This is a genomic window from Paracoccus aerius, from assembly GCF_014656455.1.
Taxonomy (GTDB): domain Bacteria; phylum Pseudomonadota; class Alphaproteobacteria; order Rhodobacterales; family Rhodobacteraceae; genus Paracoccus; species Paracoccus aerius.
Window position 1 is genome coordinate 113,018 of sequence record NZ_BNCL01000008.1, and the last position, 48,045, is coordinate 161,062.

At 67.4% G+C, this 48,045-nt stretch carries 43 protein-coding genes and 1 pseudogene (1 of these 44 running past the window's edge); 21 read left to right on the forward strand and 23 right to left on the reverse strand.

Annotation, left to right across the window (positions count from 1 at the left end; all coding sequences use genetic code 11):
- The 5 genes from IE224_RS11315 to IE224_RS11335 all read right to left on the reverse strand — a co-directional run.
- Positions 1-1,118 carry the 5' portion of a TonB-dependent receptor gene (locus IE224_RS11315; RefSeq protein ID WP_202380149.1) on the reverse strand. Its footprint begins 1,111 nt before the window's first position, so 1,118 of the gene's 2,229 nt are visible here — the first part of the coding sequence; it begins with the start codon at positions 1,116-1,118; its stop codon lies beyond the left edge, outside the window.
- A gap of 256 nt (positions 1,119-1,374) precedes the next feature.
- Positions 1,375-2,433, reverse strand: coding sequence for a DUF1513 domain-containing protein (locus tag IE224_RS11320; RefSeq protein ID WP_191310451.1), 1,059 nt, complete (start codon positions 2,431-2,433; stop codon positions 1,375-1,377).
- Positions 2,433-3,428, reverse strand: coding sequence for an imelysin family protein (locus tag IE224_RS11325; protein ID WP_191310453.1), 996 nt, complete (start codon positions 3,426-3,428; stop codon positions 2,433-2,435). The genes IE224_RS11320 and IE224_RS11325 overlap by 1 nt, the downstream gene beginning before the upstream one ends.
- Positions 3,410-4,981, reverse strand: a complete 1,572-nt coding sequence (locus IE224_RS11330; RefSeq protein ID WP_191310535.1) for a di-heme oxidoreductase family protein — start codon at positions 4,979-4,981, stop codon at positions 3,410-3,412. Before IE224_RS11330 ends, IE224_RS11325 begins: the two co-directional genes overlap by 19 nt.
- Positions 4,982-5,014: 33 nt before the next feature.
- Positions 5,015-6,265, reverse strand: a complete 1,251-nt coding sequence (locus IE224_RS11335; protein ID WP_373305544.1) for an imelysin family protein — start codon at positions 6,263-6,265, stop codon at positions 5,015-5,017.
- A gap of 243 nt (positions 6,266-6,508) precedes the next feature.
- Here IE224_RS11335 and IE224_RS11340 point away from each other — a divergent pair, with 243 nt between their 5' ends.
- Both IE224_RS11340 and IE224_RS11345 read left to right on the forward strand, forming a co-directional pair.
- Positions 6,509-6,682, forward strand: a complete 174-nt coding sequence (locus IE224_RS11340) for a CsbD family protein (protein ID WP_229849346.1) — start codon at positions 6,509-6,511, stop codon at positions 6,680-6,682.
- Positions 6,683-6,914: 232 nt separating this feature from the next.
- Positions 6,915-8,573, forward strand: a complete 1,659-nt coding sequence (locus IE224_RS11345) for a BCCT family transporter (protein ID WP_191310458.1) — start codon at positions 6,915-6,917, stop codon at positions 8,571-8,573.
- A 67-nt stretch (positions 8,574-8,640) separates the two neighbouring features.
- Here the strand turns inward: IE224_RS11345 and IE224_RS11350 are convergent, their stop codons facing one another.
- The gene (locus tag IE224_RS11350; RefSeq protein ID WP_167623663.1) at positions 8,641-8,901 is read right to left on the reverse strand and encodes a hypothetical protein; all 261 of its coding nucleotides are present in this window, start codon (positions 8,899-8,901) and stop codon (positions 8,641-8,643) included.
- A gap of 551 nt (positions 8,902-9,452) precedes the next feature.
- Between IE224_RS11350 and IE224_RS11355 the strand changes: the two genes are divergently transcribed.
- From IE224_RS11355 to IE224_RS11385, 7 genes are all read left to right on the forward strand, one after another.
- Entirely contained in the window at positions 9,453-11,009 is a 1,557-nt protein-coding gene (locus IE224_RS11355) for a UbiA family prenyltransferase (protein WP_191310460.1), read from the forward strand.
- A 62-nt stretch (positions 11,010-11,071) separates the two neighbouring features.
- Positions 11,072-11,461 carry a GtrA family protein gene (locus IE224_RS11360; protein WP_191310462.1) on the forward strand — a complete coding sequence of 130 codons (390 nt, stop codon included), beginning with the start codon at positions 11,072-11,074 and terminating at the stop codon, positions 11,459-11,461.
- The gene (locus tag IE224_RS11365) at positions 11,461-12,792 is read left to right on the forward strand and encodes an FAD-binding oxidoreductase (protein WP_191310464.1); all 1,332 of its coding nucleotides are present in this window, start codon (positions 11,461-11,463) and stop codon (positions 12,790-12,792) included. Before IE224_RS11360 ends, IE224_RS11365 begins: the two co-directional genes overlap by 1 nt.
- On the forward strand, positions 12,789-13,538 hold the full coding sequence (locus IE224_RS11370) for an SDR family oxidoreductase (RefSeq protein ID WP_191310466.1): 750 nt from the start codon (positions 12,789-12,791) through the stop codon (positions 13,536-13,538). Before IE224_RS11365 ends, IE224_RS11370 begins: the two co-directional genes overlap by 4 nt.
- Position 13,539: 1 nt before the next feature.
- Positions 13,540-15,102 (forward strand): hypothetical protein, encoded by a 1,563-nt coding sequence (locus tag IE224_RS11375; protein WP_191310468.1) that lies wholly within the window; start codon positions 13,540-13,542, stop codon positions 15,100-15,102.
- Positions 15,099-16,610: a hypothetical protein gene (locus IE224_RS11380; RefSeq protein ID WP_191310470.1), complete on the forward strand. Its 1,512-nt coding sequence runs from the start codon at positions 15,099-15,101 to the stop codon at positions 16,608-16,610. The genes IE224_RS11375 and IE224_RS11380 overlap by 4 nt, the downstream gene beginning before the upstream one ends.
- Positions 16,607-18,256, forward strand: coding sequence for a hypothetical protein (locus IE224_RS11385; RefSeq protein ID WP_191310472.1), 1,650 nt, complete (start codon positions 16,607-16,609; stop codon positions 18,254-18,256). The genes IE224_RS11380 and IE224_RS11385 overlap by 4 nt, the downstream gene beginning before the upstream one ends.
- On the opposite strand, the gene IE224_RS11390 is transcribed toward IE224_RS11385, so the two are convergent.
- Entirely contained in the window at positions 18,172-19,332 is a 1,161-nt protein-coding gene (locus IE224_RS11390) for a glycosyltransferase family 87 protein (RefSeq protein WP_191310474.1), read from the reverse strand. The genes IE224_RS11385 and IE224_RS11390 overlap by 85 nt on opposite strands.
- Positions 19,333-19,488: 156 nt before the next feature.
- Positions 19,489-19,977: a DUF4142 domain-containing protein gene (locus IE224_RS11395; protein WP_167623671.1), complete on the reverse strand. Its 489-nt coding sequence runs from the start codon at positions 19,975-19,977 to the stop codon at positions 19,489-19,491.
- A gap of 364 nt (positions 19,978-20,341) precedes the next feature.
- Between IE224_RS11395 and IE224_RS11400 the strand changes: the two genes are divergently transcribed.
- A complete protein-coding gene (locus IE224_RS11400) occupies positions 20,342-21,919 on the forward strand; it encodes a sensor histidine kinase (protein ID WP_191310476.1) in 1,578 nt (525 codons plus the stop codon).
- Here IE224_RS11400 and IE224_RS11405 read toward each other — a convergent pair.
- Positions 21,847-22,278, reverse strand: coding sequence for a response regulator (locus tag IE224_RS11405; protein WP_191310478.1), 432 nt, complete (start codon positions 22,276-22,278; stop codon positions 21,847-21,849). The genes IE224_RS11400 and IE224_RS11405 overlap by 73 nt on opposite strands.
- Positions 22,275-24,494 (reverse strand): PAS domain S-box protein, encoded by a 2,220-nt coding sequence (locus tag IE224_RS11410; RefSeq protein WP_191310480.1) that lies wholly within the window; start codon positions 24,492-24,494, stop codon positions 22,275-22,277. The genes IE224_RS11405 and IE224_RS11410 overlap by 4 nt, the downstream gene beginning before the upstream one ends.
- Before the next feature lie 350 nt (positions 24,495-24,844).
- On the opposite strand from IE224_RS11410, the gene IE224_RS11415 reads away from it, so the two are divergent.
- From IE224_RS11415 to IE224_RS11425, 3 genes are all read left to right on the forward strand, one after another.
- Entirely contained in the window at positions 24,845-26,041 is a 1,197-nt protein-coding gene (locus IE224_RS11415; protein WP_191310481.1) for a winged helix-turn-helix domain-containing protein, read from the forward strand.
- 395 nt (positions 26,042-26,436) lie between these two features.
- A complete protein-coding gene (locus tag IE224_RS11420) occupies positions 26,437-26,946 on the forward strand; it encodes a response regulator (RefSeq protein ID WP_191310483.1) in 510 nt (169 codons plus the stop codon).
- 137 nt (positions 26,947-27,083) lie between these two features.
- Positions 27,084-27,398 (forward strand): hypothetical protein, encoded by a 315-nt coding sequence (locus tag IE224_RS11425; protein ID WP_191310485.1) that lies wholly within the window; start codon positions 27,084-27,086, stop codon positions 27,396-27,398.
- A 54-nt stretch (positions 27,399-27,452) separates the two neighbouring features.
- Here the strand turns inward: IE224_RS11425 and IE224_RS11430 are convergent, their stop codons facing one another.
- The 5 genes from IE224_RS11430 to IE224_RS11450 all read right to left on the reverse strand — a co-directional run bounded on the left by IE224_RS11430 (position 27,453) and on the right by IE224_RS11450 (position 32,982).
- A complete protein-coding gene (locus IE224_RS11430; protein WP_191310486.1) occupies positions 27,453-28,637 on the reverse strand; it encodes an SIR2 family protein in 1,185 nt (394 codons plus the stop codon).
- A 125-nt stretch (positions 28,638-28,762) separates the two neighbouring features.
- A complete protein-coding gene (gene ltaE, locus IE224_RS11435; RefSeq protein ID WP_191310488.1) occupies positions 28,763-29,791 on the reverse strand; it encodes a low-specificity L-threonine aldolase in 1,029 nt (342 codons plus the stop codon).
- A 229-nt stretch (positions 29,792-30,020) separates the two neighbouring features.
- The gene (locus tag IE224_RS11440) at positions 30,021-31,745 is read right to left on the reverse strand and encodes a S8 family serine peptidase (protein ID WP_191310490.1); all 1,725 of its coding nucleotides are present in this window, start codon (positions 31,743-31,745) and stop codon (positions 30,021-30,023) included.
- A complete protein-coding gene (locus tag IE224_RS11445) occupies positions 31,742-31,915 on the reverse strand; it encodes a hypothetical protein (RefSeq protein WP_191310492.1) in 174 nt (57 codons plus the stop codon). The genes IE224_RS11440 and IE224_RS11445 overlap by 4 nt, the downstream gene beginning before the upstream one ends.
- On the reverse strand, positions 31,906-32,982 hold the full coding sequence (locus IE224_RS11450; protein WP_191310494.1) for a phosphatase PAP2 family protein: 1,077 nt from the start codon (positions 32,980-32,982) through the stop codon (positions 31,906-31,908). The genes IE224_RS11445 and IE224_RS11450 overlap by 10 nt, the downstream gene beginning before the upstream one ends.
- A 90-nt stretch (positions 32,983-33,072) precedes the next feature.
- On the opposite strand from IE224_RS11450, the gene IE224_RS11455 reads away from it, so the two are divergent.
- Positions 33,073-34,560, forward strand: coding sequence for an SARP family transcriptional regulator (locus IE224_RS11455; RefSeq protein WP_191310495.1), 1,488 nt, complete (start codon positions 33,073-33,075; stop codon positions 34,558-34,560).
- A 40-nt stretch (positions 34,561-34,600) separates the two neighbouring features.
- On the opposite strand, the gene IE224_RS11460 is transcribed toward IE224_RS11455, so the two are convergent.
- The 4 genes and pseudogenes from IE224_RS11460 to IE224_RS11470 form a co-directional block, all read right to left on the reverse strand.
- A complete protein-coding gene (locus tag IE224_RS11460) occupies positions 34,601-35,359 on the reverse strand; it encodes an SDR family NAD(P)-dependent oxidoreductase (RefSeq protein WP_191310497.1) in 759 nt (252 codons plus the stop codon).
- Positions 35,356-35,787, reverse strand: coding sequence for a zinc-binding dehydrogenase (locus IE224_RS21045; RefSeq protein ID WP_229849347.1), 432 nt, complete (start codon positions 35,785-35,787; stop codon positions 35,356-35,358). The genes IE224_RS11460 and IE224_RS21045 overlap by 4 nt, the downstream gene beginning before the upstream one ends.
- 253 nt (positions 35,788-36,040) lie before the next feature.
- Positions 36,041-36,232 (reverse strand): annotated as a pseudogene (locus IE224_RS21050) (alcohol dehydrogenase catalytic domain-containing protein); the annotation flags it as partial.
- A complete protein-coding gene (locus IE224_RS11470) occupies positions 36,198-37,853 on the reverse strand; it encodes an alpha-amylase family protein (RefSeq protein WP_191310499.1) in 1,656 nt (551 codons plus the stop codon). The gene IE224_RS11470 and the pseudogene IE224_RS21050, both read right to left, overlap by 35 nt.
- 144 nt (positions 37,854-37,997) lie before the next feature.
- Between IE224_RS11470 and IE224_RS11475 the strand changes: the two genes are divergently transcribed.
- Both IE224_RS11475 and IE224_RS11480 read left to right on the forward strand, forming a co-directional pair.
- Positions 37,998-39,014: an SDR family oxidoreductase gene (locus IE224_RS11475; protein WP_191310502.1), complete on the forward strand. Its 1,017-nt coding sequence runs from the start codon at positions 37,998-38,000 to the stop codon at positions 39,012-39,014.
- 25 nt (positions 39,015-39,039) lie between these two features.
- Positions 39,040-40,680, forward strand: a complete 1,641-nt coding sequence (locus tag IE224_RS11480) for an alpha-glucosidase (RefSeq protein ID WP_191310504.1) — start codon at positions 39,040-39,042, stop codon at positions 40,678-40,680.
- Here the strand turns inward: IE224_RS11480 and IE224_RS11485 are convergent.
- Positions 40,677-42,050: an amidase gene (locus IE224_RS11485; RefSeq protein WP_191310506.1), complete on the reverse strand. Its 1,374-nt coding sequence runs from the start codon at positions 42,048-42,050 to the stop codon at positions 40,677-40,679. The genes IE224_RS11480 and IE224_RS11485 overlap by 4 nt on opposite strands.
- Before the next feature lie 123 nt (positions 42,051-42,173).
- Here IE224_RS11485 and IE224_RS11490 point away from each other — a divergent pair, with 123 nt between their 5' ends.
- The gene (locus IE224_RS11490; protein ID WP_191310508.1) at positions 42,174-42,368 is read left to right on the forward strand and encodes a hypothetical protein; all 195 of its coding nucleotides are present in this window, start codon (positions 42,174-42,176) and stop codon (positions 42,366-42,368) included.
- Positions 42,369-42,377: 9 nt separating this feature from the next.
- Here the strand turns inward: IE224_RS11490 and IE224_RS11495 are convergent, their stop codons facing one another.
- Entirely contained in the window at positions 42,378-43,064 is a 687-nt protein-coding gene (locus IE224_RS11495; protein WP_191310510.1) for a hypothetical protein, read from the reverse strand.
- A gap of 435 nt (positions 43,065-43,499) precedes the next feature.
- Here IE224_RS11495 and IE224_RS11500 point away from each other — a divergent pair, with 435 nt between their 5' ends.
- From IE224_RS11500 to IE224_RS11515, 4 genes are all read left to right on the forward strand, one after another.
- On the forward strand, positions 43,500-44,804 hold the full coding sequence (locus tag IE224_RS11500) for an AAA family ATPase (RefSeq protein ID WP_191310512.1): 1,305 nt from the start codon (positions 43,500-43,502) through the stop codon (positions 44,802-44,804).
- Entirely contained in the window at positions 44,801-45,901 is a 1,101-nt protein-coding gene (locus tag IE224_RS11505; RefSeq protein ID WP_191310514.1) for a ParB/RepB/Spo0J family partition protein, read from the forward strand. The genes IE224_RS11500 and IE224_RS11505 overlap by 4 nt, the downstream gene beginning before the upstream one ends.
- A 121-nt stretch (positions 45,902-46,022) precedes the next feature.
- On the forward strand, positions 46,023-46,262 hold the full coding sequence (locus IE224_RS11510; protein ID WP_191310516.1) for an AbrB/MazE/SpoVT family DNA-binding domain-containing protein: 240 nt from the start codon (positions 46,023-46,025) through the stop codon (positions 46,260-46,262).
- A complete protein-coding gene (locus tag IE224_RS11515; RefSeq protein ID WP_167623600.1) occupies positions 46,259-46,663 on the forward strand; it encodes a type II toxin-antitoxin system VapC family toxin in 405 nt (134 codons plus the stop codon). The genes IE224_RS11510 and IE224_RS11515 overlap by 4 nt, the downstream gene beginning before the upstream one ends.
- A 647-nt stretch (positions 46,664-47,310) precedes the next feature.
- Here the strand turns inward: IE224_RS11515 and IE224_RS11520 are convergent.
- The gene (locus IE224_RS11520; protein WP_191310518.1) at positions 47,311-47,733 is read right to left on the reverse strand and encodes an IS66 family transposase; all 423 of its coding nucleotides are present in this window, start codon (positions 47,731-47,733) and stop codon (positions 47,311-47,313) included.
- 57 nt (positions 47,734-47,790) lie between these two features.
- Positions 47,791-48,045 (reverse strand): hypothetical protein (locus tag IE224_RS11525; protein WP_308434864.1); only part of this gene is annotated, 255 nt, incomplete at its 5' end.

Genomic DNA, 48,045 nt, shown 5'->3' on the forward strand with positions numbered 1-48,045 from the left:
CCCGAGAAGCCCCGGATCTGCTGCGGGTTATAGCCGAAGGTGTTCAGCGCATCGCCATCCGCGTCCTGGATCACATAGTTCGAGGTCAGGAAATCCTCGCGGTACCGGCTGGCCCCCGCGGCAGCGTAGATCGTCGTGTCGGGACGGATGTCGTATTCCAGCCGCCCCGCGATCATGCGATGGCTGCTGTCGTGGTATTCGAAGGGATTGGCGGTGTTCACCTTGCCGTCGGGCGCATCGGGGATGTCGATACCTGGCAGGGCCGCGTTGAACAGCGAGGTCGGCGCGTCGAGGTTCTGGTTGGACAAGCTCGCATCAAGCGAGGCGCGCAGCCGGTCGCCGCGGTAGTCCAGCCCCAGCGTCGCCACGCCGACCTCGACGCTGTTGTTGTCAAGCGCGCTGTCGCCCGCCCGCCAGGACCCGTTGGCGCGCAGGCCCCATCCCCCGCCGGTGCCGAAGCGCCGCCCCACGTCCAGATGCGTCCACACTTGCGAATCCGACAGGATGCTGGTGGTCAGTTGCGTCAGGGCCTGATCGCCCGCCCGCTTGGGCACCAGGTTGATCGTCCCGCCGACGCGACCGACCCCGCCATTGGCAAGGGCGGTCGGTCCCATCAGGACATCGACCTGCGCGATGCCTTCAAGCGCGCTGCGGCGGGGGTTGGCCAGATAGGGCAGCCCGTCGAACAACGTGTCCAGGTTGGTGACGGAAAAGCCACGGATGAAGAAGGAATCGCGCTCGCTGAAGGTGGGGGCGTCCTGACGGACCGAAGGGTCGTTCGACACCAGATCGCCAAGGCTGATCGCCTGCTGGTCCTGGATCAGGGCCTCGGTAAAGCCCGTGACGCGGAACGGTGCCGATTGCGCGTCGCGGTTCCCAAGCGCGCCAAGCCGGACCTGGGTCGATACCTGGCCGCCTGCATAGGGCGCGGCGGGCGCGTCGATGGTCCCGGTGAGCAGGCCAGCCGCGTCCAGCGTGATCGGCGCCAGGACCGTGGGTTGGGCCGGATCGGCAACCGGTTGGGCCAGGGCCAGGGCCGGACCAAGCGCGGCCATCGAGACGCCCAGAAGCAACTGCGGAACATGTCTGACGAAGTAACGGCTTGCGGGGCGATGCATCGGTCCATCCTGAGGTTGAAGAAGACGCGCCAGATCCTGTCACATCGGTCGGCGCTGATTCTTTACAATTATAGTCAACAATCGTGGAAGGGGAAAAAGAACCCGACGGCGCAAGCCGATCTTGCTGGTCTTTCACGGCTTCCTGTTGCGGATCTGCATCTCGTAGCGCGGCACAGCCGGCAGCGCGGCGCGACTTTACCGAGCCCCGCCTCTGGCCAGCACCCGATGCTTTCCGCCTGACCGGAAAGGCTGGCGCCTAGCCGATGCGGACCAGATGGTTGTCCCAGGCCAGGTCGTGGCGGGCGCGCAGGCGCAGGCCGGCTTCATCGGCAGACCAGATCGCGCCGCCGCCATCGGTGAAGGTGAAGGGGGCGTCGGCTGCGGGGGCCACGCCGCAGATGTCGGCGCGGCGCAGGGTGGCGCGGTGGGCGCCCCCCTCATCATGGATCATCGCCACCCCGCCGCGGGGCGAGGTCACGGCGATCAGCCCCCCATTGGCCGCGATCGATCCGGCATAGCCGCGCATGGCCGCGGCCTGATCCTCGGGCGGGGTGGCCAGGGCCAGCGCGGACCCAAGGATGCCCAGCAGCGGGACCGTCTCGGCCGGGTCGCCCTGCCATTGCATGGCAAAGGCAACACCGTCCCGCAGCAGCGCCAGGTGCCTGATCGAGTTCTGGTGCAGGCCCAGATCCAGTTCGGTCAGGGACAGAAGCCCGCCCGTCGGCGACAGGACGGCAAGGTTCGGGCGCATCCTGTCCAGGTTCAGGGGCGTGCGGTCCAGCGGGTCGGTCTCGATCCCGCCATTGGCCTGGATGATCGCCCCGTCCGCGCGGGTTCGCACTTCGTGCGGGCCGATGCCGTGGCTGTCCATCTGGCCCAGCCGGGCATAGTCCTGCGCGGCGTCCCAGATGCCGATCCGGCCCGCCGATCCCTGCGCCACCACCTCGGAGGTGTAGAGAAGCCGGCCATCGGGCGAAAAAGCGCCGTGGCCGTTGAACTGCAGGCCCGGCGGCGGCGCAAGGCGGTGCAGGACGGCGCCCGTCCGGCAGTCCAGCACCAAGGCGAACAGGCCAGGGCGGCGGGCAAAGGCCACGGCCTCGGCCCGGCCGGGATGGGCGGCTGCGGCATGGCCGCGACCGGGCAGCGGGACCGCGAAGACCAGCCCGCCGCCGGCGTCGATCCCGTAAAGCGCGTGGCTGTCGTCCGGCGACCGCGCTGCGGCGACCCAGGCGGGCGATCCTGCCGCGGCCCAGCCCCGGCGGGGCAGGATCGCCGCCGCCGCAAACCCCTTTATCACCATGCGCCGGTTGGCCATCAGTCACCATCCTTTGCGTTGAACCCGGTCGAGACGCCAAGCGCCGCCCCGATCTCGGTCTCGACGGCCGCCTGGGCGGATTGCACCGCCTGCTGGAGGATCTCGACCTTCAGCCGCCCTTGGGGCGTTGAAACACCTGCCAGGACCGGGTCTTCCAGGTCCTGGGCAAGCGCCAGCGCGCGGTCGAAGGCGGCCTTGGTCAGGGGCGCGTCGGGATGCAGCGCCAGGGCCAGATCCCGCAGACCTTCCAGCGAAAGGCGGATGTTGCGCAGGCTGCGGCCGGACGCCACCGCCTCGGCCCGTTCCGGCCGAGGCTTCTGGAACGTGCCCAGGGGCCGGCCAAGCCGCCCGTCGGACAATGATGCCAGCCCCGTCACCAGTTGCGTGAACAGCGCCTGCCGCGCCTCGTCCGTGGTCAGGTAGCTGGTGTTCGCGTCGCCGGGCGTCGTCAGCAGCGCCGCATGGGCCGGCCATTCGGCAGCGATCTCGGCCGTCATCCGCGCCAGATCCGCCGCCGTGGCCCGGCGCAGGGCGCAAAGCCTGTCTTCGGCACCCGTCAGGGCCGAGGGGTAGAGCAGCCGCTCCAGCCCCGAAAGCCCGCGCGCCGCGACCGAGACCTGGGCAAAGAGGGCGGGATCCGCGATCACCTGCGGATCGCCCGCGACAAGCGCCTGCTGCGCCCGCAGGCCCGACGATTTCGGATCGGGCCAAAAGGCGATTGCAAGCGACCGCCCCTGTTCCTCGACGGGGCCGAGGCGCAGGAAATCGATCCGCGCCCAGGCGTCCCAGGCCTGCTGGAACGGCGCCCGCATCGCCGCGGGGGCGCAATCCTGCCGGGCGGCGTCGTCCAGGTCTGCCGCGGCATCGGCCAGCCCGGCATAGGCGGGCGTGATGACCTGATCCACGGCCTCGGCCAGGTCCGCCGTCGCGGGCGTTCCCAGCAGCGCCGCAAGGGCTGCAAGGGCCGCCATGCGGGTCAAAGCGATCGGAGCCATGCGATCAACGCCTTTCGGTCAGGGGTGGGCAGGGCGACGACCGCGTCGCGGGCGGGCTGGGCTTCGCCCCCATGCCACAGGATCGCCTCGATCAGGGATCGGGCGCGGCCGTCATGCAGGTAGCTTTCGACGCCCGTGACGGTGCCGTTCAGCGAGATGCCCCATAAGGGCGCGGTGCGCCATTCGCGACCCGTCGCGCGGCTTTCGGGCCGGTTGTCGGCCAGCCCCTCGCCCATGTCGTGCAGCAGCATGTCGGAATGGGGCCAGATCAGCTGGAAGCTTTGTTCGGGCCGGCCGTCCAGCCGATGCGTCACGAACTTGGGATTGTGGCAACTGGTGCAGCCGATGTCATGCGCGATCTTCTTGCCCCGCAGGACCTGCGGATCATCCAGGTCGCGCCGGGCCGGCACCGCCAGGTTGCGGCTGTAGAAGGTCACCAGGTCCAGGCCCAGGCCGTCCACCTCCAGCCCCTCGCGGACGTCCGGTTCCTGCCCGGCCGGCGCGGCGCGGCAGGCGGCCTGCGCTTCGCTGCATTCGCCGAAGGGAAAGGGGAACAGCGGGTTCGACAGGCCCATGTCGCCCAGAAAGGCACTTGCCGATTGTTCGCGGATCGTCGCGTTGCCGGCCTTGTGGCCGAAGCGGCCCAGCATCGGGCGGTCGAATTCGCTGGACCAGACGATCTGCGGCCTGCCGGATATGCCATCCCCGTCCCGGTCGTCGGCATCGGCCAGGGCCAGGATGTCTGCCACCGGCACCGCCTCGAGCAGGCCAAGGCCGATCATCTGCGGGGCGACGCGGGCCGAGATCTGCAGGTCTGGATGCGGCGCGCCATGCACAGGGTCTTCCACCGCAAAGGACGGGCGGCGCAGTGTGACGACCGTGCCGTCGGCCAGGGTCACGGGTTCCTCGGCCCAGGCGACGCCCATCCGCGCCTCGGCCAGGAAACCCGCCAGGGCCAGGTCCTGCAACTGCGCCCCATAGACCGGATCGGGGCTGGTGGCGATATAGTCCGGGATCTCGGGCCGGGCAGGTCCGCCGGGGACCGACAGGCGCAGGAAGGCGGAAACGCGGCTGTCGTCCGGCCCCTGTGGCAGATGCCCGCGCCCGTCCTTGATGTGGCAGTTCTGGCAGGCGCGGGCGTTGTAGAGCGGCCCCAGCCCGTCGCTGCCTTTGGTCGAGGATGGCGCGCCGACCCAGAGCTTGCGGAAGATGGCGTTGCCCAGCTTGAAATCCATCTCGCGCGCGCGGGGCAGGTTGGGCGGGAAATGCGAAAAGGCATCCGCGTTCGGGACGAAGCGCGCCGTGGCGGCCCCGGCGGGCTTGTCCTCGAAGGGTTCGGGACGGGTGAAGTCGGCGGGTGGCGCCAGCACCGCCGCGATGCGCGCGGCCTCGGCCCTTGTGCGGGGGGTGATGGGCAGATGGGGTTCCGCCTGCCAGTCCGTGGCCGTGGCCGGGCCGGGCGCCACCGGCACCGCCCGCAGCGCATCGGAGGGGGTGTCGGACAGCCCCGGCGCGACGGCCGCGCCAAGGCTGGCCGCCAGGGCCGCAGCCATTCCGGCCAGGGCGCGCGCCACCGCAGGACCGCCTTACTGGAAGACCGCGTTCGGATCGTCGAGGCTGTCGGACCCTTCGAAGGCGATGCCATCCAGGCCAAGGGCCGCGACCGCGCGTTCGATGGATTTCGCCTGTTTCACCAGCCCGTCCACGCCCGCCTGGATGATCGCCGCGCCTTCCTGGTTGCCCGGCGCCAGCATCTGGTCATAGGCCATCCCCGCTTCGGCCTTGTCGCGCAGCGCGGTCAGCGCCACCATCGTGGCGGCAAGATCGGCCTGCAGCGCCTGATCCACGCCCGCATCGGCTTCGGCCACCAGGCCCGACAGGGACGGGCCCGCGACTTCGCTGCCATCCACCCGCACATAGCGGCCCAGATAGACGTTCTGGATGCCAAGCCCGTCATGGTAGTGGCTGAGATGGGTCTGGTCCGAGAAGCAGTCATGTTCTTCCTCGGGGTCGTTCAGCATCAGGCCCAGCTTCATCCGCTCTCCGGCCTGCTCGCCATAGGACAGGCTGCCCATTCCGGTCAGCATGGCGCGCAGCCCGGCCTGCGGATCGGCCGTGACCGCCGCGCGGGCGGGGCCGTCCGTTTCCCAGTTGTCGGTCATTTCCCACAGGTCGGACACCAGCAGATCGGTCGCCGCGACAAGGTATTGGGCGCGGCGGTCGCAATTGCCGTTGGTGCAGCCCGCGCCCGCCATGAAATCCGTATGGGGGCGGCTACCCGCGCCCGGCCCCGTTCCGTTCAGATCCTGCCCCCACAGCAAAAACTCGATCGCGTGATAGCCCGAGGCGACATTGGCCTCAATCCCGCCGGCCTCGTGCAGCGCGCGGATGATGTGGGGGGTGATGGTCGCCGCATCCACCGTCTCGGATCCCAGTTCAAGGACGGGGTTGGCGATCACGTTCAACTGCGCCAGCTCGTTATCCTCGGTCGAGGGGGTGCCTTCGGCGACATAGTCGATCAGCCCCTCGTCCAACGGCCAGGCGTTCACCCGCCCTTCCCAGTCGTCGACGATGGGGTTGCCGAAGCGGAACACCTCGGACTGCTGATAAGGGACGCGCGCGGCCGTCCAGGCCTGACGCGCGGCGGCCAGGGTTTCGGGCGAGGGATCTGCCACCAGGTCGCCCACCGCCCGTCGCAGGGCCTGGGCCGTGGACAGGCTGTCCCCATAGGTCGCAAGCGCAATATCCGCATAGGTGGTCACGACCTCGGGCGGGCCGGCCAGGACAGGGGCGGGAAGCAGGCACAGGACCAGCGGGAATCGACGGCGCAGCGACATGGTCATTTCCTTGAGGAAGGCGGGATCAGGGACAGGCACTGCCGGTCCACCCAAGTCTTTTTGTCGGATTTTGTTGCAAGTCAATCGGAATATGCGGCGGCGGGGTTTGCCGGGCTTTGTGCCCGCCTGCCGTCGCGCCGCGATCACGTTCCCGCGGGCTGCCACCTGCCGGCGGAACGGCCGCCCCCACACTGCGTTGGTCCTGCGAAATGTGACAAACAAAGGAGCACCGAAATGGGCGAGATGACCGACAAGCTGAAAGCGGCGGCGAACAAGACGGCAGGCAGCGTGAAGGACGGCATCGGCAAGATGACCGACGATCAGTCCCTGCAGGCCGAAGGCAAGGCCCAGAAGACCAAGGGTTCCGTGCAGGACGTGTCGGGCACCGTCAAGGGCAAGCTCGGCAACGACATCTGAACCAGGGTCCAGTCCCTGCCCAAGACCCCGCTTCTGCGGGGTCTCTTGCGTGGCGGGACCGCAAAAATGGCCTTTCCGCGCCATCCGGGCTGAACTTTCAGCGCCCCGGGGTGTTTGGCTTCACAATCGCCGCCGGTAACGGGACCGAGAGCAGCCTGCGCATCATGACCTGTGGGCCGTTCCCGCATCCTTTTTCCGGCAGAAGCCATGCGACACGGAAAAGGACCCGCATTTGCCCGATCAAGCCGTCCCCCTCGACCCGCAGACGCCCGATGCCATTCCCGCCCCCGAGGGCGCGACCCAGGTGATCCAGACGGATTACGAGGTGGGCCAGGACAACATCAACTATCGACGCCGGTTCGTGTTCGAGCTTGATATCCACAACATCGTCTTCAGCATCTCGGCCCTGGGGGTGGTCGCCTTCACCCTCTTGACGCTGATGTTCCAGAACACGCTGGATCCGCTGTTCGCGGGCTTGCGGGATTTCCTGACGGCGAACCTCGACTGGTTCTTCATCGTGGTGGGCAACCTGTTCGTGCTGCTGTGCCTGGCGCTGATCGTGCTACCGCTTGGCCGCATCAGGCTGGGCGGGCCGGATGCAACGCCCGACTACAGCTATCTGTCCTGGTTCTCGATGCTGTTCGCGGCCGGCATGGGCATCGGGCTGATGTTCTATGGCGTGTCCGAGCCCTTGGGCAACTACACCGCCGCCTTCGACGGGCCGGTCACGGGACCGGATGGGGTGCGCACGGACTGGGCGCCCCTGGACGGGGTGCCGGGCGATGCGGAAGGCGCGCGGCGGCTGGCCATGGCCGCCACGATCTTCCATTGGGCGCTGCATCCCTGGTCGATCTATGCCATCGTCGCGCTGTCCTTGGCGCTGTTCTCGTTCAACAAGGGCCTGCCGATGACCCTGCGGTCGATCCTGTACCCGATCTTCGGGGAACGGGTCTGGGGCTGGCCGGGCCATGTGGTCGACATCCTGGCCGTCTTCGCGACGATCTTCGGGCTGTCCACCTCGCTCGGGCTGGGCGCGCAGCAGGCAAGCGCGGGACTGAACTTCCTGTTCGGGCTGCCCGCCACCACCGGCGCGATGATCTTCCTGATCATCATCATCACCGGGATCGCCACCGCATCGGTCGTCGCCGGGATGGACAAGGGCGTCAAACGCCTGTCCGAGATCAACATGGGCCTTGCGGTCCTGCTGCTGTTCTTCGTGATCGCCGCAGGCCCGACGATGCAGATCGCCACTGGCTTCTTCAAGAACCTGCAGGCCTATGCCCAATACCTGCCGGCGCTGTCGAACCCGGTCGGCCGCGACGACGACAACTTCCGCCAGGGCTGGACCGCCTTCTACTGGGCCTGGTGGATCAGCTGGTCGCCCTTCGTGGGCATGTTCATCGCCCGCGTCAGCCGCGGCCGCACCGTGCGCGAGTTCCTGATCGCGGTGCTGCTGATCCCCTCGCTGGTCTCGACCCTGTGGATGACGGCGCTTGGGGGCACGGCGATCAGCCAGGTGGTGAACCAGGGGCTGGTCTCGGTCCAGGACGCCGCGCTTGAACTGCAGCTGTTCGAGATGCTGGCCCATCTGCCGCTGACGGGGATCACGTCGCTGGTGGGGATCGTGCTGGTCATCGTGTTCTTCGTCACCTCGTCGGATTCCGGGTCGCTGGTCATCGACACGATCAGCGCGGGCGGCAAGATGAACGCGCCGACCCCGCAGCGCGTGTTCTGGGCCACCGTTGAAGGGCTGATCGCGATCGCCCTGCTGCTGGGCGGCGGGCTGGCCGCGCTGCAGGCGATGGCAGTATCGACCGGATTTCCCTTTGCCATCGTCCTGCTGGGCGCAAGCTTCGCGCTTGTGAAGGGGCTGATGGCCGAGCCGCGATGACGACCCTCGGGCGGGCGTGCCGGATCAGGACCGGCAGGCCCCTGGCCGGCGGGGGCGACGCGCTGCCCTAGCCGGTGCGGAAGGCGACATAGCCTGTCATGCTGTCGTCGAACTGCTGGCGATAGCCGCCGTCGGTCGTGATCCTGACCACCGTTGCCTCGAACGCGGGGCCATCCTCGGGCGCGATCCTGATGGTCCTGGCCCCGGTGAACTGGGTCGCGCGGACGGGGATGGCGGTGAAGGCGATCTCGCCCTCGGTCAGGTTTCCGTATCTGATCGACCCGTCGAACGGGCCCAGATCGTCGATGCTGAATGTCACACGGGTCATGGCTGATTGATCCTCCTGCCGCTGCAAACCCAACAACCTGCTGCGGGACCTGTTCCATCGCCCCGGGCGGGCCGGATCCCGCCACCCGCGCGGGGCGATTAACCTTTGTTCCATGCGGCCGGTGGAACAGATGCCCCCCCTGGCGGTTCATCCTGCGTGATCGGCCAGGGACGGGTCTCTTGCGAGGCGGTTCCACAACAAGAGACAGGCAATGAGCATTCCCGCCCCCGACGCCCTGCCCAAGGGTCTGCGTGCTGCCCCTTCCCTGGAACGGCGCGATCCGGCGCGCAGACGGATGCGCAGGCCTTGGCCGGGCGCGGAACAACCCTTTCATTGCCCCGCCTGAAGAAGGAGCGCGAGATGGCGACCCAACCCAGTGAACGGGCTTGCACGGGTCGTTCGCAACCACCGCAGCCATCTGCCCGCGACCGGCGGGCCGGATGGGCCCCGCGACGAACGTGATGACATCCGGCGGCCCCTGACAGGCGGGGTCCGCGCCGCAGCACATGCCCACCGTCCCCCGACGATGCGCCCGAACAGAAGCGAGCAAGATGAAAGTAACGGATACCAAACACGAATCTGTTGCGCTGTTTCCAGGCCATCCCCGGGCTCGGCACGACGAGGATCACCGCCGCCATCTGAACGATCCGGGCGGTCGCGCCCTGGCCATTGCCCGGCGGCAGGAACAGCCCGCCACGGGGCGGCCGCTGGCCGTCGACCTGGACGGGACGCTGATCCGGTCGGACCTGCTGATCGAGACGGCCTTCGCCGAACTGGGCCGGCAGCCCCTGTCGCTGGTCGGCATGGTCGGCGCCCTGGCCGGCGGCAAGGCCGCGCTGAAGCACAAGCTGGCAGAAAACGCCGATTTCGACCCGTCCACCCTGCCCTATGATCCCGTGGTGCTGGATTACATCCGGGCGGCGCGCGCGCAGGGGCGGCAGGTCTATCTGGCATCGGCCAGCCATGAACGGCTGGTCAAGGCCGTCGCGGACCACCTGGGCCTGTTCGCGGGCTGGTTCGCGTCCAATGCCGAAACGAATTGCGGCGGCAGGGTCAAGGCGCAGAAGCTGGTCGCGGCCTTTGGCGAAGGCGGCTTCGACTATATCGGCAACGACGCGGCGGATCTGCGGGTTTGGGACAAGGCCGGCAAGGCCATCGCGATCCGCACATCCGGGCGCGTGAACCAGGATCTGAAACGGGCGCATCGCGATGTCGAGGTGCTGTCCTGGGAAAGGCCGACCTGGCGCAGCTGGGCCAAGCTGGCGCGCACCCACCAGTATTCCAAGAACGCCCTGCTGTTCGTGCCGCTGATCACCGCCCATGCCTTCGAGCTGGTGGCCTTTCTGCAGGTCTTCCTGGCCTTCGTGGCCTTTTCGCTCTGCGCGTCCAGCGTCTATATCCTGAACGACCTTGTCGATCTGCAGGATGACCGCAAGCACCGGACGAAATGCAACCGCCCCCTGGCCAAGGGGACGATCCCGCTGGCGCAGGCGCTTGTGGCGATGCCGGTCCTGCTGGCCCTGTCGATGGGTCTGGCGGCAGCCATCTCGTTGCCGTTCCTGGGCATCCTGGTGATCTATTGCGTTCTGACCACCACCTATTCCTTCTTGCTGAAGCGCAAGGCGCTGCTTGATGTCCTGTCGCTTGCGGGCCTTTACACCCTGCGCGTCATCGGCGGCGCGGTGGTGCTGGGCGTGACCGTGTCGGCCTGGCTTCTGGCCTTTTCGATGGCGCTGTTCCTTTCGCTGGCGCTGATCAAGCGGTTCGTCGAACTGGCCGCGCGGCTGGATGCCCACCTGCCCGACAGCAGCAGCCGCGGCTATCGCAACACCGACGCAGACCTGGTGATGATGCTGGCGGCCGCGTCCGGCTTCAACGCGGTCACCGTGTTCATCCTTTATGTCTCGAACGAAAGCATGACGCTGCTCTACAGCACGCCGCAGATCCTGTGGCTGGCGGCACCGATCCTGACCTACTGGATTGCGCGGATGCTGATGCTTGCGCATCGTAGGGTCATGGATGACGATCCGGTGGCATTCGCGACGCGGGACAGGGCCAGCATGATCTGCGGCGCCCTGATCGGTCTGGTGATGTTCGCAGGGGCGTGATCCATGGTGGCAAGCAGCGCCGCCTGCGCAGGGCCGCGGTTCTTTCGGTGGAGCAGTGTCGTATGACCATCGCCATTCGCTATGTCCTTTTCGCGATCGTTTCGACGCTGGTGAACTTCGCGACGCAGGAAGCCGTTATCCGCGTGGCGCCGCTGGGCCTGTCCATCCTGGCAGGCACGGCGGCGGGTTTTGCGGTCAAATATGTGCTGGACAAGAAATGGGTCTTCTATGACGGCTATACCAGCCACGGCGACGAGGCCCGAAAGGTGACGCTTTATGCCGCCTTCAGCGTGCTGACGACCATGGTGTTCTGGGGGTTCGAGATCGCGTTTTGGATTATCTGGCAGACCGACCTTGCCAAATACGCGGGCGGCGCGATCGGGCTTGCCATCGGCTATGCCGCGAAATTCGCGCTTGATCGCCGCTTCGTCTTCCAGGCGGCTGCCGCCTGATGTTGCTGGAGGGTTGGGGAAGGTATCCGCGTTTCGAAAGCGAAGCCCTTGGCCTGGGCGACCCCCTTGCGGTGCCCGGCCTTGTGGCGTCAAGCCGCGGCATCATCGCGCGCGGCAACGGGCGCGCCTATGGGGACGCGGCCATCGGGACAAGGCGGACGCTTGGCGCGCTTGGGCTTGACCGGATGAAGGCCTTCGATCCGCAAAGCGGGCGCCTGACGGTCGAGGCGGGCATGCTGCTGTCCGACATCCTGGCGGCCTTCCTGCCGCGCGGCTTCTTTCCGCCCGTCGTGCCGGGGACGAAGCTGGTCACCGTGGGCGGGATGATCGCGGCCGATGTCCACGGCAAGAACCACCACCGCGACGGCAGCTTCGGCGATCATCTGGAACAACTGACCCTTGTCCTGCCATCCGGGCAGGCGGTCGCCTGCGGGCCGTCCGAGAATGCCGACCTGTTCCGCGCCACCGTCGGCGGCATGGGACTGACAGGCATCATCACCGGGGCGACCTTCCGCATGAAGCCCGTCGAGACCGGCTGGATCCGGCAACGCACGATCGTCGCCAAGGATCTTGCCGGCGCGCTGAAGGCCCTGGATGACAGCGACGCGGCCACCTATTCCGTGGCCTGGATCGACTGCGTGGCACGGGGCGCGGGGCTGGGGCGGTCGCTTATCTTCGCGGGCGAGCATGCCACCCGGCAAGAGGTTTCATCCGAACGCCCCGACGCCCCGCTGCTGCCCCTGGCCAGCCCCGGCCGGCTGGGCGTTCCCTTCGACCTGCCCGCCATGACCTTGAACAAGGCCTCGGTCGCGGCCTTCAACGAACTTTACTTCCGGCGCGGCGCCCGAAACGGCGACAAGCCCTTCCTGACCCACTGGCATCCCTATTTCTTCCCACTGGACGGGGTGGACCGGTGGAACCGGATCTATGGCCGCCGGGGCTTTTTGCAGCATCAATGCGTGGTGCCGCCCGCCACTGCCCATGCGGCCCTGGCCGAGATCCTGGACCGCATCACCCGGTCGGGAAAGGCCTCGTTCCTGGCGGTGCTCAAGAAGATGGGGGCGGGGGGCAGCCTGATGTCCTTTCCCATGCCGGGATATACGCTGGCGCTTGACCTGCGCGTCACGGACGAAACCTTCGCTCTTCTGGACCAGATCGACCGGATCGTCGTCGCGGCAGGCGGGCGGCTTTATCTGGCGAAGGATGCAAGGCAGTCCCGCCAAACCTTCGAGGCGGGCTATCCTACCTTGGGACGCTTCAACGACCTCCGCAGCGCCATCGGCGCCCCCGGCCACATGGCCTCTCATCTTTCAAGCAGGCTTGGCATATGACAGAGAACCGCAAGACGATGCTGCTGATCGGCGCCACCTCGGATATCGGGCGCGCGACGGCTATGGCCTATGCCGAGGCGGGGTGGCAGGTGCTTCTGGCCGCCCGCAACGTGCAATCGGCCCAACGCAATGCAGACGACATCGCCACGCGCACCGGCGCAGGCGTCGGGGTCCATGCGCTTGACATCCTGCACAGCGACGCCATGCCGGGCTTCGTGGACGGCCTGCCGGTCCTTCCGGACACGGTGGTCTGCGTGGTGGGCGAGATGGGCGACCAGGAACGCGCGCAGGTCGAGTTTGACCATGCCGCCATGGTGTTCCGCACCAATTTCGAGGGGCCGTCCCTGCTGCTGGGGCATTTTGCGAACCGCTTCCTGGCGCGCGGCTCGGGTTCCATTGTCGGGGTCAGCTCGGTGGCGGGCGATCGGGGGCGCGGCACGAACTACATCTATGGCGCTGCAAAGGCCGGGTTCACGGCCTTCCTGTCGGGCCTGCGCAACCGCCTGGCCCCCAGCGGCCTGCGCGTGGTCACCGTCAAGCCGGGCTTTGTCCGGACGCGGATGACGGCGGGCATGAAGCTGCCCGGCCTGCTGACCGCGGAACCCGCCGAGGTGGGCGCCGCGATCCTTGCCGCAGCCGAAGGCAAGCGCGGCCGCGACGTGATCTATGTCCGCCCCGTCTGGCGCGGGGTGATGTCGGTGATCGGCGCCATCCCCGAGCCGATCTTCAAGAAGCTCAAGCTCTGACATGGCGCAGCCCCTGGCCAGCCGCAGCGCCGCTGTGGAAGGGATCGTTTCCCGTCCCGGCCGGTTGATCATCGGCCTGGCCGTCCTGGCGGCCCTGCTGCTGGTCCTGCCGGGGCGGACGGTGGCCACGCGTGGGCTTGACGAGCTGTTCTACATCCTGGACGGGGCGAACCGCGTCCTGTCGGGGCAGGTGCCGGGGCGCGACTTCATCACCGCGCAGGGGCCGCTGGTCCATTACCTGCCTGCGTTCGGGGCATGGCTGGGCGGATGGGGCGCGGCCTTGCCGGTGGCGGTGGGGGTCGTGCTGGTCGTCCTTGCGCCGGTCATGGCCCATGTCCTGACCTCGCGCCTGGATCCGGCGCTGGCCCTGCTGTCGGCCGCCTTTCTGGTTCTTGTGCTTGCCGCGCCGATGAACCTGGGCGAGCCGATGACCGCGCTGTCCTTTGCCCAGTTCCACAACCGGATCGGCTGGGTGGCGCTTGCCCTGCTGCTGGTGATGGTCCTGCCCCCGCTGCAGTCGGGTATGGACAGACGCGATGCGGCGGCTGCGGCGGTCCTGGCTTTCGCGATGATCCATGTCCGGCTGACCTATGGACTGGCGGCGGTGGCGGTCCTGGCCTTCATCCTGTGCGACCGGCGCCAGCGGGGGTGGGCGGCGCTTGCTCTGCTGGGCGCGGCCTTGGGCACGCTTGTCACAGCGCTGATCTGGGGCGGCCTGCCCGGATACCTGCAAGCCACCACGACGGCCTGGGGCGCAGGGGGGCTTCTTCGGGGAAGCTGGGGCGACATCATCGACCACGCCCTTGTCAGCTTCACCGACTACGTCCTTCTGGGCCTGATCGCGGGCATCTCTCTGTGGCGGCGGTGGAGCCTTCGATACGCGCTGTTCTTCATCCTTTGCGCCCTTGGCGGCTTCTCGATCATCAACCACAACGAACAGCGTTGGGGCATCCTTGCCCTGCATGCCGGTGCAATCGTCGCGGCCGGTCGTATCCTGCGGGAAGGCGATGGCCCCCGCCCGCCCATCCTGGGAAACAGCGCGGGCGCCACGCTGCTGGTCCTGGTGATGATGCTGCCGACGATCCTGCACAACGGGATCGCCCTGGGGCTGCATGTCACGGCAGCCGTGACGGGCGCGGGGCGGCCCCTGCCCCTTCCGGGGATGGAGGGGGTGCGGCTTGCCGACCTTTGGACCGGTGGCGACTTCGGCGGCGCGAACCGGTATCTTGGCACGGTCGAGGATGGCATCCGCGCCTTGTCGGCCCTTGACCCGCAGCCCGAAAGCATTGCCGTTCTGGGCGCGGCCGATCCCTTCTCGGCTGCCCTGGGCCTGCGCCCGGCCAGGGGCTTCATGCCCGTGATGCGGTGGCTGAACACGCTTGGCCCCGCGGACCATCCCGCGCCCGAAGCCCTGTTCGCCGATGCCGAGGTCGTCCTTGTCCGCGCGGGCGGGTCCGACCCCGTCCGCGCGCTTTACCTGCCCTTCGTGGAAAGCAACTTCACGCTGATCCGGCAAACCGAGTTCTGGCAGATCCATCGCCGCGCGCCGGCTGCCCGGCCATGATGCGGCAGGCCACCGCACCCGTCCTGATCGCCCTGATCGGGCTGTCCTGCGCCCTGATCCTGGGCGCGCCCGGCCGCACGATCACAAGCGCCTTTGCCAATGACGTGCTGATCTTCCTTGATGGCGCGCATCGCATCAGCCGGGGGCAGGTGCCGAACCGGGATTTCCACACCGCGCTTGGGCCGCTGGTCTATCTGATCCCGGCTGCCGGTTACTGGATCACCGGAAGCCTTGGCGGGGCGCTTCCGGTGGGAATGGCCCTGGTGATCCTGTTCTTCACGCTTCTTGCGGCCCATGTTCTGGGATCGCGCCTGCATCCGCTTCTGGCGGTGCCAGTCGGGGCCTTCCTGATCCTGCTGCTTGCGGTGCCGATCAACCTGGGCGACCGGATCGGCGCCCTGTCCTTCGCCATGTTCTACAACCGGATCGGCTGGGCGGCGCTTGGGCTGCTGGTCATCATGTATCTGCCGCCCCTGGTCCCCAGGCCGTGGCAGGAAGCGCGTGACGTGCTGTGCGCGGCGGCGCTGACCCTGCTTCAGCTTTACAGCAAGCTGACCTATGGCGCCGTTGCGCTTGCCTTCCTGGTCTTCCTAGCCGTCATCCCGGGCCAGCGGCGCCGGGCGGCGCTTGCGCTGGCCGTAGTCATGGCGGCGGCTGCCGTGGCCGAGCTTTTCTGGCGCGGCACCGCAAGCCACCTGGCCGACCTGGTGGAAACGGCCCGGATCAGCGGCGGGCGGGGAACGGGCGCGCTGATCAACGTCACCTTGCGCAATTTCGCCGACCTCGCTGTCTTCGCCCTGATCGCAGGCCTGGCGCTGTGGCAGGAAAGGTCGCTGCGGGATGCGGTCTTCTATGCCGGCTGCGTGGCGGCGGGGCTGCTGATCGTCAGCCAGAATGCCCATAACTGGGGGGTCATCACGCTTTATGCCGGATCGGCGGTGGCGGCGCAGCGGCTTGTGGGCAGCGCGGGAACCCTGGCAGCCGCAACGCCCCTGCTGCTTCTGGCATTCACCCTGCCGCCGACGCTGTATCACGCCTCGGCCCTGGTGCTGCACGGCGCCCTGGCCACGGCCAATGCCGGGACGCCGCTGGGGCTGCCCGGGTTTCGCGATGTCCGATATACCCGGCTGTGGTCCGCAGGCGACCACGGCTTTTCGCGCCTTTACGTCGGCAGCTTCGCTTCGGGCGGGCAGGCCCTGCAGCGCCTTGGCCCCGCTATCGGCCGGGTCGCCACGCTGGACTTCGTGAACCCCTTCCCGGCCGGGCTTGGCCTTCCGCCGCCAAGGGGCGACAATGCCTGGCTGCACTGGAACCGCAATGTCAGCGCGGAACACCACCTGCCGCCGGCGCAGCTTTACCGCGACGTGGACACGATCATGGAGCCCAGGATCGGGATCAACAGCCTCCAGCTTCGGGGGATCTACGGGTCCTTCATCGACCGCCATTTCGTCCCGGTCCTGAAGACGGACGACTGGACGATCCACATGCGGAAGGAGCCGAGGCCGTGATGCCCGCCAAGGCCCAGCACCAAGCCCAGGCCCAAGCCCAGGCTCATGGCCGGACAGGCCCGCTGCGCCGGCTGGCGGCCATGCCGCAGGGCCGGATCATCCTGCTGTCCGGCCTGCTGATCGGCCTGGTCCTGGCCCTTCCGGGCCAGACCGTGACCACCAAATATGTCAACGACCTGTTCATCTTCCTGGAAGGCGCCTACCGCATCCAGACGGGCCAGGTGCCGAATGTGGATTTCCGGTCCTCGCTGGGACCGATCGCCTATTACATTCCCGCCCTCGGCCTGGCCCTGGGCGGCAGCCTGGGGGCGGCGATGCCCCTGGGCATGGCGCTGACGACGCTGGGCTTTGCGCTGATCGCCTCGCATGTGATCGCGACCCGGATGCGCCCGGCGCTTGGCCTGCCCCTGGCGCTTTATCTTCTGCTGATCGTCGCGGTGCCGATGAACCCCGGCGAGGGGATCGCGGATCTGTCCTTCGCCATGTTCTACAACCGCATCGGCTGGGCGGCCCTTGGGCTGCTGCTGGTGATGTATCTGCCGCCCCTGCGCCCCCGGCGCGGGCAGGGGGGCGCAGATGCCGCCTGTGCCGCGCTGCTGACGCTTCTGATGCTTTACCTCAAGATCAGCTACGGCCTTGTCTGCATCGCCTTCCTGATCTTCATGCTGTCGGACCGCCGGCAATGGGGATGGGCGGCATCGGCCCTGGCGCTGACGGCGGCGGCGGGCCTGGGGATCGAGGCGGTCTGGGGCGGCACCGCAGGCTATCTTGCCGACCTTCGCCTGGCCAGCGAGGTCAGCGGCGACTTTCCCGGCCCGCGCGCGCTTGTGACCGAACTGCAGCGAAACCTGCCCGAGATCTGCATCTATGCCATCTTCGCCGCCTTGCTGCTGTGGGCAAGGCGAAGCCTCCGCGATGTCCTGTTCCTAGTATGCTGCCTTGTGACCGGCATCCTGCTGATCGAGCAGAACTTCCAGATCGTCGGCATCCTGACGCTGGGCGCAGGCGCCGGTGTCGCCGCCGAGGCCAGCCTGCGCGCCGCCCATCCCCTGCAACGGGGGGTGCCGCTGCTGTTGCTGGCCTTCCTGGCCCCGCCGCTTGTACATTTCTCGGTCGTGCTTGGCCTGCATGGCGGGCTTGGGCTGGCGCGGCAGGGGGTGCCCTTGTCGCTGCCCAACTACCAGGGGATCAGGCTTGTGCGGCTTTGGAACGAAGGCCAGTATCCCGCCTTCCGGCGCTATGACGACAGCCTGCGGGACGGGGCTGAGGTCCTGGCGCGGCTTGACGCGCCGGGCCGCGTCCTCGTGCTGGATTTCGTCGGCCCCTTCACCGCAGGGCTGGGGCTTGCCCCGACCCAGGGCGGCAGCACTTGGCACCACTGGGGCCGCACGGTCGATGCGCGCCACCACATGCCGCCCGACGACTTCCTGGCCGATGCAAGGATCGTGATGGAGCCGAAGGCCCCGATCGAGCGGTGGACCACCAATGGCCTGCGCGAGGTTTATGCCGCGGCCCTTGCCGAACGCTTCGTTCTGGCCGCCGAGACAGAGTTCTGGCGCCTTCACGTGGCCAGGGATGCCCGCCTTGACCTGTCGCCCCCGGGAAGCATGACCACCACCATGCAAAGCAGGACGGCCCAGCCGTAAACCGAACCGATGGTCAGCTGCGCCCCGCTGCCCGCCGCGAACTGGTCGATGACGAAGGGCACCGGCACGACCAGAAGGCCGCCCACGACCCACATCGCCCGCCGGTCCCAATGGTGCAGCAGGACCGGCAGCAGGAAAAGCGTGTAATGGATCCAGCCCAGCGGCGAGGCCAGGACCGAGGCCACCAGTGCGGCGCTGCTGGCCGCCATGACGGCGGGACGGCGGCGAAAGGCCCAGGCCGCAAGTCCCAGAAGAAGCGCCGCCCCTAGGGCCGTGCCCGCCGCGGGAATGCTTGCGCGCGCGGCAAGCCCCGACAGGGAGGCATTTGTCAGGAAAAAGGCCCGTTCGCCGTCCGAGGCGACGAGGCCCAGCCACTGCCGGTAAACCCCCGGCCCCAGGACCACCGCGGGAATCAGGCTGACCGCCGCGGCCACGGCAAGGCTGACAAGGGCGGGCCGGCGATGGCCAGACAGGAACAGCAGCACCGGCCAGACAAGGAAGTTCGGCTTCATCGCGACAACAAGGCCGATCAGGATGCCCGACCACAGAAGTTCCTGCCGTTCCAGAAGCAGCCAGGCCCCCACCGCCATCAGAAGCAGCGGCAGATAGATCTGGCCCAGGAACAGGGTGTCCCAGAACCCGGCCAGCCCGAAGGCCCAGACCGCGATCAGCAGCCCCTCGATCCCCTGCCCATACCGGCGCACCAGCAGGACCACCGTGGCCAGGTAGCAGGCGACCGATATCCACAGCCAGACCCGCAGCGACGCCTGCGGCTCGGCCAGGTCGAAAAGCTGGAACAGCAGCGCCGAGATCGGCGGGTTCAGGTTCGGGTTCCAGGACTCGAAGCCCGGCAGGACCACATGGGGGGTCAGGGGATAGATGCCATAGGGATCCAGCCCTTCCGCCGCCGCCCGCCCCGACGCCACAAAGGCGCCGAAATCCCAAAGCCCATGCGGGGGCAGGACCCGCCCAAGCTCGCCGATCATGGCAATGACCGAGGCCGCGGCCAGCATGACCATCACCGCAAGGCGCAAGGGATCGGCCGGATATCGTTCGAACATGTCCACCCTGGTCATGGCATTGGCCCCTGCATCTGTCAGCCGTCCCGTCGCCTATGGGGCCCTGCGCCCCTTTGCGAAGGCAGGCCCCCGGGTTCACCGGCATTGCGCGGCATCGCGCGGATCGGAAAGGCCGCCTGCGCCTTGGGACAGGCAGCCCTTGGTGCCAGCGCGTTACTGCCCGGTCAGGCTCTGGGCATGTTCCAGATGCTGCTGCAGGACAGGCAGGCTCTTCTCGGCATAGGCCATCAGCGCCTCGTTGTCGCCGCCTTCCGCATAGGTCTGATACAGCGTCACCGCCGTTTCATGGGCCACGACCTGGTTCTGGACATAGGCTGAATCGAAAGCCTCTCCCTCGGCGCTTTGCAGGGCCTGCATCATCTCGGCATGGGGGCTGCCCAGTTCGGCCGGCATCGACAGGTTCTCGGCCTGGGCGATGGCCATCAATTCCTGGTTGTTGGTCGTGTGATCCGTGATCATCTGGTTGGCGAATTCCTGGATTTCGGTGTCCTGGGCGCTTTGCAGGGCAAGTTCGCTCGACTGGACCTCGAACAGGCCGCCGCTGGCCGCCTGGGTGACGAAGTCCTGCGCCGTCATGTCCTGTGCCCATGCTGTGCCAAGGCTGGCAAGGCCGACGGCTGCGGAAAGGAAAAGGGTCTTCATGGCGATCTCCTTGGAAGGCCCAGGTGCGGATTGCCCCGGGGCGGATCGGATTTCAGAACGGGGAAAGGTTCAGGCGGCAGGCCAAAGCCATGCCGGGATCCGGACGATGCCCCCCCCGCGGACTGATCCCAACAGGGAAGGCGGACGAATGTTCCAGCACGTCGCCGGCATCGGGGATTGCGGCGGTGCGGACAACCGCGACGGAGGCCGAGGGAGGCGCCGTTCAACGCAGGCGGTGGCGGCTTCACAAAAAGCAACATGTCTTTGCAGACAGGTCATCTTGTGGTGATATGGCTGTGCGGCTACGGAGCCGAGATCAGGCGTAGAAAACTGTTCTTCCACCGGAAAGCTGCGGGACCGGACATTGCACCAGGCGAAAAGCATCACGATCCTGCGCATCGGAAGCCTGCTGCTTCCGCTGCTGGGCAGCGTCTTGTGGGGCACGATCACCTATCTGGACGAACGGCAGCGCGCCATCGACCAGGCCCATGAAAACGTGGCCCTGGTCCGCCAGTACACGCAGCGCCTGGTCCAGACCCAGACCGTTCTTCACGACGCGGCCCTGGCCCATGTCGATGCCCAGCCTGACCCCGATTATCTGACCAGCAGGGCGTTCCACGACTTCCTGGCCCGGATCGAGGGGGGGCAGGGCATGACGCTGGGCCTTGCGGTGATCGGCCTTGACGGCACCTGGATGGCGTCCAGCCGGGCCTTTCCCGTGTCCAGCACCGCCTCGCGGCGCGATTACCTGGACGGGATCAGGGCAGGCAGCACACTGATCCTGGACCGCATCACGCTGCAGCCGCAGGGCCAGGATGCGCTGATCGTGGTCAAGCCGTTCCGCCACGGATCGTTCCAGGGCGCCATCGTGTCGGCGGTCAGCATCGAGGCGATCCGCGGCTTTCTGCGAAGCGTTGCCCGGCGGGACGGCGAATCCGCGTCCCTTTTGCGCGACGACGGCAAGCTGCTGGTCCGGCACGTGCCGACACGGCCGATGTTCCTAGACCCGTCGTCGCCGGCGCGGCTGGCAATGGCGCAAGGCAACACCGGCCATTACAGCGCCACGGCCGTGACGGACGGGACCACGCGGCTTTACGCCTTTTCCAAGACCGATGACCTTCCGATCTACGCGCAGTTCGGCATCGCGCGCGACCTGATCCTGTGGTCCTGGTTCTGGCGTTCCGTGCCGGTCTGGATCCTGCTGTCGGCGGGCGGGCTGTTTTCCTTCGTGCTTGGCGGCTTCGTGCGGCGCAGCCTGAAGGAACGCAGCGCGCATGAGGAACAGGCAAGGCTTCGCCAGGAAGCCGAACGCAAGGCCGAACAGCATCAACGCTTCATGCGCGAGTTGAACCACCGGGTGAAGAACAACCTGGCCCTTGTCGACAGCATGATCGGCATCCAGATGCGGCGGGAAGGCGGCCTGGACGGGAACGAGCTGAAAGCCCGTGTAGCGGCCATCGCCGATGTCCATGACGTGCTGTACCAGGCGGCGAATGCGCACCAGATGGATCTTGGCGAATTGCTGCAACAGGTTTGCCGCAGCCCCGCCCTTGTCCCGGCCGAGCGGGACATCTCGCTGGACCTCAGGACACAGGACGGCGTGATGGTGGGGGCCGACACGGCCACCTCGCTGGCCCTGGTGGTGGTCGAGCTTGTCACCAATGCCGTGAAATACGCCTTTCCCGATGACCGGCGCGGCACGATCTCGATCTGCCTGTCCGCCGGCAGTGGCGAGGCGGAGCTGCGCGTGGGCGATGACGGCATCGGCATATCCGACGGCGTCACCCGCAGTTCCGGCATGAAGATCGTCGAGGCCTTCGTCCAGCAGATCGAGGGCCGGATGACCCGCAGCACCGCCGCGGGAACCTGCTACCGCATCACCTTTCCGTCGGCCGGCCCGTCAGGAGCCCCGTCAGAAGCCTCATCCGAGGCTGCCGCCTGAAGAAGCTTCGTGATCATCAGGCCCAGTTCGATCTCGTTCACGGGCTTGGTCAGGACCGGGACGCCCGGAAACTCGTCCCTGACCCCCGCCTGGCCATAGCCGGTCAGGAACACAAAGGGCACGCCCGCACCGATCAGGGCGCGGGCGACGGGAAAGCTGGTGCCGCCGCTTCCCAGGTTCACGTCCAGCACGGCCACGTCCGGGGCCATGTGCTGCAGCCTGTCCAAGGCCAGTTCGGCCTTTGCGAAGGGACCGACCACGTCCAGGCCCATCTCCTCGAGAAGGCCGCCCAGATGCATGGCGATCAGGGCCTCGTCCTCGACGACCAGTGCCCGCAGGAAATCCTGGTCCCCGTTCATGCCGCGTTTCCTTGCAAGGGGATCTCGGCCCGGTATTCGACGCCATCCGGCGACAGGGCCAGCCGGGCGGATCCTCCCAGTTCGTAAGGCACGGCATCTTCCAGAAACCGCGTGCCGAACCCGCGTCTTTGCTCCCGTGCCACCGCAAGCCGCGTCTGTTCGCGCCAAAGGAAGGACAGGGTTCCGTCGGTGGCGGCCCAGGACAGCTCGACCCGTCCGGCGGGATCGCGGAAGGCGCCGTGGCTTGCGGCATTGGCCGCAAGCTCATGGATCGCCAGTCCCAGCGAGACCGCGGCCTTGGGCCTGAGCGACACCGGCCCGCCCGACAGGGCGACATCGGCGCGCGCGGTCGATTGCACGGATGCCAGGGCGGCCTGCGCCACATCCGCCAGGGACGCGCCTTCCCAGTGGGACCGTGTCAGCAGGTCATGGGAAGCCGAAAGCGCCTGAAGGCGGCCGTCAAGCGCGCGCCTGGCGGCGGGGTCCAGTTCCGTTCCCCGCAGCGACTGGTGCGTGATCGACTGCACGATGCCAAGGGTGTTCTTGACGCGGTGGTTCAGCTCGGCGATCAGCAGGCGGGTCCGGTCCTCGGCCCGGCGTTGCTCGGTCAGGTCGCGGAAGATCTTCAGAAAGCCGCTGATCCCCTCGCCCTGGACGGGGACCATCTCGCCGCTGGCCCAGAACAGCGATCCGTCCTTGCGCGCGTGCCAGCGGGAGTCCTCGGCGCGGCCTTCGCGGCGGGCCTTTTCCATCTCATGCTCGGGGCGGCCGGCCGCCTTGTCCTCGGCCGAAAAGAAGATCCGCAGGTGCTGGCCGATGGCCTCTTCCTCGGAAAAGCCCAGGATGCGCTCGGCCCCGGTGTTCCAGCTTGTGATGATCCCGTCGTCATCGGCGGTCAGGATGGCATAGTCCTTGGCACTGTCGATGATCAGGCGCAGACGCTCGGCGTCCAGGCGCCGGGCTTCGGCGCTGGCCCGGTCGCAGGTGATGTCCCGTCCGACGCCCACCAGCCGTCCGGCGTGGTTGTCGACCGGATCGAACCGGCCCTTCAGCGATATCCAGCGGATCCGGCCCCCGGCCAGGCACCGGCCGGTGATGTCAAAGCCCGACCTTTCGGCTATCGCCTGGCCCAGGGCCGTGCGAAAACCGTCGCGGTCGTCGGGGTGAAGGGCATCCGACATCATCTGCTGCGACATGGCGACGCCCGGGTCGCAGCCGAACAGGGCCTTGATCTCGTGCGAGGCGTCAAGCTGGCAGGTTTCAAGGTCAAGCTGCCAATGCCCCAGCCCAGCCACCTCAAGCGCAAGGCGAAGCTCGGCCTGGGTTTGCTGCAATTCCAGTTCCGCCTTGGCCTGCTGGACCGCCGACCAGGTCCGTTCCGCAACCTCGCGTGCAAGATCGATCTCATGGCGCGACCAATGGCGCGGCTCGGGATGGTGGACGGTCAGGGCGGCGATCAGGACGCCGTCCTTGATCAGGGGCACGACCATCCCGGACGAAACCTGGAACTGCAGGAAGAAATCGGCGCTTTCGCGGGTCCGGGGATCGGTGACGACATCCTTGATCCACACGACACCGCCGCGCATGATGTCCTGGATCAGGGCCTGGCCGACCAGGTTGAGGGAAAAGCGGTCGGCGACAGCATCGATCCCCCGGTCCGCATTGGCCCACTCGGCCGAGGCGGCAAAGGTCAGCCGCGCCCGGTCCAGATCGACATAACGCACCCGGCCGCAGTCAAGCCGCAGGCCAAGGGTCCGGGCGGCGTGGTGCATGATGGCGTGCGGCGCGCCCAGATCCCGGATCGCGTCCGACAGCGCCAGAAGAAAGGACTGCCGTTCCGCCAGCCCCGCGACCTGCTGATCGGACCATTCCTCCTCCGCATCGCGGGACAGGGTGCAAAGCCATTCCGCCGCGGCCCCGTCCGGTCCCGGAACGGGAACGGCGGCGACCGAGGCCGGGCTGTCGCGGGCCTCGGTCCCCCGGATGCGCAGCGACAGCCGGAACGCCTGGCCGCGGTCGACAGCAGCGCGGACCGCACCGCCTGCATCGGCTTGGTCCGGCAGGACCAGAAGCCCCTGGATGATGGCCAGGTCGCTTGCCGAGGCATGTTCGGGCAGCGACAGGACCGCGTCCCACCCGGCCGAAAGGCGAAAAACCGATGCCTGGATCACCTCGCCAGTATTCAACAACGCTAACTCAGAAGGAAGATTGTCCACCAGATGGTCCTCGTGCGGCCGCGTCGGCCACCAGCCCCTTGATACGCACAAGGGTAAAGGGCGGTAAAGTGAATTAAATGCAAGGGTTTGGCAGGTTACGCAGCGGCAGGGTCACGGCAGGCCTGGCCGGTGCCAAGGGGGACACGGCCTTCAGGATCATCAACCTCATCCGCGGCCGCGAGTTCCATGCCCCTGTTGCCTTTGCGCGCAAAGTCAATGGCAGAAGGCGAACCGCGCTTGGCTGACACATTCCTCGGTTGCGCCTGGCGATCGCCGGGCCGGCCGGGATCATGGCACGCCAGCCCATCCGGGCCGATTGCGGTTTCGCTGCGGGCGGCTAAGGTGGCGCGATGAGCCCGCCCCTGCTGATGAACACCGATGCCCGCCGGCTGTTCCTGGATCGCCACCTGCTGCTGCGACAAGGGTCCGGCCCCGGCACGGGCGCGGATCTGGGCGATGTGCTGGGGGGCTTGGGATTTGTCCAGGTGGACAGCGTCAACACGCTGGCGCGGGCGCATGACCTGATCCTGTGGTCGCGCCGGACCCGTTACCGCCCCCGCGCGCTTGACCATCTGGTTTCCCGCCGCCGCGCGGCATTCGAGCATTGGACCCATGACGCCGCCGTCCTGCCGATGCAGTTCTATCCCATGTGGCAGTTGAAGTTCGCCCGGGACGAGGCGCGGATCCGGCAACGCTGGCCCGCCTGCCGCCGCCCCGGCTGGGAAGGCGAGATACGGGCGATCCTGCAACGGATCGCCGATCACGGCCCCGCAAGCGCCGCCGAGGTGGCGCCGGACGAGCCGCGCGGCGGGGGAGGCTGGTGGGACTGGCATCCCTCGAAGACGGCGCTTGAATATCTGTGGCGGTCGGGCCGCCTGGCGATCAGCCATCGGGTGGGGTTCCGCAAGGTCTATGACCTGGCCGAACGGGTCATCCCGGCACCCTATCGTGATGCATCGATGGCCGCGCCCGATGTCGTTGACTGGGCCATGTCCGCAGCCCTTGACCGGCTTGGCTTTGCCACCAGCGGCGAACTGGCGGCCTTCTTCGACATCGCTACCCGCGACGAGGCCAGGCGGTGGTGCGCCGAAGCCCTGGCCGCCCGCCGGATCATCGCCGTCGAGGTCGAGATGGCCGACGGATCGCGCAGGCCTTGCGTCTCGACGCCGCAGATCCTGAACGGGCTGGCCGCGCTGCCCGCGCCCTCGCAGCGGGTGCGGCTGCTGTCGCCCTTTGACCCGGCGCTGCGCGACCGGGCGCGGGCCGAACGGCTGTTCGGTTTCCACTACCGGATCGAGATCTTCGTACCTGAACCGCAGCGGCGCTTTGGCTATTACGTGTTCCCGGTGCTGCAGGGGGACCGGCTGATCGGCCGCATTGACGCGAAGCGTGACAAGGGCGTGCTATCGGTGCGCGCCTTCTGGCCCGAGGCCGGGGTGCGGATGGGACTGGCCCGGCAGGCAGGGCTGATGGCGGAATTGCAGCGCGTCCTGCCCTTGGCCGAGGCCGCCGGGATCCAGCTTGCGCCGGACTGGCTGCGGACCTGACGGACCGCCAGAACGCACTGTCCTCAAAGGGATCGCCGGATCCGCCTGCGGGTGAACAAATAGCAACTGGTGGAACATAAGCCCGCCCCCGCCGTTTCATCCATGACGTAGTCAAGGATCGAGATGAAGCGCCGCAGCCGGTTGTTGCGGAGGCTTCAGGAACTGCCATGCCTGCCGCCCGAGTGCCCTGCATCCCGGCCGTCAAGCAGAAGCTGTGCGTCCTGCGGAATGCCCGCGGCCCGCAAGCCGCGGGACAAGCGCATCGGGGGGGTCGTGGCAGGCTCGGGGTTGGTGAAGTTGTTCCTGTGACTTTTCTGTTCGACCGCCGCATCGGCGGCACCACGGCAATCTGGAAGAAACGCGACGGCGCCCGATAGCGTCATCGCAGGAGGATCATGAGCATGGCCAACGAAGCAAGGCTGCACGGGGTGAAGGTCCTGGTGGTCGAGGATGATTTCCATCTTGCCATCGGGATCGAGGAGGTTCTGCGCAAGGCCGGGGCCGGTCTGCTTGGGCCGGTCGCGCACGAGGATCAGGCCCTGGATCTGATCGCGGGCCAGACGCCCACCTGCGCGATCATCGACATCAACCTGGGGAACGGGGCGCGGTTCAACGTTGCGGATGCGCTGAAGGCCAGGAACATCCCCTTCATGTTCATGACCGGCTATGACGACGTGATGATCCCCGTCCGATTCAAGGACGTGGGGCGGATGCGCAAGCCCGCCGGGTTCCGCCTGGTGGTCGATGCGGCGGTCCAGTTGTGCAGCCAGCGGGCGGCGGATTGGCTGAACGATGGGGCGGGGCTTGAATACATGGCCATTTCCTCAACGGGCAAGCCGCTTGCAGGCCCGCCGACGCCGGCCAATGCCTCGACCCAGATCCGTTGGTTCCACCGCAGCAGCTGACGGCCGGCAGGGGGACCTTGTCCGGTCCCCCGGACTGGGTCCGGGCGGGGACCGCAGGGTCGTCCCCGCGCCCCGCGGCATCCCCGGAACCATTTCCTGGCTGCATCGTTTTCCCCCTTCACGGCGAAGAGGCTGACATGGAAGATCCCGAACAGATTCACCAGATCTCGCATCAGGACGAACGTCCGGGCGGACCCAACGACATCGACCACCCGCATGGCAAGCGCTCGCCCGGCAGCATGAAACGCGGCGACGGCTCGGTCGAGGACGCCTTTCCCGAGGCCCAGGACCAGCCCCTGGAGGAGTTTCCGGCCGAGGAGCTTTCCGACAATCTCAGCCCCGCCGACGGCCGCATCATCGAGGCGGGCGAAGGTGGCACGGAGGGCGGCCCGGACGAGGCGGACGAAGCGATCATGTCGCCCGTCAAGCTGGAAGGCCGCCGGGACGACTAGCGGCATCAGGGCCGCGCAGGCCGGGCTTGACAGCGCCGGCGGGGCGCCGGGCCGTCATCCGCGGCGGCCCAGAAGATCCAGGCATTCCTGCGCGAACTGGTCGAAGCCTGAATCATAGGTGACAAGCTGCGGGGCCTCCATCCGCTCCATCGCCGGAAAGACCTCGGCGATGGTCTGGCGCTTTTCCTCGGCATCGCCGGGCCCCAGATAGAAGATCACCTTGCCAAGGCCGTCCTCGGGTTCCTCGGCGAACTGGCGCAGGAAGAACCGGATCAGCGCGTCGTCCGAAGGCAGGCTGTATCCCACGATCACCAGGATCGTCGAATCCCGCATCAGCCGGACCACCTTGGGAAAGACCATCGCGAAATAGGGATCCGAGTAATCCTGTTCGCGCGAGGCCAGCGTCACCACCGGCAGATCGGCCATGATCGCCCTGGCATCGCGCTTGCCATAATCCAGCACATAGCCATGGCCCCGGCGCAGGATCTCGAAGCCGCCGTTGATCTTCAGCAGGTGCTGCACCTGCCAGTGTTCGTGGACAGGCGCGAAGCCGGGGCCGCCCGCGATCTGCACCGGGGTGAAGCCGCGATAGGTGTGGAAGAACAGCCGCGGGGCATCGGGGGTCAGGTTGTCCAGGATCGTTTCGATCACATAGTCATAGTTCGTGGTGATGAAATGGGTCCGCACCCCTTCCCACGGATCCTCGGGCACCGAGCCGAGGCGCAGGTGCCGGAAAAAGGCCATGATGTCCCGTTGGCGGGCCGACGGTGACACCAGGGGAAACCTTCCCGCCGCCCCGTCGAAATAGTTCAGACGCGTCGCCCGGTCATAGCGGTCCAGCACGGCGGCCCGCAGCGCGCCGCGGAACATCCGCAGGTTCTGTTCGTCAAGATAGCGCGGCCGCACATCGGGAAAGCGGTCATACATGTCCAGCTGGTAGACGATCTGCCTCAGGGTCTCGGGCGTGATCCTGTCCGATGCGTCCAGCCCGAACATCCGCGCCAGGCTGCCCGCATCCGCCACGTCCCGGATCAGCTTGGTGTCCAGCGTGAACAGCTCGCACCCTATGGGCGCCTTTGAATCCCAGGCCTTCGAAAAGCCCGCCCCCGCGAAGAAGGTCACGTTGGTCAGGGCCCTTGCCCGGTCCGACCTATTCCGGCGATAGCTGAACTGCTCGACATGGCGCAGGAAGACCTCGGCAGGGGCGCCGGACGAGGACATCGTGGTGGTCGAAGACATGATGCCGCCCATCTTCCGCCGCAGGATCTGCGAAACCGGCCAGGACCTCGGGTGTTCCAGACGCCTTGGCCTTTTCCCGCGGCGGGCTTCCCGGCCAGGACGCCGGGAAGATGAAGGCTGGCGCCCTAGCTGCGCCGCGGGTGCGAGAAATAGGCCTCGCAGGCCGCCTTCACCCGATCGACCGCGGCGTCATCGACATCAAGATGCGTCACCCACCGCAGGCTGCCATAGCGTCCGCCCACGACAATACCGCGATCCGCCAGGAACTGCCGGAAGCTGTCGACATCCGTGCCGACGGGGGTCATGAAGACCATGTTGGTTCGCGCCGGACCCGAGCCCAGTTCGGGAAAGGCCGCAAGCACATCCGCAAGACGCGCCGCAAGGGCATGGTCATCCGCCAGCCGCGCGACATTATGGTCAAGCGCATGGATCGCCGCTGCGGCCAGGATGCCCGTCTGCCGCATCCCGCCGCCCAGCATCTTGCGCAGCCTGCGGGCCGAGGCGATCACATCCGCCGGCCCGGCCAGGACCGATCCGACGGGCGCGCCCAGCCCCTTGGACAGGCACAGGGACACGGTATCGAAGCCCCCAACAAGCGCGTCGGGCGCGCAGCCCGTGGCCACCGCGGCATTCATCAGCCGCGCGCCGTCCAGGTGCGTGGCCAGGCCGTGGCGCCGCGCCAGCCCGGTCGCGGCGTCCAGATAGTCCGGGTCAAGCACAAGGCCGCCGAACGTGTTCTCAAGGGTCAGAAGCCGGGTTCTGGCATGGTGGAAATCGTCGGGCTTGATCGCGGCCTCGATGGCGGCCAGGGCGATGGTGCCGTCGGCCTCGTTCGGCAAGGGCTGGGGCTGGATCGATCCCAGCACCGCCGCGCCGCCCCCTTCGTACAGAAAGGTATGGGCCGTGTGTCCGACCAAGTATTCGTCCCCGCGACCGCAATGGGCCATCAGCGCGGCCAGGTTCGACTGCGTTCCGGTGGGAAAGAACAGCGCCGCCTCTTTGCCCAGGCGTTCCGCCGCCATCGCCTCCAGCCTGCGGGTGGTCGGGCAATCCTCATAGACCGCATCGCCCACCTCGGCCGAAGCCATCGCCGCCCGCATCGCCGCATCCGGCCGCGTCACCGTGTCCGAGCGGAAATCGTCCTGGCTCCTCATGTCCCCGTTCCTTTCGCCGGGCACGACCACGGCCCGAGGGCGCAGGAAAGCCGCCGCGGCGCGAAAGTTCAAGCCATCCCGCGGGCGTGGACCCCATGCCGGCACCGGACGCCGAAGGGCCGAAACAGGCCGGCGATCCCGCTTAGGCAAGATCGACGGTCACAAATGCTTGTTTCCTGCCAGCCGGGACGGCTGCCGGATCCTTTCCCCGGTCACCGCAGATCCTGCGTCATTCTGAAGGAAGTGGCGCGGACGGTGGCGTGCCGGGTGCATCTTCCTCGGCCCGCGGTGAGAGACCGGGTTGCCAGGGCAGCCTGTCCAAGGGCAGCAAGGGCGTGCCATCCTCGGCCCTGCCCTTTATCATGTCGCGCAGCGCGCCGCGGTCGGGGACGGCATCGCCGGCGGACAGCCTGCCGGCAAGCCAGCGGGCCACCTGCGGCGCGGCAAGGCTTGTTCCGCTCAGCCTCTGGCGGCCTGCCGGGGTGATAGAAGGGACGATCATGCCGGTTCGGGACGGGCTGGCATCTGCAGGGGCGACGACATCCCCTGCAAGGCCGTCTGGCAGCAGCCCGGAGTAGGGGCTGATTCGCCCGGCGGGGCGGGCAAGGCCTGCACCCACGCGGATGGGACGGGTTCCTCGGGCATAGGCGCTGACGGTGCCGTCGCGGCGGATCATCGACGAACCGTCGTCCTTGCCGGGCCAGCGTCCGTCGTCGGTGCGGCGGGCATAGGTCGGATCAACCAGGCGGGACTGCCGCCCCTGGGTCCGGAAGCCCGGGAGGCGGTCATCGCGATGGATCACCAGGTCGCAGCCGGATTTGCCTGCGCTTTCCAGGCGCAGACACCACAGGCCCGGCGGGGACCAGGGGGCGTCCGGGCCGGCCGGCAGGGTCGGGTGCAGGATCACGGTCTGGCAGATGCGCCCCGCATCCCCGCCCCGCCGCTGCAGCACGACACGACCGATGGACCTGCGATTGCCCTCCACGATGGAGCCCGCGCCCGACGTGGTCAGCGGCACCTCCAACTGCTCCCCCGAGGGTGTCTCGATTTTCAGCAGCGGGACTGGCTCTGACGGCGCGGACCAGATCTCGATGGCGTTGGGCGTGGGATCGGCGGGGGGAATGTTCCAGCCGATCCTGTCCCCGCTTTTCAGATGCGCGCGCAGGCAATCCTGACGGTGGTTCCCGGTGGGAAGGACGAAATGGACGCCCCCCAGTTCCGGGAAGGCCATCTTGCCGATGTCGTCCAGCAAGCGCGCCAAGGGTCCGCTGCCGTCCTGCGGCCCCGCGGTGACGCCCAGCGACAGGTTGACCACAAGCGCAGGCTTGTGCTTTCCCGAACCTGCCGAAATTTCCCTTGCAAGGGCCCTGGCGCGCGCGATGATGAAGACCAGGGCGCTTTGGATGAAGAACGCGGCCAGGCTTCCCGAGGTCTCGGCCATGGCGCTTCGGGGCAGCGATACGCCCAGAAGGGGGAATTGCCGGCCTGCGTCATCGGAAGGCAGGAACCCACCCGCCAATGCGGCGACGGCCGCGCCGTGGCTGTCGGCATGGGCCATCGACATGCAGCGCCCGGGCGACGCCAATCCGCAGGCCCGGTAGGCCGCGCCCGGATCGCCCTCCGCCCGCATGGCGTGGATGTCAGGCCCGCGCAATTCCCGCCCGAAGGCGATATCCACCCGCCTTTCGGTCGCCGCAGCTTCCATCAGCCAGATCGACGCAAAGCGGCTGTGGCCGCTGGATGTGGTGAACAACGGATGCGCAAAGGGGATCGCATGGTCGATCACGGCGATGATCGCTGTCTTGGCGGTGTTTGACGGCCGGGCCTTCGCGTGCAGGAAAGCCGTTCCCCCGGCAGGCGGGACATCGGGTCCGACAAGCGCCGCCGGGGGAACCAGCATGGGAAGATTGTCCCGGACAGGGGCGAAGTCCTGCAGGGTCGGTCGGTCGCTCATGGCCCGAACGCCGCCTTGTTCAGGGCTTCCAGGGCGTCCTCGATCTCCTTCTGACCTGTTTTCCCCATGATTGTCGGTCCGTCCGGGATCAGCTCGTGCAGCAGGGGCCAGGCCTCGTCGTCGAACCCGGGGGATTCTGTTTCTGTCTCCCTGGAGAATGTCAGCCCCATCTTTCCCCCCATTCGCGTGTCACTTCGGTCCAAAGCGAGGCCAGCATGGGCGCCTTCCCGACCTGCAGCGTTTTGCCCTGCTTCAGGTGGTGCTTGGCATCCCAAACCTTCAAAAGCGCCGGAAGGTGGAAGTCGCGGGTTGCGTCGGGTGCGTCCCCGACCCATCCCTCCGCGTCCAGGCTGACCTGACCGGCCCCGGATGCAGCGCCTGCGCGGGCCAGCACCCAGCGGGCGACGGCAATGCCCAGAACAGCGCCGGCGGCGCTGTCGCAGGGGTAATGCAGGCCCGCGACCGTGCGGTTGACGGCGATCCGCGCGGCCATCTGGTCCAGGGGGTTGTTGATGTCGGGCGAGGTCTTCCCCGTCAGGGCCGACAGCACCCCGGCCACGGCAAAGGACTGGGCGGCATGGCCGCTGGGAAACGAGGAATGGCCGGGGCAGGCGATCATCGGCAGGATGTCGGGCGACAGCACATGGGGCCGCGGCAGGCCGAAGCCCAGCTTGGCACGCTGGACCATCGCGGTGGCCAGTTCCTCGGTCACGGCGATCAGCAGCACAAGGCTGGGCGTCCAGGCCGGCACCATCGGAAGAACCGCCGAGAAGAAGGGATGGATATGCTGGGATTGCGCCAGCACCTCGGTCAGACGCTCGGCCCGCAATTCGGCGTAGCCCGCCACAAGCTGCGCCTCGGACTTCAGGTTGTCCGGGGTCGGGGGCGTGATCCTGACCAGATCGCCCCCCCGGGCGGAAATGGCAAAGGCGTCCGGCCCTGCCGTGACCGTCAGCCCCTCGCCCAGTTCCGACAGAAGGGCGGATACGGCAAAGGGAAACTCGATCCGCCGCAGGCGTGCTGCGTGATCCAGCGTGGGCGCTTGCGGTTCATGCACCTTAACCTCGCCCATCGGGGCAAGGGCATCGTGCGCGACGATCAGGGCTTGCGCCAGCGTCCCGGGATCGACCCCCGATGCGCCGCCGGATCCGGCATGGGCGTTATGGGCATTGTGCGCATTATGGGCGTTGTGGGCATTATGCGCGTTGTGCGCATTGTGGGCGTTCACCAGCGACATGGATCCCCCGCCGAAACTCGGTAAAAAAAGACGACTCTCGATTCGTTTACGTATGGTAACATAACAAACCGCTTCTGCCGGGGCTGATCCATGCGTCTTCGACTACGCCTGATCGGGCCGGTCCGCCTGACCGGACCCGAAGGGAATGACCGGACCCCGACGGGGCGCAAGGCGTGCGGGATGCTGGCCCTGCTGGGCACGGCCCCCGATCTGCGGATGCCGCGAAGCCAGGTCCAGGATCGCCTGTGGAGCCAAAGCCCCCCGGCCCAGGGCGCGGCAAGCCTGCGCCAGGCCATCCGGGAACTTCGCCAGGCCCTGGGCGACGGGCTGCTGGCGGGCAACGGCTGGATCGGCCTGGACCCGGCGGCGGTCGCAGTCGACCTGCGGCCGATGACCGGCCCCACCGGGCAGCCGGTCGAGTTCGCGGAAGGGCTTAATATCCGCGACCCCGAGTTCGAGGACTGGCTGCGCGACATGCGCTTGTCGCTGGAGGATCGCGTCCCCGAACCCAATGTGCCGCTGCTGGTCCTGACCGAGCCCAAGGGCGACGCGCCCTCGGCGCAGCTACTGGCTGGTTGCGTGCTGGAGGAAGCCTCGGCCCGCGCCGCCGCCCTTCTTCCGACGCGGGTGGTCCAGGCGGCGGATTGCCTGACCGGCCTGCGCATCGAATCGCTTGCCGTGGCCCGGCCCGACAATTGCGCGCTGCTGCTGATGGTGCTGCGCAATCACAAGACCGGCGCCCAGCTTTGGGCGCAGCATTATTCCCTGTCGCCCTTGGAAGCCAGCCTGCGCCGGGTCAGCGCCTGCGTCACCCTGACCCTGATCCAGGCCGCCCGCCAGTTGATGCCCGGATCCGAGGCGCTGTATCCCCACGAGGATCTGTTCAGCTTCACCCGCTCGAGGCTTCTTTCGGCGGACCATCGGCTGAAACGGTTCGACGGCCCCGTGCCACAGGCGTTGCGGGCCTTTCTGCGCTATACGCTGATCATCGAACGGCAGGCCCCCGATGCGCACGAAGCCTTCGGTGAGGCCGAGGATCTGTCGCGGCAGGCCTGCGCCATGGCGCCGGGCGACCCGATCGTCCTGTCCATCGCCGCATTGATGAAGTCCTGGAAAGGCGAAGTCTCGGCCGCCCTGGATCTTGCGCGCCTGGCCTGCCGGGTGGCGCCCGGCCACGACCTGGCGCATCTTGCGCTGTCGCAGGCGCTGACCGATGCGGGCCGCGACGGCGATGCCTTTGCGGCGGTCGCGCGGGTGGGCTTCGGGCCGATCGCGGCCCTGGGCCAGCCAAGCTGGCGCCTGCGCATGGCGGTGGCCCAGATCCGGCTGGGCCGGCTTGCCGATGCCGAGGAAAGCGCGGCCATCGCCCTGTCCCATGCGCCCGATTGCCGCCCCGCCCTCCGCATCCTGGCCGCGCTGCGCTTCAAGCGCGGCGATGTCGCGGGCGCGGCAGCGGCGATCGAGACGCTGAGGCAGGTGGAACCGGACTTCAGCCTGCCGCTGATGGCAAGCCCCGAATACCCGGTCACGACCCTTCGCCGGGCGGGCCTGCTGGATGTCACCCGCTCGGGCCTCTAGGTCCGGCCGGGCGGCACCACCCCCTTGCGGAGGCGAGGCTTCACCGTCCCATCCAGCCGCCGTCCACCGTCAGGATCGCGCCCGACGCATATTCTGACGCCGCGCTGGCCAGGAACACGACCGGCCCAGCGAAATCGGCGGGCGTGCCCCAGCGGCCGGCGGGAATGCGCCCCAGGATCGATGCAGAATGGTGGGGATCGGCGCGAAGGGCCTGGGTGTTGTCGGTGGCGATATAACCCGGCGCAATGGCGTTCACCTGGATGTCCAGCCCCGCCCATTCATTGGCGAATGCCATGGTCAACTGCCCGATCCCGCCCTTCGAGGCGGCGTATCCCGGCACGTTGATGCCCCCCTGGAAGGTCAGAAGCGAGGCGGTGAAGATCACCTTGCCGCCCCGGCCGCGTGCCAGCATCCCCCGGCCCACCGCCTGGGTCAGAAGGAACTGCGCGGTCAGGTTGGTTTCGATCACCTCGTCCCACCAGTCCTCGGGGTGATCAGCGGCGGGCATCCGCTTGATGGTGCCGGCATTGTTGACAAGGATGTCGATGGGGCGGGCCTCCATCGCGGCGGCAAAGGCCTTCAGCGCGGCGCGGTCCGAAAAATCGACCGCATGGCCCTCGAAGCTGCGGCCAAGGGCGCGGATCTTGTCCCCGACCTCGCCGCCATCCGCCTCCATGCTGGCCGAGGCGCCGATGATGTCGGCACCCGCCTCGGCCAGGGCAAGGGCCATGCCCGCGCCGATGCCGCGTCGCGCGCCGGTGACAAGCGCGATCTTTCCCGAAAGGTCGAACATGCTCATGCCGCATCCCCGATCTGGATCAGGGACTTCATGGCCGTCGCATTGCCGTTCAGCGCGTCGAATGCCGCCTGCACGCCCGACAGCGGATGGCGGTCGGTGATCAGCCGCCCGACCGGCAGGCCTTCGGCGATCATCGCGATGGCGCGGTCGTAATCTTGCGCCTCGTAGACGCGGGCGCCCAGCATCTCGATCTCGCGCCAGAAGAAGCGGAACAAATCCACCTGCGGCTTCTTGGCGTGGATGGCGACCATCACGATCCGGCCCCGCGCGGCGGCGGCATCGGTCATCAGGTCGACGCCCGGCTGCGTGCCCGAAACCTCGAAGACGACATCCGCGCCCGCGCCCCCCGTGCGATCCAGCACGGCCTGCGCCACATCCAGGTTGCGCGGGTTCAGCCCCTCGAAGCCCAGGGCGTCGGCCATCGCCATGCGGCTCTCGTTGATCTCGGGACAACAGGACGCGCGCGCCCTCGGCCTGGGCCACCATCGCGATCAGCATCCCGATGGGGCCGCCGCCGATCACAAGCGCGGTTTCGCCTCGCGCCAGGCGGGCGCGGCGCACGTCATGGACCGCGACCGCCAGCGGCTCGACCATGGCCGCCACGTCCAGGGCCATGTCCGGCGGCAGGCGGTGCAGCGTGAAGGCGGGAACGATCCAGCGGCTTTGCATCGCGCCGTCGGTATCGAGGCCCAGGAACTTGAGGTTGTGGCAGATATGGCTGTTGCCCGCCCTGCAGGCCGGGCAATCGCCGCAAGGATGCAGGGGGCGGACCACCACCTTGTCCTCGACCGACAGGCCCTCGACCCCCTCGCCCATTGCGGCGACCCGGCCCGAGGTTTCATGCCCGGTGCGCCCGAAGCCACAATGCCCCATAGGCGGGCAGTTCGACGGTGACGGTGCCGTCCCCGGCCAGATCGAGGCGCCCCTGGCCCTGGATGGTCGCCAGTTCGCCCAGCGACTGCGCATCGTCCAGCCGGGATTGCGAGGCGCAGGCCTTCTTGCCCAGATTGTGCAGAAGCAGCACCGTCCGGTCGCCCCAGTCGTAGCGCAGGGCAAAGATCTCGGCATCGGGGAAGGGGATGAAGCTCCACTGGCCGAAAGCCACCTCGGGCATCTCGCGGCGGCGGCGGACCAGGCGCTCCAGCCAGTTGAGCAGCGACTGCGGGTCGTGTTCCTGCGCCTCGACATTGACGCCCTTCGGGCCCCACCGGTTGCCCGAGACCAGGGGCCGCGACAGCCGGTCCTCGGGCGCCGTGGAAAAGCCGCCATTGGGGCGGTCCGCCCATTGCATCGGGCTGCGCACGCTTTGCCGGCCGGGGATGTCCAGGTTCTCGGCCATGCCGATCTCCTCGCCATAGAACAGGACGGGGGCGCCTGGCAGGGCAAAGACGATGCTGTAGACCAGCCGGATGCGGTCGGCATTGCCCTTGAGCATGGTGGGGATGCGGCGGCGCAGCCCGCGACCGTAAAGCTGCATCTCCTCGTCGGGGCCGAAGGCGCGGAACACCTGCTGGCGCTCGGCCTCGGTCAGCTTGTCCAGCGACCATTCGTCGTGGTTGCGCGCGAAATGCGCCCAGCCGTCGTCGGGGTGCAGCTCGGGCATGGCGCGCAGCGAATGGACCAGCGGTCCCGCATCCTCGCGCACCAGGGCCAGGGCGAGGGCCTGGTTCATGTTGAAGTCCAGGCACATGTTCAGCTCGCCCCCGCCTTCGTCGCCATAGAAGCGGCGGACCTCCTGATAGGGCAGGTTCACCTCTCCCAGCAGGACGGCATCGCCGCAGCGGCGCTGAACGAAGCTGCGCAGGTCGCGCAGCCAGTCGTGCAGATCCAGTTCCGGCGGCGTGTCCAGCCCCTGGGTTTCCAGCAGGAACGGCACGGCATCGACCCGGAACCCCGACAGGCCAAGCTGCAGCCAGAAGCCCACGATCTTGTGGATCTCCTCGCGCACCAGGGGGTTCGAGATGTTCAGGTCGGGCTGGTGGCGATAAAAGCGGTGCAGGTAATACTGGCCGCTTTGCTCGTGCCATTCCCAGTTGCTGTCTTCCTGGTCGGGAAAGACCAGATCCTTGGGACCGCCCGGCGGGATCTCGTCGCGCCAGACATACCAGTCGCGATAAGGCGAACCGCGGTCGGAAGCCGCCGACCGGAACCAGGGATGCTGGTCCGAGGTATGGTTGACCACCAGATCCGCGATCACCCGGATGCCCCGGTCCTTTGCCGTGCGCAGAAAGACGGCCAGGTCGCCCAGCGTCCCCAGCCGGGGGTCGACGCCGTAATAGTCGGTGATGTCATAGCCGTCGTCCTGGTTCGCGGTCGGATAGAAGGGCATCAGCCAGATGCAGGTGACGCCCAGGCGGGCCAGGTGGTCGATGCGGCGGGTCAGCCCGGCAAAATCGCCGATGCCGTCGCCGTTGCTGTCCTGGAAGGTCTCGACATCAAGGCAGTAGAACACGGCGTTCTTCCACCAGACATCGCCTGTGCGGCTGATATCCATCCGGGTTCCTTTCGATCAGGGCGGCGGCCATGCGCCCGGCACGGCCTTGCCGGTCGAACGTCACGGCGGCCCTGTCGGTTCACCGGCGGGCGAACCCCTGCCCCGCCGATGCGTTGGGACCGCAGCGCAGGAAAGGAAAAGGCCATGAAGGACATCAGCGAAGCACCGCGCGTCGCGGTCATCACGGGCGCCTCGGCCGGGGTCGGCCGGGCGGTGGCGCAACAGTTCGCGGCACGGGGCTGGCGCATCGGGCTGATCGCGCGCGGCCGGGCGGGCCTAGAAGGCGCGCGGGCCGATGTGGACGCGGCGGGGGGCGAGGCCATGGTCCTGCCCGCCGATGTCGCCGATGCGGCGGCGCTTGACGATGCGGCCCGGGCGGTGATGGACCGCTGGGGCCGGATCGACCTGTGGATCAACGCCGCGATGGCCACCGTGCTGGCCCCGGTGTCCCAGGTCACGCCGGACGAGTTCCAGCGCGTGACCGCCGTCACCTATCTGGGCCAGGTCTTCGGCGCACAGGCAGCCCTGCGCCACATGCGCCCGCAGGGTCACGGCACCATCGTCAGCATCGGATCCGCCCTGGCCTATCGCGGAATCCCGCTGCAGGCGCCCTATTGCGCGGCCAAGTTCGCCACGCGCGGCTTCATGGATTCCCTGCGGACCGAGCTTCTGCACGAGAACAGTCCGATCCGCCTGACCGAGATCCACCTGCCCGCCGTCAACACCCCGCAGTTCGACTGGGCGCGCAACAAGATGCCCCGAAAGGCCCAGCCCGTGCCGCCGATCCACAGCCCCGAAGCCATTGCCCGCGCCGTTTATCGCGCATCGCTTGACGCCCCGCGAGAGGTCTGGCTTGCCGGATCGGCGGTCAAGGCGATCCTGGGCGATGCCGCGGCCCCTGCCCTTGTGGACCGGATCCTGTCCAGCCAGGGATATTCCGGCCAGCAGACGGACGAGGCAGCAACTCCCCGCCCCGACAACCTCTTCGCCCCGATGGACGCCGACCGCGATTACGGCGCCTCGGGCAGCTTCGGCGATGAGGCACGTCCCCATGTCGCCGCCTATCGCCCTGCCCGCCTGCGCGCCGGCGCCGCCGCGATCGCCTGCGCGGTGGGTTTCGGCATCCTGCGGACGGTGCTGGATCGCAAGACCCGGCCATGAAGCCGGGCAACGACAGGAGAACGGCATGACCCAATGGTGGATGGACCGCAGCGCATACCAGATCTATCCGCGCAGCTTCGCGGATTCGAATGGCGACGGGGTGGGCGACATTCCCGGCATCATCGACCGTCTGGATCACCTGGCCGATCTGGGGATCGGGCTTTTGTGGCTGTCGCCGGTCTATCGCTCGCCCATGGCGGACAACGGCTATGACATCTCGGACTACTGGGACATCGCGCCCGAATACGGCACGCTGGCCGATTTCGACCGGCTGGTGGCCGAGGCGGATCGTCGCGACATCGCCATCATCATGGATCTGGTGGTGAACCATTCCTCGGACCAGCATCCGTGGTTTCAGGAGGCGAAGCGGGATCGGGCATCGCCCTTCCACGACTTCTACTATTGGCGCGACCCGGCCCCGGACGGCGGGCCGCCCGACGACCGGCGGGCCTATTTCGGCGGCCCGGTCTGGACCTATCATCCGGAGGTCGGGCGCTATGCCTTTACCCTGTTCTCGCCCCAGCAGCCGGATCTGAACTGGCAGAATCCCGCCCTGCGCCGGGCGATATACGACATGATGCGGTGGTGGCTGGACCGCGGCGTGCGCGGTTTCCGCATGGACGTGATCGACCTGATCGGCAAGGACATCGACCGCGACCTGATCGCCGAAGGCCCCCATCTGCACCCCTTCCTGCAGGAAATGCACCGCGAGGTGCTGGCCGGCCGCGACGCGGTGACGGTGGGCGAAAGCTGGAACGTGTCGCGGGACACGGCGCTGCTTTATTGCGGGCGGGACCGGGAGGAATTGGACATGGTGTTCCAGTTCGCCCATATCGTCGCGGGCTGGGACGACCGGCACGGCAAGTGGCGCCCTCGCCCGCTGGATCTGGTGGGTTTCAAGAAGGTCTGGGCCGACTGGCAAGAGGCCTTGCAGGACGACGGCTGGAACTCGCTGTTCCTGAACAACCACGACCTGCCGCGATCGGTGTCGCGCTATGGCGATGCGGGGCAATGGCGCGAACGGTCCGCCAAGGCGCTTGCCACCGCCATCCACCTGATGCGCGGCACCCCCTTCGTCTATCAGGGCGAGGAGATCGGCATGACCAATGCCGGTTTCACCGGGATCACCCAGTATCGCGACATCGAGCTGATCAACATGCATCGCGAGATGCTGGACCAGGGCCTGCCGGAACGGCAGTTTCTGGAAGGCGCGGGCATCACCGCGCGCGACAATGCCCGCACGCCGATGCAATGGGACGCATCCCCCGGCGCGGGCTTCACCACGGGCGATCCCTGGATCGCGATCAACCCCAACCACGACCGGATCAACGTGGCGGCGCAGCGGGACGACCCGCAATCCGTTCTGGCCCATTACCGCCACCTCATCGCGCTGCGAAAGCGGCACGAAGTGATCGTGCAGGGCCGCTTCGTCCCCTGGCTGGACGATCACCCGCAGGTCTGGGCCTATGCCCGCGAATGGCAAGGCCAGCGGCTGTCGGTCCTGTGCAACATCTCCTCAAGCCCCGCACGGGCCGAGGTTCCGCCGGGCCTTGCCGTCAGCGGCACGGGCCTGATCGGAACCGTGCAGCCGCGCAAGGCGATCCCGGCCGGGCCGATCCTGCTGGAGCCGTGGGAGGCCGTGGCCGTCCTGGGCGATCCGGGCTAGGGCAGCCGGATCGCGGGCTGGCGGGTGATCCAGTCCGTCGCGGCCTCGTATTCCCGGCCAAGGTTCAGGATGGCGGCGTCCCGCCCGCGATGCCCGATCAGTTGCAGGCCCATGGGCGTGCCCGACGGGCCGAAGCCCGCCGGAACCGACAGCGCCGGCAGCCCGGTCAGGGACGCGGGCACCACCACCTCCATCCAGCGGTGATAGCTGTCCATCGCGACCCCGGCGATCTGGCGCGGCCAGTGCCAATCGGCGTCAAAGGCGAAAAGCGGCGCCGTGGGCAGGGCCAGCACATCGACCTCCATCCCGGCCGTGTGGCGGAACCAGTCTGACCGGATCGTGCTGGCACGGCGGAGATCTGCGGCGGACAGCGCCAGGCCGCGCTCGATCTCCCACCGCAGCTCGGGCTTGACCATGCCGGGCTTGGTGCGCAGCAGGGGTTCCAGGTTGCCGGCGATGGTCCAGCTTCGCAGCGTGGTCCAGGCCTGCCACAGCGCCTCGGCCGGAAAGGGCGGCGCAAGGGGCGTCACCTCGTGGCCCAGATCCGCGAAGACCCGCAGTGCCGCCTCGCACAGATCCAGCACGCCCGGTTCGGTGGCATAAGCCCCGCCCCAATCGCCCAGCCAGCCGATCCGCGACTTTCGGTCCGGCGCCTGCGGGCGATACGGGCCGCTGGAATGGGGGTGGCGCGGGTCTTGTTCCGACTGGACCCCCAGCAGCAGTTCCAGGTCGCGGATCGACCGCGCCATGGGACCGTCGGTCGAAAGCTGCGCCAGGAACAGATCCCCGGGACCCCGGCCTGCCACAAGGCCATAGCTGGGGCGGAAGCCGAACACGTTGTTCCAGCCGGCGGGGTTGCGCAGCGATCCCATCATGTCGGACCCGTCGGCAAGCGCCACCATCTGCGCGGCCAGGGCCGCCCCTGCCCCGCCGCTGGACCCGCCCGCCGGACGCGTCAGGTCATAGGGGTTGCGCGTGACGCCATAGACCGGGTTGTAGCTGTGCGACCCCAGCCCGAACTCGGGCGTGTTGGTCTTGCCGATGATGACCGCCCCTGCCCTGCGCAGCCGCGCGACTATCGGGCTGTCCGCCGCCGGCACATGGTCGCGAAACGCGGGCGAGCCATAGGTAGTCACGATCCCCGCCGTATCGGCCAGATCCTTGACCGCCATCGGCAGGCCCTGCAGGGGACCGGGGGGCGCTGCCTCGGCCTCGGCCAGCAGCGCGTCGCGGTCGCGCAGCGCCACGATGGCATTGACCGCCGGGTTGGCCTGGTCGATCCGGTCCAGGGTTTCGGCCATCAGCTCGCGCGGCGTGATCGTGCCTGCGCGAAGGGCGGCCAGTTGGTGGGTGGCGTCATGGTCTATCATCGCGGGTATTCATGGCCCGCCCGCAGGCAGCGTCAAGATGCGGCGGGTATGGCGCCTTTCCCGCCCCTCCGGCGTTGAGACGCGGGGCGGTGGGTCCGCCCCACCACGACAAGGAGAGAACCGTTGGGATCATTCGTCATCGCGATGGGCGCCGCGCCCCACATGAAGCTGTCGCAAGGGGGCCGCGCCTTCAGCGCCGTCGACACGCCTCTTGCCTTTGACAGCCATGACGCCGCCTACGACTATCTTCTGCGCCATGCCGAGGAAGAGCCGCTGAAGGGCATCCGGGGCGAGATCCTGGAAGACCTGTCCTTGTAGCGCGGGGGTTCAGCCCCCCGCCTCTACCCGGACCTGGGACAGGCGCGGATCGCTGCGCCGGACGGCGGTCCGCAGCCGCCCGATCAGGTGCGTGCGGCAATAGGTGGCGTGGAACCGACTGGGGGCGATCAGCACCAGGCACCCCCCATCGATGCCGCCATCGGCAAGGCCCGCGAACCAGGCGTCGAACAGCGCGCGATCCTCGGCCGCCAGATGGGCGCGGGCCGCGCCCCAGACCCCTTCGGCGGCCGCGACATCCGCGCGGCGAAACGGAACGACGGTGCGGTCGGCTTCCTCCGGGGCCATTTCCTCGGCGCCCATGCGGGCCACATAATCCGGCCCGATATTGGACCAGGCGGGGCGCGTGTCCAGCAGGATCCGGTCCAGGTCCAGCCCCAGCACCGACACCCTGCCCCGCGCGCCCTGGCGCTTGACAGTGATCCAGCCCGAGGCCCGCAGCCGTGCCATGTCGCGCTTGACGGTGCGTTCGTCCACGCACCACAGCCGCGCGATCTCTCGTTGGCCGATCGACAATTCGTCCGCCTGCCAGTTGTAGCGGGTGGTGATGAGCGCCATCAGCCGCAGCACAAGCCGCTGGTCCTGGGCATCGCCCGCCAGGGCATGGGCCATCATGGCCGACAGGATGTCGTATTTCTTTGCCGCCGCCGCTCGGCCGACGGCCCGGATCCGCTGCATCCCTTGTGCCCGCCCTTGTTCGAACTGCCCCTGCGGCGGCGTTCCCCCGTGATCGGAGGAAAACATTAAACGCTTTTCACCATCGCGTCCTCATTAGCGTCCTGGCGGGCGATCCTGTCAAGAGATTCGGTCGCGGCGTCAAATGGGCTGCCCGATCCTGTAAGGAGAATCCGGTATCACTGGTATAGGGGGACAGCCAGGACGTCACCCATTCCGGCACGAATGTCCCCCAATGGCTCGTGGCTTGGCCTTCGGCGTCCCCCAATTCGTTGCGCAGGTCCTGCGTGGCAAGCGCACGCCGCTTGGCCGATTCGCGCAACAGGGGCTGGTTGCGTGGTAATTTCGATTTCATTGAACTTGTCTTTTGCCAAGAACGCAAATCCGGCGTAAAAGCGGAAACGACGACAATCTGCGTCCTTTGCGACAAGGCCCATAATGTATACGCACCAAGACCTCGCCCGCCTGCAGTCCCAGTCCCTGAAGATGCAGGGCTGGATCCGGCGACAGACCTTCAGCCCGGACAATGAAAAGACCCTGCGCCGCTTTTCAAGCTGGGAGGTTTCGGAACTGATCTTCCGGATGAACCAGTCCACCTTCCGGGGCAAGCTGGCCGCCGACCCGAACCTTCCCCTCGGGGAAGTCGAGGAGGACGGCCGCCAGCGGTGGTTCTCGCTCGAGGAGATCAACGAGCTCCGCCGCCGGGTGCGGGTGAACAAGAAGTCGCTTATGCCGCCCCGTCCCGCCGACCGCCGCGCGTTCCGCGCGGCCATCGCCAATTTCAAGGGCGGCGCGGGCAAGTCCACCGTCGCACTGCATTTCGCCCATGCCGCCGCGCTTGACGGCTATCGCGTTCTGCTGGTCGATTTTGACCCGCAGGCGACGCTGTCCCATTCCATGGGCCTGACCGACGTGGGCGAGGATCACACCGTCTGGGGCATCATGGCTCGCGACCTGGAACGCGAAACCGACCGGATGAACGCCGCCGCGGCCGGGGCGGAATCGGGAACCGCCCTGCCCCAGCGAAAGCTGCCCGCCTCGATCCGCGACATGGGCCTGGGCTCGCTGCGACCAGGCGACTTCATCAAGCCCTCGGCCTGGCCCACGATCGACATCGTGCCAAGCTGCGCCAATGCGGCCTTTGTTGAATTCGCCAGTGCCCAGTACCGGCACCTGAACCCGGAATGGACCTTCTTCGGCGCCGTGTCGCGCTTTCTCGATTCCCTGCCGGACGAGGCCTATGACCTGATTCTATTCGACTGCCCCCCGGCCATCGGTTATCAATCGATGAATGCGGTCTTTGCGGCCGACATGCTTTATATCCCCTCGGGTCCCGGCTATTGGGAATACGACTCGACCACCAGCTTCATCGGCCAGCTTGCCGAGGCGCTCGAGGATCTGTCCCATGGGTTCGAGAACTTCCCCACGGGGAAGATCGCCCTGCCCAAGGCCTTTGCCGATATCCGTTTCCTGATGACGCGGTTCGAACCCGCGAACGAACTGCATCAGGCGATGCTGGGCGCCTTCCGCCAGGTCTTCGGCGACCGCATGGCCCAGCACCCGATCGAACTGACCCGCGCGGTCGAGCAGTCCGGCCGCTTTCTCAGCTCGGTCTATGAAATCGACTATCGCGAGATGACCCGCGGCACCTGGCGCCGGGCCCGCGCGACCTTCGATCAGGCCTACGAGGAGTTTCGGTCCCATGTGCTGACTGCCTGGGACAAGCTGGAGGACAAGGCATGAGCCGCAAGCGCCGGATGTTCGATATCGAGGTTCCCGCCGAAGAACCCGAAACCTTCCCGGCGGGGAAGGAGGGCGACAAGGCGCAGCGCCGGGGGCCGATGGCCACGGCCATCGCCGAGACGGCCGAATCCACCCGCGACCGCGCCCAACTGGAAGCCCGCATCCGCGCCGAAAACGATGCGCTTGCGCAGGAACATGTCCGGCTGAAGCGGGCAGGGCTAATCGTGGACCTGATCCCGTTGGACGCCATCGACACCCACAAGCTGATCCGCGACCGGGCGCCGGCGGCGGATTTCGAACTGGCCGAACTGGTGGCCTCGATCCGCGACATCGGCCTGTCGAACCCGATCCGGGTCGAGCCGGGCAGGGACGGGCGATACGAGCTGATCCAGGGCTGGCGTCGCCTGTCCGCCTATCGCCAGTTGCTGAAGGAAACCGGCGATGCCGACAGTTGGGGCCGGATCCCCGCCGGGATCGCCGCGCGGGGCGACGCCTTGGAGCAGCTTTACCGCCGCATGGTCGATGAGAACATGGTCCGCAAGGACATCTCCTTCGCCGAAATGGCGCAGCTGGCCCTGCATTACGCGATGGATCCGCACACCGCCGAACAGGATCCCGACCGGGCGGTGGCGATCCTGTTCAAGTCGGCGGGCTATCAAAAGCGCAGCTATATCCGTAACTTCATCCCTCTGGTCCAGGCCTTGGGCGAGGTGCTGATGTATCCCCAGGAAATCCCGCGGGCCCTGGGTCTCTCGCTCGCGCAGCGCCTGACCGAGGTCGAGGGACTGGCCGCCGCCATCGCAGCCGAGTTGAACGACTGGGACACCCGTTCGGTCAAAGACGAGCTTGACCTGCTGCGGCGCTTCGCGGGGCAGGGGGATGACGAACCCGAGGAACGCCCCGCTGGCAAGCCCCTGCGCCCCGCGCCCCCGACGGGCCGCGCCAAGACCACCTTCCAGATCCCCCGGCCGCAAGGCAACGCGAAATGCACCGCCGCCAATGGCCGGCTCGAGGTTCGCCTGTCGCGTGACTTCTCGGCCGTGGACCGGCGCAAGCTGGAAGCGGCGGTTGCCGCCATGCTGGACCAGATCGGGTGACGGAACGGAGTAGGGGCCGGTAATGCGGCCCCAGCGTCCATCAGGGACGCATCACCCTCAACTTGAGGAAGCAATGCGTTTTTGCTATCTGTAAGGAATAACACAGGAAGGTAGTTCAGCCATGTCAGAATCCAGCCTTACCACCAAGGGCCAGACCACGTTGCCGAAGGCGGTACGACATGCGCTTGAGCTGCAGCCCGGCGACCGGCTGCGCTATGTCATTTTGGACGACGGGCAGGTGCGGCTGATGCGGATGGTCCCGGTGGCCAGCCTTGCGGGCATCCTGCGGCGCGAGGGTCAGCGACCGGTCACGCTGCACGACATGGAACAAGCCGTGGCCCAGGGTGCTGCGGGGGAATGATCGCTCTTGATACGAACGTTGTCGTCCGCTTCCTGGTGCAGGACGACCCCGTCCAGGCCGCACAGGCCACCGCCGTCTTCGCCGAACTGACCGAGGACAACCCCGCCTGGCTGTGCCGCGAGGTTCTTGTTGAACTGGTCTGGGTGCTGGAACGCGCCTACCGCCTGCCTCGCGCCGAAATCGCAAGCGCCATCGACGGCCTTCTAGCCGCCCGAGAGGTCGTTGTCGAAGCCCCTGACCGGGTCGGCGCCGCCATCAACCGATACCGCGAAGGCGGAGCGGGTTTTTCAGACCACCTGATCGCCCTTTCCGCGCGAAACGCCGGCTGCACCCAGACCTATACCTTCGACCGTCAGGCAGTGGCCAACGCCGGCATGAGCAGGGTTCCGGTGGCCGGTTGAGTAAGTGGATATAGGCGGCTCCTTCCCGCAGCGGATCAGGTGACCGCGATCTCTCTTATCGACGCATACATTTTCATCGATGTCGATGAAACGGTCGTTTTAACACGATTTTACATATGGTCTCTCTAGATCAGGCTGAGCGAAGGATGCTGCGTCATTTGGCTCTGCTGCTGTCTGCAGGCCTACAAACTTCTGCATCTTCAGCACGCCACCTATGCCAAGCAGTGATGTCTTTCTTGGATAAAGTGCTTCTCCAAGAGTCTCAGCACTAAACCGCAATATAATCCGTAGAAGCGGCTATAGAGATGTACACACCTTTATATGTGATCTAAAGAGAGCAAGGGTAGGGGGTAAGTGGGGCAGATTTCCGGGCAGCCAGCGTAAGTGGGGCAGATTGCGGGGCAGCGGGTCTACAGGCGATAGGCTGGTTGTAGCCCCTGCTAGCTGAAACGGTTGCCAAGCAATGTGTCTGAGCCACACTGCCCCGGAATCTGCCCCAGTTACGCAGCCAGCCGTGCAGCGATCCGCCAGTTCTATCCCTTGCTAACTGAATCAGGCGCCCAGCAACCCGTCTGAACCACACTGCCCGGAGATCTGCCCCACTTGTGGGTAGGGGTAAGTGGGGCAGATTCCGGCGCGGCGTGAGTTTACGCCGGTTGCGCACCCACCAGATCGGGTAGCAGGGGGATGCGCTCTCCAGTGCCGCTGAGGCCGAGGCGATCGCCGATATAGGCGAAGAAGGAGATGCCGAGTTTCCGACAGGTCTTCATCAGTCCGAGCATGACATCGCGGGCCTGGCGGCCATCGGCGCTCATGGTGCCGCCCGAGATCCGGCGCTTGGTCACGCAGGCCCGAAGGTCGTTTTCGGAGCCATTGGTGTGGAGCGGGATCTCGGGTCGCTCCAGCACCTTCAGCAGTTCGCCCTTTCGCCTGTGCAGGCGCGACAGCAACTGACCCAGCTCCTTGTAACGGGTACGCTGCCCGAAGATGTCGTCGAAGCGTTGGGCGAGGACGGACGCCTCCTTCGCGGACGGCTTTTGCTTCCAAAGCTTCAGATCGCGGTAGAGCATGATGAATAACGCTCACCGAAGCAGGTTCAGGATGCCAATCGGCGCACGCAAACCCCATCACGGGTGCCGAACCGAATTGCCTCCAACAATGATTGCGTTGATCAGGTCAGCAGCAGCCCGGTGCTCCTTCCTGTTTACCTCACTGCCAATGGCGTTCTCGTGGGCGGCCGCGGCATCGCGGAGAACTCCCATGATCTCGTTTTCGGATAACAACTCGGCGTCGTTCATTGCAAGCAGGAGTGACTCGCAGATGGAAAGTGCAGCTAATCCGGCGTATTCGTTTGCAGTGGACATCCACAAAGTTCCTTTTAG

Excerpts from the sequence above, each read along its gene's own strand:
- IE224_RS11405 (WP_191310478.1), bottom strand. The coding sequence starts at position 22,278 with ATGAACGGGGACCAGGATTTCCTGCGGGCACTGGTCGTCGAGGACGAG.
- IE224_RS11415 (WP_191310481.1), top strand. The coding sequence starts at position 24,845 with ATGAGCCCGCCCCTGCTGATGAACACCGATGCCCGCCGGCTGTTCCTG.
- IE224_RS11450 (WP_191310494.1), bottom strand. The coding sequence starts at position 32,982 with ATGTCGCTGGTGAACGCCCACAATGCGCACAACGCGCATAATGCCCAC.
- IE224_RS11460 (WP_191310497.1), bottom strand. The coding sequence starts at position 35,359 with ATGAGCATGTTCGACCTTTCGGGAAAGATCGCGCTTGTCACCGGCGCG.
- IE224_RS21045 (WP_229849347.1), bottom strand. The coding sequence starts at position 35,787 with ATGGCGATGGCCGACGCCCTGGGCTTCGAGGGGCTGAACCCGCGCAAC.
- IE224_RS11470 (WP_191310499.1), bottom strand. The coding sequence starts at position 37,853 with ATGGATATCAGCCGCACAGGCGATGTCTGGTGGAAGAACGCCGTGTTC.
- IE224_RS11325 (WP_191310453.1), bottom strand. The coding sequence starts at position 3,428 with ATGGCTCCGATCGCTTTGACCCGCATGGCGGCCCTTGCAGCCCTTGCG.
- ltaE (WP_191310488.1), bottom strand. The coding sequence starts at position 29,791 with ATGAGGAGCCAGGACGATTTCCGCTCGGACACGGTGACGCGGCCGGAT.
- IE224_RS11365 (WP_191310464.1), top strand. The coding sequence starts at position 11,461 with ATGTTGCTGGAGGGTTGGGGAAGGTATCCGCGTTTCGAAAGCGAAGCC.
- IE224_RS11500 (WP_191310512.1), top strand. The coding sequence starts at position 43,500 with ATGTATACGCACCAAGACCTCGCCCGCCTGCAGTCCCAGTCCCTGAAG.
- IE224_RS11320 (WP_191310451.1), bottom strand. The coding sequence starts at position 2,433 with ATGGCCAACCGGCGCATGGTGATAAAGGGGTTTGCGGCGGCGGCGATC.
- IE224_RS11440 (WP_191310490.1), bottom strand. The coding sequence starts at position 31,745 with ATGAGCGACCGACCGACCCTGCAGGACTTCGCCCCTGTCCGGGACAAT.
- IE224_RS11495 (WP_191310510.1), bottom strand. The coding sequence starts at position 43,064 with ATGCAGCGGATCCGGGCCGTCGGCCGAGCGGCGGCGGCAAAGAAATAC.
- IE224_RS11330 (WP_191310535.1), bottom strand. The coding sequence starts at position 4,981 with ATGGCTGCGGCCCTGGCGGCCAGCCTTGGCGCGGCCGTCGCGCCGGGG.
- IE224_RS11335 (WP_373305544.1), bottom strand. The coding sequence starts at position 6,265 with ATGTCGCTGCGCCGTCGATTCCCGCTGGTCCTGTGCCTGCTTCCCGCC.
- IE224_RS11475 (WP_191310502.1), top strand. The coding sequence starts at position 37,998 with ATGAAGGACATCAGCGAAGCACCGCGCGTCGCGGTCATCACGGGCGCC.
- IE224_RS11480 (WP_191310504.1), top strand. The coding sequence starts at position 39,040 with ATGACCCAATGGTGGATGGACCGCAGCGCATACCAGATCTATCCGCGC.
- IE224_RS11430 (WP_191310486.1), bottom strand. The coding sequence starts at position 28,637 with ATGTCTTCGACCACCACGATGTCCTCGTCCGGCGCCCCTGCCGAGGTC.
- IE224_RS11505 (WP_191310514.1), top strand. The coding sequence starts at position 44,801 with ATGAGCCGCAAGCGCCGGATGTTCGATATCGAGGTTCCCGCCGAAGAA.
- IE224_RS11370 (WP_191310466.1), top strand. The coding sequence starts at position 12,789 with ATGACAGAGAACCGCAAGACGATGCTGCTGATCGGCGCCACCTCGGAT.
- IE224_RS11350 (WP_167623663.1), bottom strand. The coding sequence starts at position 8,901 with ATGACCCGTGTGACATTCAGCATCGACGATCTGGGCCCGTTCGACGGG.
- IE224_RS11395 (WP_167623671.1), bottom strand. The coding sequence starts at position 19,977 with ATGAAGACCCTTTTCCTTTCCGCAGCCGTCGGCCTTGCCAGCCTTGGC.
- IE224_RS11510 (WP_191310516.1), top strand. The coding sequence starts at position 46,023 with ATGTCAGAATCCAGCCTTACCACCAAGGGCCAGACCACGTTGCCGAAG.
- IE224_RS11375 (WP_191310468.1), top strand. The coding sequence starts at position 13,540 with ATGGCGCAGCCCCTGGCCAGCCGCAGCGCCGCTGTGGAAGGGATCGTT.
- IE224_RS11420 (WP_191310483.1), top strand. The coding sequence starts at position 26,437 with ATGAGCATGGCCAACGAAGCAAGGCTGCACGGGGTGAAGGTCCTGGTG.
- IE224_RS11425 (WP_191310485.1), top strand. The coding sequence starts at position 27,084 with ATGGAAGATCCCGAACAGATTCACCAGATCTCGCATCAGGACGAACGT.
- IE224_RS11445 (WP_191310492.1), bottom strand. The coding sequence starts at position 31,915 with ATGGGGCTGACATTCTCCAGGGAGACAGAAACAGAATCCCCCGGGTTC.
- IE224_RS11340 (WP_229849346.1), top strand. The coding sequence starts at position 6,509 with ATGACCGACAAGCTGAAAGCGGCGGCGAACAAGACGGCAGGCAGCGTG.
- IE224_RS11520 (WP_191310518.1), bottom strand. The coding sequence starts at position 47,733 with ATGCTCTACCGCGATCTGAAGCTTTGGAAGCAAAAGCCGTCCGCGAAG.
- IE224_RS11485 (WP_191310506.1), bottom strand. The coding sequence starts at position 42,050 with ATGATAGACCATGACGCCACCCACCAACTGGCCGCCCTTCGCGCAGGC.
- IE224_RS11390 (WP_191310474.1), bottom strand. The coding sequence starts at position 19,332 with ATGACCAGGGTGGACATGTTCGAACGATATCCGGCCGATCCCTTGCGC.
- IE224_RS11380 (WP_191310470.1), top strand. The coding sequence starts at position 15,099 with ATGATGCGGCAGGCCACCGCACCCGTCCTGATCGCCCTGATCGGGCTG.
- IE224_RS11515 (WP_167623600.1), top strand. The coding sequence starts at position 46,259 with ATGATCGCTCTTGATACGAACGTTGTCGTCCGCTTCCTGGTGCAGGAC.
- IE224_RS11455 (WP_191310495.1), top strand. The coding sequence starts at position 33,073 with ATGCGTCTTCGACTACGCCTGATCGGGCCGGTCCGCCTGACCGGACCC.
- IE224_RS11360 (WP_191310462.1), top strand. The coding sequence starts at position 11,072 with ATGACCATCGCCATTCGCTATGTCCTTTTCGCGATCGTTTCGACGCTG.
- IE224_RS11355 (WP_191310460.1), top strand. The coding sequence starts at position 9,453 with ATGAAAGTAACGGATACCAAACACGAATCTGTTGCGCTGTTTCCAGGC.